Consider the following 57,671-nt stretch of genomic DNA (forward strand, 5'->3'; position numbering starts at 1 on the left):
CGCTGGAGATCCCCTCGGGCGGGGCTGACCCTTCGGCGCCCGGCCCCGGGGTGCTGCGGATCGATCTGGTGGGAGGACGGTGAACGCCCATGTGCACCACCGGTGAGGGCCTTTGCTGTTGCACGGCTGAGGCGCGGACTCCGCTGCCGACGGAGAACCCGCCCGGCGCAGCGGCCCTGCGCGCCCGGGCAGGCACACACGCGGCCTTTCTCGCGGCGATGACCCGGGCGCTGGCGGCCTCCGCGCACCCCGCACTCGCCGCGCTCACCACCCGGGACCCCTCCGACCCCGCCCTGGCCCTGCTGGACGCGTGGGCCTGCGTGGGCGACGTCCTGACCTTCTACCAGGAGCGCATCGCCGACGAGGGCTACCTCGGCACGGCCACCGAACGCCGCTCCCTCGCCGAGCTGGGCCGCCTCATCGGCTACCGCCCCCGCCCGGGCCTGGCGGCGGATGGCTGGCTCGCCTACACCCTGGATCCCGACCCGGCGGACGTCGAGGTGACCGTCCCCGCCGGGTCGCAGGTGCAGAGCGTGCCGGATCCGGGCGCCCAGCCGGTCGTGTTCGAGACGGCGGAGGAGCTGGTGGCGCGGCCGTCGTGGGGGATGCTGCGGGCGCGGGTGCGGCGGGCGATGCCGATGACGCGGGACTGTGCGCTGGGGCTGAGGGTGGTGTACGTCGACGGCGTGAGCACCGGGCTCGCCCCGGGCGACCGGCTGCTGTTCCACTTCGCCGACGGCAACAAGCCGGAGGTAAGGATCGTGGAGTCGGTCCACGCCGACCCGCTGGCCGGTACGACCGCCGTCAACCTGGTGAGGATCTCCGACAAGTACGAGCGGCGGTGCCGGGAGAGTGCCGGGAGGACGGACGGCGCCCCGCGCTTCGTCCGGCTCGACGTGCTGCGGGTCAGGGCGGCTCCCTTCGGCGCGGCGGCGCCGCTGAAGCGCGTGTCAGGTCCCGTGATCGGAGCGGCGGCCGCGGCGGAACCCGAGTTCACGGAATGGCCGTTGGACACGGAGCTGTACGACCGGGGCGAGGCGCGGCGGGTGCGGCTCCCGCTCGACGGGGACCACCCGCGGATCCTTGCCCGCAGCTGGATCGTCGTCGACCCTCCGGACGGCGGCGGTGTCCCGCACGAGGTGCGGAATGCGCGGAGCGTCGGCCTCACGAGCTACGGGATCTCCGCGCGGTCCACCGAACTCGCCCTGGCGGAGGAATGGTTCGGCGCGTCGGTCACCAGTCTGAAGGATCTCCGCGGCTACACCGTCCACGCCCTGGCCGAACCCCTCTCCCTCGCCCCCGAACCCGTCACCGACGACGTCACGGGCCCGTACATCGATCTCGACCGCGTGATCGAGGGGCTGCCTCCGTCCCGCGCCGTCCTGGTCACCGGCACACCGTCCGAAGGCTCCGTCCCCACAGGGGAGGTCGCCCACGTCGTGTCCGCGCACACCGTCACCGACCCCGGCCGGCCGGGCGCGACCCCGTACACCGTGCTCACCCTCTCCGCCCGCCTGCGCCGCTCCTACCTCCGCGACACCGTCACGGTGTGGGGCAACGTCGCCCCCGCCACCCACGGCGAGACCAAGGACGAACCCGCACTGGGCAGCGGCGACGCGGCCCTGCCGAGCCAGCGCTTCGCGCTCGGGGCGCACCCGCTGACGTACGTGGCGGCACCGGACGCCGACGGCGAACAGGCCGCGCTCACCCTCCGGGTCGCCGAGACGGAGTGGCACGAGACGGACGAGATCGCGCGCGGCGGCCCGGCCGACCACAGCTACGAACTCCGTACGGACGACAGCGGCACCGCCACCGTCACCTTCGGCGACGGACATCGCGGCGCCCGGCTGCCCACCGGCACGGGGAACGTCGCCGCCCGCTACCGCGTCGGCATCGGCCGCTCCGGCAATCTGCGGGCCGGGCAGCTCAGCCAGTTGCGCACCAAACCCGTCGGGATCAGCGCCGTGACCAACCCGCTGCCGACCAGCGGCGGCACGGACGCCGACACCGACGCGGCGCTGCGCGCCCGGGCACCGTTGCCGACGCTGGCCATGGACCGTCTCGTCGGCCTGCGCGACTACGCCGACTTCACGCTCGCCCGCGCCGGCATCGGCAAGGCGGCCGCCACCCGGCTCGCCGTCGGCGGCCGCGAACTCGTACACGTCACCGTCGCCGGTGTCGACGACGCCGCGATCGACCCGGACTCGGCCGTTCTCACCTCCCTGCTCACCGCGTTCCGCCGCTACGGCGACCCCGGCGTGCCGGCCGCCGTCGCGCCCCGCACCCGCTGGAACCTCGTGGTCCAGGCCCGGATCGGCATCGATCCCGACCGGTCCGCGGCACTGCTGGAGCCGCACGTCCGGGCGGAGTTCGAGCGGGTCTTCGGCTTCGAGGCCAGGGAGCTGGGCCGGAGCGCGTACCTGGCGGAGGCCGTGGCCGCGCTGCAGGGCGTGCCCGGGGTCGTCTTCGTGGACATACGGCGGTTCGGCGCGACGCCCGGGGACACGGCGGCCGACGCGGACGCGGTCACCGGGGTCGCGCAGCGCGTGCTGGCCCGCCCGGCCCGCGTCGAGGGCGACCCGCTGTCGGAGGCCGTTCTCCCGGCGGATCTCGTCATCGCCGCACCGGGCCTCCCCCGCTTCGTCGTACTGGATCTGGAGGTGACCCGATGAACCGGCCGTCACAGCGCCCGGGGGTGGCCCGATGACCGGCCCGCCCGCCGACCGCCTCTACGAGCTGCTGCCCGCGATCCACCGCATCCGCGACGAGGAACAGGGGTTCCCGCTGCGGGCGTTGCTGCGGATCGTCGAGGAGCAGGTCGGGGTGATCGAGGACGACCTTGATACCTGGTACGCCAACTGGTTCGTCGAGACGTGCGAGGAGTGGGTGGTGCCGTACATCGGCGCCCTCGTCGGCGCCCGCCGCCCGCCGCCCGGCACCTCACCCGGCGCGATCCGTGCCCTGTCGCCGCGCCGGGACGTGGCGGACGCCATCGCGAACCGGCGCCGCAAGGGCAGCGCCGCGGCGCTCGAAGCGGTCGCCCTGGACAGTTCGGGCTGGCCGGCGCGGGCGGTCGAGCTGTACCGGCACCTGGTCCGCGCCCAGCACGTACGGAACGTGCGCCCTGACCGCCCCGCCACCCTCGCCGTGCGCGACACCCTCGCCTGCGCCCGGCTCGGCGGTCCCTTCGACGACGCGCCGCACCTGGTCGACGTACGGCGGCCGGACAGCGCGGCGACCCGCGGGCTGCACGGCATCCCGGGCCTGGCGCTGTTCGTCTGGCGGTTGCGGGCCTTCCCCGTGACGAAGGCGCCCGCGTTCTGCATCGACCAGCGCTACAGCCGCTATCTGGTCAACGTCCTCGGCATCGACACCCAGTTGTTCGCCCCGGCTCCGCAAGGCCCGGCGCCCGCACGGGTGTCGGGTCCGGGCGATGTGCCGCACCCGGTGGGCCGGGAGGAGTTCGCGGACGCCGTCACCGAGTACTACGGCCCCGGCAGGAGCCTGCGGATCTTCCGGGACTCCCCCGGCAACCCCGTACCGGCGGAGCGGATCGTCGTCGCCGACCTCACCGGCTGGCACTACCGGCCCCGGCCCGGCCAGGTCGTCGTCGACCCGGTGCTCGGCCGGATCGCCTTCCCGCCGGACGAGGCTCCGGAGGAGGGCGTGTGGGCGGACTGGCACTACGGTTTCGCCGACGCGATGGGCGGCGGCGCTTATCCGCGCCCGGTGACGCCGGTCGGCGGGCGCAGACTGTACGCGGTCGGCGGGACGGACGGTCTGGGCTCCCTCTCGGCCGCGCTCCGGCAATGGCGAAGGGACAAGACCGCGGACCCCTCACTCCACGAGGCCGTGATCGAGATCCGGGACTCCGCCGACTACACCGAGGCGGTGCGGATCGACCTCGACCCGGACGACCGCCTCGAAGTGCGCGCCGCACCGCATCAGCGCCCCGTCGTCCGCCTGCTCAACCAGAAGGCCAACCGCTTCGACGCGCTCACCGTGCGGGCCACCGCGAAACTGCCCCCGCCCGGGACCACCGCCGACTGCCCGCCACCGGCCGCACGGCGCCCGCGCCTGGTCCTGGACGGACTGGTGGTGACGGGCCGCAGCCTGGACGTGGTCGGCCAGATCGGCGAAGTCGTCCTGCGCCACTGCACGTTGGTGCCCGGCTGGGAACTCGACCACGCCTGCCGTCCCCGCTGGGGCGCCGAGCCGTCCGTCGAACTGCGCCGGACCACCGCGCGGTTGCGGGTGGAGCACTCGGTGATCGGAACGATCGTGGTGGACCAGGACGAGACGAAGGGCAACCCGCTCGACATCGAGATCCTGGACTCCGTCGTCGATGCCACAGCCGACGACCTCCCCGCCCTGACAGCCCCCGAGGACCGCTTCGCGCACGCCGCGCTCACCCTGCGCCGCTGCACGGTGCTGGGCGACGTACGCGTGCACCTCCTCACCCTCGGCGAGGACAGCATCATCACCGGCTGTCTGCACACGTGGCGCCGCGACACGGGTTGCCTGCGCTACTCGTACGCGCGGGCGAGCCACCCCGGTCCGCCCCGCTACCGCTGTGTGCCCGCCCCGGGGACCACCGCTCCCCGCCCCCTCTTCACCAGCACCCGCTACGGCCACCCCGCCTACTGCCAGCTGCATTCCTCCTGCGACCCGCTCATCGCCGCCGGCGCCTCCGACGGCTCCGAGCTGGGCGCCTTCCACGACCTGTACCAGCCCCAACGTCTGAGCAGCCTCGTCGACCACCTCGCCGAGTACGTGCCGCTCGGCGTCGAGGCGACCGTCATCACCGCCACCTAGGGGGACGCGCCGTGCACGGTGACTTCTCGAACATCACCTTCTCACCCGACCGCACCTACTCGACCGTGTTCGACCTTCAGGGCCGGGTGGGGCTGGACGCCAACCGCAACGAGCAGACGGCGATCCTGCTGCACTGCCTGCGGACGGCGATGTCCGACCTGGTGGGCCCGTACGCCGGACCGGCCGGCAACCTGGGTTTCGAGATCTCCGAGGCGGGGCCCGGCGGCTTCGCCATCGGTCCGGGCCGCTACTACGTGGACGGCATCCGCGTGGACAACCCCGCGAAGGTCACGTACGCCGAACAGCCGTACGCGTTCATCGACGCGGAGGGCGCCGACAAGCTCCCTTCGGGAAGCTACCTCGTCTACCTCAAGGTCTGGGAACGGCACGTCACCGAGGTCGAGGACCCCTCGCTCCACGAGCCCGCACTCGGCCTGCACCAGCCCGACTCGGCGAGCCGCGCCCAGGTGGTGTGGCAGGTGCGGGCGCTGCCGCTGAGGACGCGGGCGAACCCGCTCACCCGGTTCGCCGCCGAACGCGAACCGGCCCGGGGCACGGGAATCCTCGACGTCCGCACCAGCCGTGACGACGGCGCGTCGGCTGATCCCTGCACCGCGGCGCCCGATGCCGAGTACACCGGCGAGAACCAGCTCTACCGGGTGGAGATCCGGCACGGCGGTACGGCGGCCGACGGCGCGACGTTCGTGTGGTCGCGGGACAACGGCTCGGTGATCCACCCGATCCGTCGGATCGACGGCACCAAGGTACAACTGGCCTCGCCGGCCCGGGACCTGCACACCGCTCTCGAACCCGGCCACTGGGTCGAGGTGGTGGACGACGCGGTCTGCGTCCGCCGCGAACTCGGTCTGCCGGCCGCGGCGGGCCCCCTCCACAAGGTCGAGGACGTCGACCCCGGCACCCTGACGGTCACCCTCGCGACCGCCCCCGACCCGCTGCCTTCCCTCGACCGCCACCCCTACCTCCGCCGCTGGGACCACACACCTCCCGACGGCGCGGCCGACGGCGCGATCCCGGTGGTCGAGGACGGCCGGCTCCCCCTGGAACACGGCATCGAGGTCCGCTTCCTCCCGTCCGCGGAGGGGAGCCCCGCGCACGAGTACCGCACCGGCGACTACTGGACCTTCGCGGCCCGCCGCACCCTCGGCACGGTCATCTGGCCCTACCCCGAAGGCAGTCCCCCGCACGGGGTGCCGTATCACCTGGCGCCACTGGCGGTGGTGACCGGAACGACGGTGAAGTTGTTGCGGACGTCGTTCGCGCTGCCGTTGTCCTCAGACCAGTGAGAGAGGCCACGTCATGGCCCCCCGTTCGACCACCGCGAAGCCGGCGCCGACGACGGCTCTGCCGGCCATCGTTCGCGATGCTGTCAGCTGTGCCGGGCAGCCACTCGAAACAGGCCTGCGGCCCGTGATGGAGGGTGCGTTCAACCACGACTTCTCGGCGGTCCGGGTGCACTCCGACCACCGCGCGGCCACAGCCCTCGGCGCAAACGCCTTCTCCATCGGCGAACACATCGTGCTCGGCCCTGGCATCGGGCCGGACAACCGCCGCGTCATCGCGCACGAACTCGCCCACGTCGTTCAGCATCGGCTCGGAGCAGAAACGGCGCCGGGCGTGGGACCGGCCGCCGGCCCCCTGGAAGACGAGTCGGCTGCCGCCGCCGCTCACATCCTGGCGGGCCGGACCGTCGCGATCCGTCCGCATACGCTCGTGCAGACGGTACTGCTCGACCGTCACGAGTTCGGCGCCGGACAGGTTCGGGTCGTCATCGACAGCCAGGCCGTCACGGTCAACGGCACAGCAATCCCAGCCGCTCTCGGCGAAGACGGCCGACTGCGGTTCCACGGCCGCGAGATCGTGCTGGACCGGTCCGGTGTGTTCCGCTACCGCGACCGATACACCGTCTGCCGCCCGTGCAACCCGGACTACTACGAGGGCCCACGCGGGCTCAAGCGGCCGGCGAGCAGTTTGCCCGAGGCCTTGCACAGCTTCTACGACACACCGTCACGGACATGGGTACCCCGCACGGAGCCACAGGTCACGACCGGCGTCCTGAGCGGGGAACCCATTGCGGCGCCCGGACCCGTCAATCCGGTGCTCCAGCAGCGGGTGCAGGTGGCGCAGGCGGCCAGGGAGCAGTTCGAGGCGCGCGTGGAGCGCGCCATGGCCGACGGCAACCGGACCAGGGCGGAAGCCGAGCAACTCGTACGGCAACGCATGCAGGACAACGTCGACAAACACGGCCTGGGTCAGTTCGAGTCGGGGCAGACCTATGCGTTGGCGGAGAAGGAGATCGGCCCCGGAGTGCGAAAGCGCACTGCCACCCGAGCCGTCGGGGGCGGCACGGCGGGCGAGGGCGCTGTCGCCGTGCGTCTTCCTGAGGTGGAAGCGCGGTTGGCAAAGATCAATCACATCTTGGGGGAGAATTTCGGGGCCACCGACCAGGCACTGCAGCACGCCGAGGTACGCGCCATCGTGCGCACACCGGACGCCCAGGTCTATTACTCCTTCCGTGACATGTGTCCGATGTGCCGACGCTATTTCCTCCTCGAAGCCGCGGCGCAGAAGCGCATCATCACGGTGGTGGATCCGACCTCGACTCTGGTTTTCACGCCGGACTTCCGGATCGTCGAGTACCGCCCGACCGAGGTCTACGAGCACACGGCCCTGATCACTCGCGCCAACGGCACATCACAGCTGACGATCGGCGAGCATCCGTCGGCCACGTACCGGGTACGCCCGGTGCCGCGCACGGGGCCGACGCCCCTCGTCGACCCCCAGCCTGCGGCCGCCACGACCACCCACCCATCGAGCGGTGGCCCCGTCGTCACGGTAGAGGGCGCCGCAGCACCGTCACCCCGACGAGTGGTGGACGCCCCGCAAACGGAAACGGGCGGAAGCACCGGCCGGGCGGTCCTGCCCGAGACACCCGAAGTACGAACCGGAGGCGTTCGTCCCGGGGCCCGCCTGCCCGAGCCCCTCGGTGAGCGACCGGTCGGCGTTCGACCGCGAGGAGTCGGCGGCGCCCGGCGTTTCGCGCTCGGGGCCGCCGGAGCCCTGGCCGAAGGCGCCTTCGCCATCGTCATGATGCTGGTCGACGTCATCATGCAACTCGTCGTCCTCCCCTACCTGGAGAGGCTGCAACGGCAGCTCGACGAGGAGCATCGCGCCCGGCTGCAGGAGGAGATCCAGCGGTACTACGAGACCCACCTCACACACGAGGTCGAGAACCTGGTCCTCGCCGCCGCCGAGCGCATCCGCAGAATCGAGGACAGAGACGCGCAGCCCTGCGCGAACATCAGTGTCACCGTTCACTTCGAACGCTCCTGGAACCTGCTCTTCGGGCAGGGCTCGGGTCCTCCCGAATCGATTCGAGATCTGTCGTTCGTGCGCCTGGACAACGTGAAGGTGGACATCGACGACACCCCCGTCGAGGATCGTTCCGAGCCCCTCGTGGCGGAGGACACCAACTTCCTTACAGGCGATCACTTCTCCAAGCGGTTCAGCCAGACGATCCACTTCTCCGCCACCCCGCCCAGCTATCAGGACCTGGTCGACCGGTACGGCCCGAACCCGGCGTCCCGCTCCACCCAATGCTTCATCGCGACGGCGTGCTACGGCACGCCCGGCGCCCCACAGGTCGCCGCTCTGCGCCGGTTCCGCGACGCGCACCTGATGACCCGCGATCGCGGACGCAGCTTCGTCAAGTGGTACTACCGCACATCGCCGCCCATCGCCCGGACGCTCCGGAGGCATCCCCTGGCACGGCGTGTCGTGCGATGGTGCTTTGTGACGCCGCTCGTGACGGCGATCGTGTACTGCCGACTCGACAGGCATCCCGACGCAGTCGGCCCGCTGGACGCCCCGACCGGCGACTAGCTGGCCGACCGCCGAGATTCTCCCGGCGCACGAGGACTCCGGCCGGCGGATCACCCTCACGTCAGCGCCGCAGCTCTATTTCGCACATGTCCAGCCACTCCCGCACGCTCGCGAGCACAGCGTCCCGGCCCGAAAGACAGTCGGAGGCGCCCGACGACCGAACGTCCGGGGTCCGGGTGACACGGGCGCGCAGGACGAACGTGCCAGGCTCGGACCAGACCGTAAGCAGGAGGATGGCCGTCGGGTTCTCCGAAAATTCGTTCATGCCGGTCCACTCGTCGAGGGATGCCGGGATTCCGGGCAGGGTTCAGACTGGCGGTGCGGCGTCACGCGCCCGTCAGTCGCCGGTCAATGCGCAGGACGGCAGCATCGCGGTGAAGGCGGGCGACGGGCCGATGCCCAATTCGCTGCGGAGCAGGTCCCGGAACGTCCGGTAGTGCCGGATCGCCTCCAGCACATTGTGCTCGGCCAGGTGGACCGCGACCACGGCCCGGTGGGCGCTCTCCCGCAAGGGCTCGATGCGGACGCTCTCCAGGGCCGCTTCCAGGGCGAGGGCGTGCCGGCCCTGTGCCAGGAGGCGGTGGGCCAGGGCGTCCAGGGCGTGGAGGCGGAGCTGGCGGAGGCGTTCGCGTTCGAAGAGGATCCAGTCCTCGTCCCAGCCGGGGAGGAGGTCGCCGGCGTGGAGGAGGTGACGGGTGGGGTCGGGCGGCGGGCCGGGGGCCGGGGGCTCCCCGCCGACCATGTGCAGGGCCGAGTCCATCAGGGTGCGCACGTCCACCGTGACGGTCTCGGTGAGCGAGAGGGTGTCGCCCTCGCTGCGCACCAGCGGCTCGTGTCGCCCACGGTGCAGTCGCCACAGGGCCGTACGCAGGCTGCCCTGCGCGCGTTCCTCGGTGACCTCGGGCCACAGCGTGCCGGCGACGACGGTGCGGGTGCCGTGGTGGCGCAGGCCCAGGTAGGCGAGGAGGCGTTGGGCGCCGGTGCCGACGTCGACGGGGGTCGGGCCGTAGGCCAGGGTGAAGCGGCCGAGCAGGTGGACCCGGGGGGCCAGGGTGTGCGTGGTCCCGCACCTGACGTCGTCGGCCATGGCACCTCCCCCGGCGCGGTGTACGGGCCCTGTCGATGCAACCGCACAGCGGAGGACGGCGCATCGGGGAACTCCCCATGACCGTACGAATTTTTACTAATCGCCAAAAACGGACAAGGATGCTCAATCACCCACGGCGATCATCCTGACCGGGCATGCTGGTGACGTGGCTCCCGGCCGCGCGGGGGCGATGGCGGTACGGGGGCGTCATGGACGATACGGCGGTCGTGGTCGGCATGCCGGCGGCGGACAGGGCGGCACCGGCCGCCGTGGACGGGTTTCCTCCGGTCGGGCGGGACCGTGAACGCGACCTGCTCGACCGGCTGTCGGACACGCTGCCCGAGCACGGCGGCGCGCTGCTGCTCAGTGGGGATCCGGGAATCGGCAAGAGCGTGCTTCTGCGGTACGCGGCCGACCGGTTCCGTTGCCGAGCGTCCGTGCTCCGGGCCGACGGTGTGGAGTCGGAAGCCGTGCTGCCCTATGCGGTCCTCGCCGATCTGCTGCTTCCGCTGCGTGAGCACTTCGCCGAACTGCCGCCCGGGCAGCGGCGGGCGGTGGAGGCCTGCCTGGCACTGGCGGACGTGAGCGAGCCGAATCCGTACGCGGTGTGCGCGGGCGCGCTCGGCGTGCTGGCAGCCGCCGGGGAGGTGCGACCGCTGCTCGTCGTGGTCGACGACCTGCACTGGGCGGATCCGTCGTCGCGGCAGGTGCTGCAGTTCGTGGCGCGCCGGCTGACCACGGAGCGGGTGGCGCTGGTCATGGCCGTTCGGACCGGCGCCGAGGAGGACGGCGCGTGGGAGAGCGTGCCGCGGGCGGCGCTCGCGCCGCTCGGCGACGACGACTGCTGGGCGTTGTTGCGACGGCACGGGCTCGACCGGGCGGATCCGGCGGCGGGCCGGCTGGTCCGGCTGGCGCAGGGCAATCCGCTGGTGCTCGTGGAGTACGCGGCGGCGCTCGCCCGGGCGCGGGCGGCGGGGGCCGACCCGTGGGACGACGTGTGGGAGGCACCCGGGCCCCTGGTGGAGCGCGCCTGGCGGGGGCGGCTGGGGGCACTGCCCCGCCGTACCCAGGAGGCGCTGGTGTATGTCGCCGCCTGCCGCCCACCCGAACTGACGCTCCTGGCAAAGGTCTTGGCCGATCTCGGCATGGGACTCGACTCCCTGGACGCCGCAGAGGAGGCGGGACTGGTGCGGATGCGCGACGGGGTCTGCGAGCTTCGGCATCCCGTGCTGCGGCCGGTGGTGCTGGGCGCGTGTTCCACGACTCGGCGCCTGGAGGTGTACCGGCGGCTGGCCGCGCTGTCGTCCGGCGAGTTGCAGACCTGGTATCTGGCCGCCGCCGCGCCCGGACCGGACGAGGCGGTCGCCGCGCGGCTGGCCGCCGATGCCGAACGGGCCCGCAGGCGCGGCGCGTTGGCGGCCGCCGCGCACGCCTGGCAGCGCGCCGCGGCGCTGTCCCCGGACCCGGCCGACGCGGCCCGGCGGCTGCTCGACGCGGCCCGGGACGCCTTCTACGGCGGTACGACGCGTGACGCGGCCCACTGGTGCGAACAGGCCCTGGCGTACAGCCGCGACCCGCGGCTGACCGCCGACATCGAGCTGCTGCGCGGGCAGGCCTGCACCTGGCTCGGCGACCCCGCACGCGCCCACCGGCTGCTGGTCGCCGCCGCCCGCGCGGTGCAGCCGGTGGACCGCTCCCGGGCCTGTCTGCTGTACGGGGCAGCGGTGGCCCCGGCGACGATGGACGGCCGGCTGCGGCGCGCGTCCGACATCGCGGCCCACTGCCAGGTGCTGGCCGACGGCGGCCGTGACACACAGCGCCGGCACGCCGCCGTGATGCGGGCCAAGGCGCAGGCCCTGGGCGGCGATGTCCGCGCGGGGCGCGCGTCGCTGCTCGCGCTGCTCGACGAAGGGCTTCCCCCGTCGGCCGCGCGTCCCGGGCAATGGCAACGGTCCGCGGACCGCGTCCGGCGGTTCACCGTGGACATCGCCCACAGCCCGGAGGAACGCCAGGTCGCCATGGACATCGGCCAGGGCCTGTCCTGGACGGACGACGGGGAAGTCGCCCGCCGGGTGCTGGACGCGGTGATCGAGAGCACCCGGCGCGACAGTTCGCCGACCCTGCTGCCGTACGCGCTGCTGGGGCGGTGCGAGGTGGAGATGTGGACCCGGTGGCCGATGGCACGGGCGGACGCCACCGAGGCGCTGCGTTGGGCCGAGGAGTTCGGGCAGGTGGCGATGGCGGGCTACGCGCTGGTCCTGCTGGCGCGGCTGGACGGGCTGCGCGGCGACACGGCGGGCTGCGAGGAGCGGGTCGCACAGTACGAGCGCTGGTGCGGCGGACGGCTGCGCGGCCTGGGCGTGTTCGCGCGTGGCGCGCTGGGCACGGCCGCGCTGACCGCCGGGGATCCGCAGGGCTGCCGTACCCACTTGGAGGCGGCCTTCCGGATGGCGGACGAGATGGGGCTGGTCAACCCCAATCTCATGCCGTGGCTGGCGGATCTGGCGGAGGCGTGTCTGCGCACGGGCGCGCGGGAGCGGGCCGTCACGGTCACGGACTGGCTCGCCGAGCGCGCCGGGGCGACCTCGCTGGCGTGGCCCGCGGCCGCCCACGCCCGTTGCCGGGTGATGCTCGCCCGGTCCGCCGACGAGGCCGCGGAGTGGCTCACCGCCGCCGAACTTGCCCACGCCCGCCGGGAGATGCCCTTCGAGCGGGCACGCACGCGGCTCGTCGCGGGCGAGGTGCTGCGCCGGGTCCGGCGTCCGTCGGCGGCGCAGGAGCCGCTGCTGTCCGCGCAGCGGACGTTCAGCGCGCTGGGCGCCGGGCCGTGGGCGGCCCGGGCCGGGGCCGAGGTCGCGGCGTCCGGGCACCGCACCGCCGTCCGCCGGGCCGAGCCCGACGTGCTGGAGCTGCTCACCCCGCAGGAGTTCCAGGTGGCGCGGGCCATCGGCGAGGGCCTGAGCAATGTCGAGGCCGCCGCGTCCCTGTTCCTGTCCCGCAAGACCATCGAGGCCCATCTCACCCGCGTGTACCGCAAATTGGGGGTGCGTTCCCGCGCGGACCTGGCTCGTTGTCTGGCGCACGCGGGGCTTGTGGGGTGATACGCACCGGTGCCCGGCGTTCACCTCAGACCCGACCCGCTCGGCTGCTCGCCTCCCACCTCTGGCCCCCGGGACATACCGAACGGTATACAAGCGTGGTTGAACGCGCGAGGGCCTGTCTCGATGCCGGCTCCGCGCGATGTTCCGGCCCAGGGGAGGGACTCCGATGGTGAACGACACGCATGCGGGCGCAGCGGCGAGACGTCGTCGATGGCCGGTCGTGGTGGGGGCGGCGCTCGGCGGTTGCACCCTCGTCGCCGCGTCCGCCGTACCGGCTGCCGCGCACGGCGGCGGACACGGCGACGGACACGGCGACGGACACGGCCGCGACACGCACTACGTGTCGCTCGGGGACTCCTACACCTCGGGCCCCCTCATCCCTCAGCAGGTGGACGCGAACTGCGCCCGCTCCGACCACAATTACCCCTCGGTCGTGGCGGCGGAGAAGGGCATCACCGCGTTCAAGGACGTGAGCTGCTCCGGGGCGACCACCGAGGAGATGTGGAAGGCGCAGGGCACCAACGGTCCCCAACTCGACGCGGTGGGACGGGACACCGATCTCGTGACGGTCCAGATCGGCGGCAACGACGTCGGTTTCGCCTCCATCATCGGTACGTGCGCGCGCCTCGGCGCCCAGGATCCGACGGGGAACCCGTGCCAGCGTTACTACGGCTCGTCCGGGATCGACCAGTTGACGCTCAACATCGCGCAGACCGCGCCGAAGGTCGACCGTGTCCTGCGCGCCGTGCACGCGAGGGCGCCGCACGCCCGGGTGCTCGTCGTCGGCTACCCGGACCTCCTGCCCGACGACGGCAGCGGCTGCTTCCCGTCGGTACCGTTCGGGGCGAAGGACTTCCCCTACCTGCGCGACACCGGGAAGCGGCTGAATTTTATGCTCCGCCTGGTGGCCGCGTGGAACCGTGCGGAGTACGTCGACACCTACGGCCCCACGGTCGGCCACGACATGTGCAAGGCCCCGGCGGACCGCTGGCTCGAACCGCTGCAGCCGGCCTCGCCCGCGGCCCCCGCACACCCCAATGCCAAGGGTGAGCAGGCCATGGCCGATGCGGTACTGGAGCGCCTGGGGAAGGGGCGCGGACGCGACTGAGCTTGGCGGCGGCACGCTCCGGCCGCGCGGCGCCTCGAAGGCGTCCCGCGCGGCTGACGCCGGGCCGCACCATCAGCGGGACACCGCTCGCGCCCTCGAAGTCGGTCACAGCCCGTCGTCGATGACGCGCACCGTGTCACAGTGGTGCCGCTCCTCACCGCCGGTTCAGGGGGACTGCCGCCGCAGGCCGCTGGTGATGCGCTCCCAGCGGGAGCGGGTGGCGCCGAAGCCCGTCTCGTGCTGCCAGATGTAGGTGCACGACGGGCACTGGAGGTGGAGCAGGCTGCCGTTGTTGGAGAGCAGGTAGCGCCAGTGCTCGGAGCAGGTGCGCCGCTGCTCGCACGTGTCGCATCCCTGACTGTCGTCGCAGTTCGGGCAGGTCACCCAGGCGCGGCGGCCGAGGTCCGCCTGCGGGTCAAGCGGCAGCACTGCCGTTCCCCCTCTTCGGCAGCACACCGGCCGCGACCAGGTCGTCGTACACGCGCTGCTGCTCCTCGCTGAGGCCGGAGTACAGCAGGTCGTACGCCGCGTCCTCGTCGCGCAGCACCGCGACCGGATCCCAGTCTGGGCCGAGCGCGGCCAGGACATGAGCCCGCCGTTCCACCTCGTGCGCGCCGAGGTCGACGGCGAAGTCGACCGGCGCGGCGGAATCCGCTCGTCCGGCGTCGTCCCGGCGCACCGCGTCGGGTTCGTCCGGATCGGCAGGATGGGTCGGGCCATGGGAGGACATGTACCGAACCTAGGTAGGCCCCCTGGCCTGCGGCAAGAGCAGGTGGGGGAAGTCACAGCCGGTCCGCCGGGCCGCCGGGCCGCCGGGCCGCGCCTAGGGAACCCGGGACGGATCGTCCGGTCCCTTCAGGAACTCGAGGTGGGCGAGGTCGCCGGGCGGCGGGGTCGTGACCGACCACAGCGGAGCGGCGGTCCCGTCGGCCACGGCGGCCGGGGCGTCGGTCAGGTTCATCCGCTCGCGCAGACGGCCGTAGAAGTCCATCGGCCCGAGCCGGACGGCCCGCAGTCTCTGCGGCGCTCTGTACACCCCGATCCAGTCCCCCGGATCGAGCACGCCGCGCACCTGGCCGTCGACACTGACCGCCGCCCGGCCGGAGCGTTCGAGCACGCGCAGTCCGATGGGCTCGTCGGGGGCCGTGACGACGGACCGGTTGAACGTCATGTGCGGAGCGACCGGTGTGAAGACCAGCGCCTCCGAGTGGGGCGACACGACCGGGCCGCCGGCGGCGAAGCTGTAGGCGGTCGAGCCCGTGGGCGTGGCGACCAGCAGCGCGTCGGCCGAGTAGGACGCCAGGAGCCTGCCGGCGATGTAGACGCCGACCGAGACCTGCCGGTCCCGCGACAGCTTCTCGATGACGACGTCGTTGAGCGCCGTGATGTGAAGGGGGATGCCCCAGTCCTTGTCGGCCTCGCACTCGGGCCGCACACTCGGCGATGGCAGCAGCGGGCCGCGGCCGTACTGCAACAGCCCCTCCACGTCCGGGGGCACTTCCAGGCGGCACGACGCACGCATCGTGAGCAGCATGCGCCTCTCGACCTCGTGCCGTCCCTCCCGCACGGCGTCCAGAGCCGAACGCACCGCTGTCACGGGGGCCTCCGTGAGGAAGCCCACCCGTCCCAGGTCGAAGCCCAGAACCAGGGAGTCGTTCGCGGCGGCCAGCCTGGCGCCGCGCAGGAACGTGCCGTCTCCCCCCAGAGTGACGACGAGGTCCGGGTTGCCCGCCGAGTCGAGCTCCTCACGCGTACTGTGCCTGCCGCCGTCGCGCCACACATCGATGTCCGTACACGGCACGTCGCGCTCGGCACACCACGCGCGTACGGTCCGTGCGGCCTCCACGGCTTCCGGACGCCCGCTGTGGACGACCAGGCCGAGCCGATTCACCGTCATATCTGCCTCCAGACAACCCAGCGGAACGGCCAGTAATACTCACCGGCAAGAGGTGTACCCCGTGACCGCCACGCCGCTGGGGGCGGGAGTCTCACGAGCATGCGCTCCGGCACCCGCCGAGGAACAGCATGCCGACGGCAACCGACATCGCCCAGAACCGCTTTCCATCCGTACGCTGGTGGCGACTCGTCAGTCTCCCCATCGCCCCCCACAGAGGACCGGATGCCGACTATCAGACTTGTCCAGTACCTGACATCCACTGCCACGGTACTCACCCTCCTCACCACCGCGCCGACGGCGGTCGCCGCCGTCCCGGAGCCCGTCTCCTCCGGGACACCCGCCCAGGTCTCCGCCCCGGCGGCCGACACCTGGCAGCCGCCCCTGTCCACCCGAGGCCGGTACATCGTCGACGCCCAGGGCAACCGTTTCCGGCTGCGGTCGGCCAACTGGGACGGCGCCCAGGGCTCCTGGACGGGAAGCGGCAGCGTCACCGATCCGGCCAACCACCACGCCGGCCAGAACTCCTACGGCATACCCCTCGGCCTGGACCGCGCCTCCCTGCCCACGCTGCTCGCCGACTTCCACGCACTCGGCATCAACAGCGTCCGGCTGCCGTTCTCCAACGAGATGATCCATTCGACGACACCCGTGCCGGACGTCGCCGTCGCCGCCAATCCCGGGCTGCGCGGCAAGACGCCCCTGCAGGTCTACGACGCCGTCGTGGCCGCCCTCACCCGGGACGGGTTCGCGGTCGTCCTCAACAACCACACCAACACCTCCCGTTGGTGCTGCGGCATCGACGGCAACGAACGGTGGAACAGCAGCCAGTCCACGCAGCAGTGGGCCGACGACTGGGTCTTCATGGCCCGCCGGTACGCCGACGACCCCCGTGTCGTGGCCGCCGATCTCTACAACGAAGTACGGCGTGACGTTCTGGACGACCCCAACTGGGGCCTGGGCGACGCCCACGACTGGTACGCCGCCGCCCAACTCGCCGCGGACCGCATCCTCACCGAGGCCAACCCCAACCTCCTCATCGTCGTCGAAGGCATCAACTGGACCGGCATACCCGCCGACGGGCTGCCCCACGACCGCCCCACCCTCACACCCGTGCGCACGCTCTCGCACACCCTCGTCGACGCCCACAAGCTGGTCTACTCGGCCCACTTCTACGGCTACACCGGCCCCCGGCACAGCGGAGCCACCGGAGTCGGTGAGACCCACGACCCCCGCTACCAGGACCTGACCCGCGACCAGCTGTACCAGGTCCTCGCCGACCAGGCCTTCTTCGTCACCACGGAGGGACAGCACTACACCGCACCCGTGTGGGTCAGCGAGTTCGGCATCGGAGCCGGTGAGACGGGCACCGCCGCCCGCACCTGGTTCGGCAACATCACCGACTACTTCGCCGACCACGACACCGACTTCGCCTACTGGCCCCTGGTCGGCTGGGAGGGCCACGACGACTGGGCCCTGCTGCGCTACGACTCCGCGGGGCACCGGTCCGGCATCCTCGACCAGGGCGACTGGCGCGCCACCGCCTGGAACCACCTCATGACCTCGCCGACCCGCACCGGGTACGTCGCGCCGACGGCCGTCTGGCGCATGCTCACCACCGACCACGGCGACCAGGTGCAGTCCCTGCGGGTGCGGGCAGGCGGCGACTGGGACTCCGGCGCCTACAAGGCCGCCTGCCCCGACGGCCTCCGGCTGATCGGCATCAGCCACACCGCCGGCCGTGGCCTGTGCACGGACACGACCGCCGGCGACCTGCGCGCCACGGGCGACACCCAGACGGTCGTGACCGACGAACGCTACGTTCCCGCGGGCGGCGACTGGGCCTCCGGCTACACCAAACTCCAGTGCCCGGCCGGGCAGTTCGTCATCGGCTACAGCCGCCGAGGTGCCCGCCTGTCGGCCGCCCTGTGCGCGCCCGCCCGCACCTCGCTGGGCCGCACCGGACGAACGGTCTGGCTCGACCGGTCCGACAACCGGCCCTCCGACGGCGCCGGCGGCGACTTCGCATCCGGCGACTACAAGGGCCAGTGCGCCGCCGACGAGTACGCCGCCGGTATCGCCTTCACCACCCGGCTGGGCAGCAGCCCGGGACCGGCCGCCCTGTTGTGCTCCCCGCTCCAGCCCTGAGTTCGCGACCTCACCCGCCGTCGTACGGCATCGTCCTGGTGACTTTGCCGTGCGGGTCGGCTTCCAGGTAGCCGTTCTGGCTGTAGGCGTTGCTCAGGTAGACCGCCATGTTGGCCGGGGTGTCGAACGTGGTGTCCGGCGGATTGACCACCAGGTAGCGGGTTGTCGGTTTGTCGACGTGCAGCTGCTTGCGCGCCTGGGCGAGAAGGGAGGGAAGGGCGTCCCAGTTGAAGTTCTTCAGGCTCACGGGCTCCGTGCCCGACAGGGAGCCATTGATGATGCCCTTCTCCACCCCACGGTCCGGGTAGTAGGTGTAGTCGTCGTACTTAGTCCGGCTGCCGGCCACCATGAGCTCCGCGGAGGCGTACCCCGGATAGACGGTGAAGTCGCCGTAGGTGTCGCGGCCCGTCGCGTCCTTGAAGGCCTTCAGGACCTTGCGGATGCCGGCGGGGGTGAGCAGGTCGGTGGTCTTCCCGGATGCCTGATCATCCGCCGGGGTCGGGGTCGGGGTGGTCGCGGTGGATGTGCCCTGACGCGACGGGCTCGTCGCACCGGGAGACCCCGAGGCACCCTTGTGGTCGTCGTCGGTCAGCATCCCCCGGATCAGGCTGCCGGCGACGACTGCGGCGACCACGGAGCAGGCGATGAGGATGCTCCGGGTCCGCCGTCGCGGCCCGCCGCTCGTGCGCCCCACGGTGACCAGGGCGTCCGGCGTGGTCGTCGGAGGCGCCGGCGGTACGGCGTACTTGGGTTCCCGGGCCGGCGGGACGGCATCCGAGACGGTCGGCCGCACGCCGCCCGGAGCGGGCGTACCGGTGCCCGTCACATAGGGCGCGGCGGGCGTCGGCGGTGCGAGCGGGTACGACGTGGCCCCCTGCTCCGCGGCGGGCTCGGCCGCGGCGGCGAGCATGCGCTCGACGGTCCCGGCGTCCGGCCGTGCCGCGGGGTCCTTCACCAGCAGGCGGTTGAGGACATCGGTCAGGGAACCGGCGCGGGCGGGAGGCGGTACCTCTTCGTAGAGCACGGCGGCCAGCGTGGCCAGTGTCGTGTCCCTGCGCAGCGGGTGGTGGCCCTCGACCGCCACGTACAGCATCATCGCCAGCGACCACAGGTCCGCCTCGGGCCCGCCCGGCCCGCCCGAGATGCGCTCGGGTGCCATGTAGTCGGGGGTGCCGATGATCGCCCCGGTGGCCGTGAGCGTGGTCGACTCGCGCACCGCCGCGATCCCGAAGTCGGTGAGGACCGGGCGGTCGTCGCGGCGCAGCAGGACGTTGGCGGGTTTCACGTCGCGGTGCTGGACACCGGCAGCGTGCGCCGCGCGCAGTGCCGAGAGGACGCCCTGGCCCACGCGGGCCGCCTCCGCGGGGGCCATGGGGCCGCGGGCGAGCAGATCGGCCAGCGAGCCGCCCTCGACCAGTTCCATGACGATCCACGGATAGGTGTCACCGCCGCCGTCGACGATGTGGTGGATCGTCACGACGTTCGGGTGGTCGACCCTGGCGAGTGCCCGCGCTTCGCGCAGGACCCGCTCCCGCAGCGTCCGGGCGCCCTCCGGGTCGTACTCGGCCAGGCCGGCGTCCGGTGGCCGTACTTCCTTGACGGCCACACTGCGGTGCAGCAGCAGGTCGTGGGCGCGCCACACCGTGCCCATGCCCCCGCCCCCGAGCCTGGCCTGTAGTTCGAAGCGGCCGTCGACGACCCGTCTGCCGCTGTCCCCCTCACTCATGCCGAGGAGGATAGCCCGCTCCCCTCCCGGTCACCGCTGGGCGGTCACACCGCCGGGACGGTCGATCCCGCCGCCGGCGATGCGGAACGTGCGCCGGTACGCGGTGGGCGTGACACCGAGCGCCGCCTGCAGATGCTGGCGCATCGACTGGGCCGTGCCGAAGCCCGAGTCGCGGGCCACCTGGTCGACGGACAGGTCGGTGGACTCCAGCAGGTGCCGGGCGCGTTCGACACGCTGCTGGGTGAGCCACTGGCCGGGGCTGACGCCGACCTCCTCACGGAAGCGGCGGGTGAAGGTGCGTACGGACAGGGCCTCCTGCTCGGCCATGTCCCGCAGCTGGATCGGCTCGTGAAGCCGGCCGAGCGCCCAGGCGCGGGCGGCGGTCGTGGAGGCCATCTGAGGGTCCGGCAGCGGGCGGTGGATGTACTGCGCCTGACCACCGTCGCGGTGGGGCGGTACGACCGTGCGGCGGGCGACCTCGTTGGCGATGGCGGTGCCGTGGTCGCGGCGCACCATGTGCAGGCACAGATCGATGCCGGCGGCGACGCCCGCGGAGGTCAGGACGTCGCCGTCGTCGATGAACAGGACGTCCGCGTCCACCTCGACCTGGGGGAACAGGCGCTGGAAGTGCTCGGACTCGGCCCAGTGGGTGGTCGCAGGGCGGCCGTCGAGGTAGCCGGCCGCCGCGAGGACGTACCCTCCGGTGCAGATGGCGGCGAGCCGGGTGCCGGGACGGATGTGGGCAAGCGCGGCCGCCAGTTCGTCGGTCAGCACGCCGTCCTCGAAGACCGGCCCCAGTTCGTACGAGGCCGGGACGATGACCGTGTCGGCCGTGGCCAGCATCTCCGGACCGTGCCCGACCTGGATGGCGAAGTCGGCGTCGGTCTGGACCGGGCCGGGCGGCCGGATGGAACAGGTGATCACCTCGTACAGGGGCCGCCCCCGCGCGTCCTTCGGGCGCCCGAAGATCCGGTGCGGGATACCCAGCTCGAAGGGGAGCAGGCCGTCGAGGGCGAGGACGACGACGCGATGCGGACGGAAGCCTGGGGCAGGGTCGGCGGGCATGGCCCGATCATAACGAACAGTGCCGATAGCGCCAGGAGTGCGGAGCCGGGAGAAATTTGAATTAAATACATCCTCCCAGCGCATCCTCCCAGCCGATTTCCGCAATCGGAATTCCAATGTTTGAACGGCGGAAAAGTGGCAAGTCGGGTGATGACCACACGCCGAAGAGACGTTGGGACGTGAAATCCATGGCTCGCAACCAAAAGGCGAAGGCCAAGGCCGAACAGGCCAAGGGCAAGATCAAGGAGACCACCGGACGCACTGTGGGCAACGAGAGCATGGAGGCCGAAGGCCGCCTCGAACAGGCACGTGGCGACGCCCGTCAGGCCAAGGAGAAGGCCAAGGACACCTTCCGGCATTGAGCCGCGTCCAGGCAGAGAACTCGGGGCGGGTCCGGGAATTCTTCATCGCATGGAATTCCCGGACCCACCGGATTGGACTCGAAATACCTCGGGACGCTCCCCCAGGAGGACGCGATGTTGCGGCACACGCGACTGCCCGGTGAGTCCGCGGAGTACCTCGCCGCCCGCGAAGAACTACGCCTCGCCGAGATCGACCTCATGCGTCGTCGCGAGAAGGTCGCGGCACAGCGGCGGGCACTCCCGCAGGGGCCACCGGTGGACGATTACGTCTTCCTCGAAGGCCCGAGCGACCTCGACGGGGGCGACACCCCCGTCCACGAGGTCGCGTTGAGCGGACTGTTCACCGCTCCGGACCGGCCGCTGATCGTCTACCACCTCATGTACGGCAAGCTGCAGACCGAGCCGTGCCCGATGTGCACCCTGTGGATCGACGGCTTCAACGGCATCGCCCGGCACATCGCCCAGAACGCCGACTTCGCCGTCGCCGCGGCCGCCGGCCCGCCCGCGCTGCGGCAGCACGCCCGCAACCGCAGCTGGTCCCGGCTGCGCCTGCTGAGCTGCGGAGACAGCTCCTTCAAGTACGACCTCGGCAGTGAGGACGAGGACGGCGCACAGGATTCCACGATCTCCGTCTTCACCCGGGACGGCGAGGGCACGGTCCGCCACTTCTACTCCGCCCACCCGCGCATGGCCCAGGACATGGACCAGCGCGGCATCGACCTCCTCACCCCCGTCTGGCACCTCCTCGACCTGACCCCGGGCGGCCGGAGCGACTGGTACGCGGGACTGGACTACTGAGCCCGAAGGCGCCTGACAGATCGCGGTGACGGACGCTATGCTCGCCGCGATGACCACTCATTCTGTTGACAGATTGGGGGACCCGTCCGCGCAAGGTGAGTGCTGATGCTCACTCAGACCGCGAACGGGGATTCCCGTCCTTCCTTCTGGCCGCGCGTGCGTGAGTTCGCCGTGCCGCCCTCCATGATCGAGACCGCGACCGCCCGCCGCCAGGCCGGTGACTGGGCGGGGGCATGTGCCGCCGCAGGTGTCGATGTCGATCTCAGTCTGCGTTCCGTGGCACGTGCCCATGGCCGGGAGCTGGCGGCCCGAGTCCGCGCCGATCTCCGGCACTTGGCTCCGGACGTGCTGCGCTGGCACATGCCGAGGATCGCACCCGACGGGCTGCTGCGCCCGGGACTGACCATCGCGTTGGCCCGGTACGACGCCAGGGGGCGCGACGATCCGTACCCGGTGCACCTCGTGGTCCGGACTCCCCCGGCCTGGGCGGATGCAGGGCAGCGGATCAGCCTCGCGCTGTGGGACGGATCCCACGCCGAGGCGAGCGCCCGCCGGCATCCGCATCCCCATCCCAGCCGACGGTTCCGCCTCGACCTGCACCGCCACCTGTGGGACGCGCGCAGAGCCGGTGAGCTGAGGGTCCGGTCCGGTGCCGACCGGCCGCCCGCGGACCATCGTCCCGCCCTGGACCCGGAACTGCCGGGGACGGTGCCGCGGGACGGTTGTGCCGTCGACCGATGGGCGGCCGAGGCGGGAATCCTGCTCCACGCCGAGGGGCGGCCCGCCGGCGGTACCGTCGCCGTGCGGCTGGGGGGCGGACACCGGCTGGCCTTGAGTCTGGTCCCGGACGGGGACGGGATCAGGGACGGGGTCGGGATCAGGGACGGGGTCGGGGTCGGGGTCGGGCCGCCCGCGATGCGGATCGCGGCGGTGTCCACGCACGTCAGCGACTCCGGGCTGCCGGTGCTGCCCGACGTGGCGACCTGGGTGCTGCCGGACCTCGAACTGATCCGCGGGGGTCTGATCGGGACCGATCAGCTGCACCCGCTGGTCGCCCCGGCGCTGGTGTCGGGCTGTGCGCCCACTCGTGCGCCCCGTGTTCCGGACCCGACAGGGGGACCGCGCATCGTGGAGTGCCGTGGAGCCCGGCACCGGATCGGCCTGGCCGACGGGGTCCTGGCCGCGTTGGACCACGACCCCGCGGAGGTCCGGCGGGAGGAACTGCTGGCCGCGCTGACCGGCACTCCGCTCCCCTGCCTGCGGGCCATCGACGAGGCGCACCGCCGCCCGGACTGCCTCACCGGCGTCCGCGAACGCCTTGACCATGGCGACATCGCCGGAGCGTTGGCCGTCGTCGAAGGTCTGCTCGGCCCCGACGCGGTACTGCGCGGCGGCCCTCTGCGGGACGAGCTGGAGGCGGCCGCGGAGCGGCGCATCACCTACGGACTGTTCAGGGCAGGCCTGATCGACCCCACCCCCGAGCGCATGCGCCCGGACCGCCACCGTCCCCGTCCCCGACGCTCGCAGCCCCGCCGCTCGACCTCTCGCTGACCCGGGGGCCCTCCGTCCCCGGCATCCACACGTCTTCCTCTCACACCCCTAGGTGATCGAACATGCACGCATACGCTCCCCCCGCCGCGCCCCGCTCCTCGTCCGACCCCGCCTCCGCCTCCGCCTCCGCCTCCGTCTCCCAACTCGACGTCGCCGAGCACCTGTTGGCCCTGCTGCGCGACACCACCACCGAACCGCGCCCCGACACACAGCTGGAGGCCCTGACCCTGGCCGTGGCCGCCGACCTACCCGTGCTGCTGTGGGGTGAGCCGGGGATCGGCAAGACCGCCGCCCTGACCCAGCTCGCCGAAGCCCTGGACCTCCCGCTCACCACGGTGATCGCCAGTGTGCACGAGCCATCCGACTTCTCGGGGCTGCCCGTCGTCGGAGACGACCCCGCGGAACAGGGCGTCCCCCTGGCCCCGCCGGACTGGGCCGTGCGGCTGGTACGGGCCGGCCGGGGGCTGCTGTTCCTGGACGAACTGTCCACCGCGCCTCCGGCCGTGCAGGCCGCCCTGCTCCGCCTCGTGCTGGAACGCCGCATCGGCGCCCTGCGGCTGCCGCCCGGAGTCCGGATCGTGGCCGCCGCCAATCCGCGGTCCTCGGCCGCCGACGGCTGGGAACTGAGCCCGCCCCTGGCCAACCGGTTCGTGCATCTCCAGTGGACCCACGACCACGAGGTCGTCGTGCGCGGCCTCGGTGGCACGTGGCCCCGGGCGACGCTGCCCCGGCTCGACCCCGAAAAGCTGCCCGAGGCCGTGGACTTCGCCCGCCGCGCCGTGTGCGGGCTCCTCTCCGCCCGCCCCGGGCTCGTGCACCGGCTCCCCAGCGGTGAAACGCGCCGGGGCGGCCCGTGGCCGTCGCCCCGCAGCTGGGACATGACCCTGTCCCTGATCGCCTTCGCGACCGCGGCGGGCTGCTCCCGCGAGGTGCTGTCCATGCTGGTCAGGGGCACGGTGGGGGACGGTCCGGGGCTGGAACTGCTGGCGGGCCTGGACCGGATGGACCTCCCGGACCCCGAGGTGCTGCTCGCCGACCCGTCCGCTGCGGAGCTGCCCGAGCGCGGGGACCTGCGGCAGGCCGTGCTCGACGGCGTGGTCGAGGCGGTCCGGGGCCGCCCGGACAGGTTCCGCTGGGACGCGGCGTGGGCGCTTCTGGTGCGGGCGGTGGAGACCGGGGCCCCGGACCTGGTGGTCGTTCCCGCGACCACGCTCGCCTCGCTGCGCCAGGAGGACTGGGACGTACCGGCGTCCATCGAGCGGCTCTCCGGTGTGGTGTCGCTGTCCCGGCGGGCGGACGGGGCCACGGCCCGCGCCGCGGCGATCACCTCGAAGGCGGGCCGATGACCGCGGACGCACCGGGGACGCTGGACCTCGACAAGCTCTTCACCGCCCGGCTGCACGCCGCCCGGGTCCGGCCCTACCTGGCGACGGCGCTGTTCGCCCTGCACACCGTGGAGTCGCGGCGGGTACCGACGATGGCCGTCGACCGGCACTGGCGGTGCTATGTCTCGCCGGCGTTCGTGCACCGGACACCGGTCGAGGAGCTGGCCGGTGTGTGGGTGCACGAGGTGTCGCACCTGCTGCGCGACCACCACGGGCGCAGTGAAAGGGTCGCGCGGGAACACGGGCTGACCGGTCCGGCGGAACGGCTGCGGATGAACATCGCCGCCGACTTCGAGATCAACGACGACGTGTACGGAGACGGGCTGGTCCGGCCCGAAGGCGCCGTCCAGCCTGAGCCGTTGGGGCTTCCCGTCGGGTGGCTCATGGAGGACTACCTGCGCGAGCTCCGGATCGATCCCCGCTCCCTGGAAGCCGCCTGGCTGGACTGCGGCAGCGGCGCCGACGGCCTGGAACGGGAGTGGGAGCTGGGACCGGACGGCGCGCACGGCCTGAGCGCGCAGGAGCGGGACGCGGTCCGGTTCCGGGTGGCGCAGGGCATCACCGGCCGTCCGGGAAACGCCCCGCAGGGCTGGCGGCGCTGGGCGGAGGAGGCGTTCCATCCGCCGCAGCCGTGGCGGGAGCTGCTGGGAGCGGCCGTCCGCTCGGCGGCCTCGGGCTCCGGCGCGGGCGACGACTACACCTACGGCCGGCCGGCGCGGCGCTCGGCCGGGGTGCCCGGGGTCGTGCTGCCGAGCCTGCGGCGCAGGCCGCCCCGGGTCTGCGTGGTCATCGACACGTCCGGGTCGGTCAGCGACGCCGAACTGGGCAGCGCACTCCTCGAGGTCGCCGCGATCTCCCGTGCCGTGGGCGGCCGGAGCGACCTGGTCAGCGTGGTGCCGTGCGACGCGTCGGCCAGGATCGTGCACCCGCTGTGTCGCGGCGAGGGCATACCGCTGGTGGGCGGTGGGGGCACGGATCTGCGCGCGGGCTTCGCCAAGGCGCTCCGCGTGCTGCCGCGACCGGACGTCGTCGTGGCCCTGACCGACGGGCAGACACCCTGGCCGGACACGCGTCCCCCGTGCCGGACGGTGGTGGGCCTGTTCCCTCGGGAGCGGCGGGCCGGTTCGTGGGACGAGGACGATCCCGACTACGTGCCGGACGCGCCGCCCGCCTGGGCCCGGGTGGTCGAGATCGGGTCGACACCGCCCGGGTGACGGCGGTGGCGCTGTCCTGGGACGGGTGGTGAGCACACCCCGGCCCAGGACAGCGCCACCGGGCGCCGCGAGCGACGCCCTACGGTCCGGGCCGGTGTGCCGGGTCCTCCGACACCGGCTTGTCCCTCCGGGCAGCCGCCGTCATCAGCTCGGAGTCGAGGATGTGGTCACCGTACAGATCCTGCAGCCAGTTGACCTGGTAGATGGTGTCGAGGTAGCGCTCGCCCAGGTCCGGTGCGACGGCCACCGCGGTGATGTCATGGGTGTCGTGCCGGGCCAGCCAGTCCATCGCGCCGCTGACCACCGTTCCCGTGGAGCCGCCGAACAGGAACCCGCGTCTGGCCAGGCGGTGACACGTACGGATGGTGTCCGCCTCCTCGACCCGGATCACCTCGTCCACGTAGGACTCGTCCAGCAACGGCGGGCGCATGCTCATGCCCAGGCCCGGAATCATCCGGCGGCCCGGCTCACCGCCGAAGGCCACCGAACCCACGCTGTCCACGGCGACGATCCGCACCGGCCGGTGCCAGTGCCGGAAGTAGCGCGCACAGCCCATCAGGGTCCCGGTCGTGCCCGCCCCGAGGAACAGCACGTCGAGCTGCGGGAACTGAGTGGCGATCTCCGGTCCCGTCGTGCGGAAATGCGCCCGCCAGTTGCCCGCGTTGGTGTACTGGCTGAGCCACACGTACCGGTCGTCGGAGTCGCACAGCGCACGGACGTAGTCGATCCGCTTGCCGAGGAATCCGCCGTTGGAGTCCAGGTCGGCCACGATGTGCACCTCGCTGCCCAGCGCCTCCATCAGCAATCTGGTCGAGAGGTTGCAACGGGAGTCCGTCACGCACAGGAACCGGTAACCCTTGCTCGCGGCGATCATGCTGAGCGCCACCCCCAGGTTCCCCGACGAGGACTCGACCAGTATCGAGTCGTCCTTGAGGATTCCCTCGCGCTCGGCGCTCTCCACCATCTCGTTCGCGGCCTTCAACTTGATGGAGCCGGCAAAGTTGAAGCCCTCGCACTTGAGGTAGAGACGGAGTCCGAAGATCGACTCGAGGTCGACGTACAGTCCGCCTTCGTTGAAGGCGTACGGGGCGGATATGACGGGCACGGTGGGCCTCCTGGTGCCATAGCCGAAGAATGGGGCCTCAGCCGTACCGGCGCAGGTCGTGGAAGAAGTCGTCGATGACTCGGAGCTGCCCCGCGCGGGCCACTTCGTCGTAGACGTACTTGCCGACCGCGAGGTCGAGCACGCCGAGTCCGAACGGGGAGAAGATCACCGGCCGGTCGGTCGGCGGGATCCGCCGTCCGCTCATGACGTCGTCGAGGGTGCCGTCGAGGAAGTCGCGGTTGCCGGTGAGCTGCTCGGCCAGGTGGGGCGAGGTGTTGGCCTGCAGACAGTGCTCGACGTCGTCGACGATGTTGGTCGACGCGAGCAGGATCTCCGGGGCGAGGTCGCGCAGGGAGACGTGCAGGACCAGGGGGCGGTGCGTGAACCAGCCCGGGTCGGTGACATGGGGTTCGCCGGCCACGGTGGCGAAGACCACCAGGTCGCTGGAGCGGATCAGTCCCTCGGGGCTGTCATGGACGTCGACCTGTGCGGTGGTGCCGGTCTGCCGCAGGTAGCCGGAGAAGCCGGCGGTGCTGTCGGGGGACACGTCGTACACGCCGATCGTGTCGAACGTCCAGCCGGTGCCCGCCAGGAAGGTGTGGATGTAGCGGGCGATCAGACCTGTGCCGAAGAATCCGACGCGGGTGGGGCGGGGGCCGCTCCGGCTGAGCCAGTCGGCCGCCAGGGCGGCCGATGCCGCGGTCCTGGTCGCGCTGATGATGGAGCTCTCCAGGCAGGCGAACGGATACCCGGTGTCGTGGTCGTTGAGGATGAGGACCGCGGAGGCCCGTGGCAGGCCGGCCGGCACGTTGGCCGGGAAACTGGAGATCCATTTCAGGCCGTCCACGTGGTTCGCGCCGCCGATGGAGGCCGGCAGCGCGATGATCCGCGCCGTGGGGCGGTCGGTGAAGCGCAGGAAGTACGACGGAGGGTTGACCGAGTCCCCGGCGCCGTGCAGCCGGTAGGTGGACTCGACGAGTTCCACGATCTCCTTCTCGCGCCCGCTGAGCGCCTGCTGCACCTGTGCGCCGGGGATCACGGCGAACGTCGGTGCCGAGGCCTGGTGGGACGTGTCCCGCTGGGTGGCGGTTGACAACAGGTTGGTCATCGCTGGCTTGCCTCCGGGGTCGGGCAGCAGTCGGCCGGACGGCAGGGCTCGGCCATGCCGACCAGCACCTGACGTTCTCCGGTGTAGGGCTCTCTGCTGTGTGCGGTGCGGATGTTGTCGACGAGCATCAGGTCACCGGCCTGCCAGGGCTCGCGCCGGGTGTGCTCCTCGTAGGTGGAGTTGAGGAGCTGGACGGTGTCCTCGCCGATCGGGGTGCCGTCTCCGAAACGGGTGTTGAACGGCAGTCCGTCCTCGCCGTAGACGTCCAGCAGGTACTCGCGCACCTCCGGGGCGAGCGTCCACTCGTTGAGGAAGGCGATCTGGTTGAACCAGCAGCGCCGGCCGGTGAGCGGGTGGCGGACCACGGCGCCGCGGCGCTGCCGGGTGTGCAGCGAGCCGTCGGGCTGCCAGGTGAAGTCGATGGCGTGGGCCCGGCAGTAGCGTTCCACGGTGGCGGGGTCGTCCGTGCCGAAGGACTCCGCGAGGGAGGCCCCGATCTCGTCGTTGTAGCTGCGGGTGAGCAGCCAGCCCTCCCGCTCGAACCGGTCTGTCAGCGCGGTGGGCAGCGCCTGGAGCACCTGTTCCGCGTCGGCCACCGCCGTGGCCCCGCCCTGGCCGGGTGCGGTCAGGCACGCGAACAGCATCAGGCCGGGGACCTCCACCGTGTAGCTCAGTTCGTGGTGCATGCACATCGGCTGGTTGGCCGGCCAGGTCGAGGAGGAGTACAGCCCGGGGCCGTATGTCTCACGGGGGGCGAAGGCCTCGCGCTCCGTCATCAGACCACCGGACAGCCCGGCGAAGACCGCACCGGCCTGGTCCGTCTCGCGCAGTTCCAGGCCGCGGACGAGCAGCGCGCCGTGCTCGGTGACCTGCGCGCGCAGTGCCTCGCGGTGTTCGCTGGCCCAACTCACCGCGTCGAGGGGGGACTCGACGCGCAGGAGGGGAGGTCTGTCCGGCTTCAGCTCCACGTCGAGCCGTGACGCCAGGGGTGAGGACGGCATATCGGTTTCCCTTCGGTTGCCCTTGCGGAGGCTCTGGAGGTTCAGGAGGACGCCAGTCGTTCCGTGGCGCCCAGGACGACCTGTGCCGCCCCGTCCGGACGGGTGCGGAGGAAGTAGTGGCCTCCGTCGCCGAGTTCGTGGAGGTCCACGTGCTCGGCCAGGAGCTGCCAGTCGCGGTGCCGGTCGGGGTACCCGGCCGTGCTCGGGTCATCCGCGGCGACGACCACGGTGACCGGCGCCGACAGCCTCGCCACCGGCGGAGACTCCAGCGCGTCGGCGAAGTAGCGGTGCGCGGACACGCAGTCGTGCCGGTAGGCGGCACCGATGTGCTCGGCGTGCTGTGTGTTCAGCTCCCCGAGTTCGGTGTAGCCGCTCTGTGCGGTGAGCTTCGCGGCGATCTCGGCGTCGCTGCGGGCGGCCAGCTCGGTGGCGGCGGCGCGGCGGTCGGTGGCGGTGCCGAGCAGCTGTGCGCAGAGGAACACCCGCGGGACGTCGAATCCGCGCTCCCGTAGCCTCCTGGCCGTCTCCAGGGCCGGCGCGGTGCCCGAGGAGTGGCCCCACAGCAGGACCCTGGCGGGGCCGAGTGCGGTGATCTCGGCGACGACCTGCTCCGCCACTTGAGCGATCGGCGCGAACGGTTCGGTGTGGGCGGCCAGGTCGTGACCGGGCAGCTCCACCGCGTAGACAGCGGTCCCGCTGCCCGCCAGGGCGGTCGCCATCGGCTGGTAGTTGACCGCGTTGCCGCCCGCGTAGGGGAAGCACACCAGGGCGCACTCGGGTCTGCCGCCCGCTTCCGTCAGCGGCTGCAGCAGCTCGGAGCGCTGCCGGCCGGTGCCGTCGAGGAGCGCGGCCAGGTCGGCGAGTACCGGGTGCCGGGTGATGTCCTTGAGGGAGACCGCGCGGTCCAGGGCGATGGTGAGTTTCACCGCCGACAGTGAGGTGCCGCCGGAGTCGAAGAAGTGGTCCCCCCGGCCGATCCGGTGCTCGGGAACGCCGAGCAACTCGGCCCAGGCGGCCGCCAGCTTCCGCTCGGTCGGGGTGAGCGGAGCGCGCTCGGGCTCCCGGCCGGCGTCGCTGTTGGCGGTCGGCGCCTGCTGTTCGGCCAGTACGGTCAGGGCCTTCCTGTCGGTCTTGCCGTTGGCGGTCAGCGGCAGGCCGGGCTGCCAGTGGAAGGCCGAGGGGACCATGTAGGCGGGCAGTACGGCGCCCAGCGCCTCGCGCAGCGCGTCCGTCTCGTGACGCCGGCCCGTGTAGAAGGCGATGAGGTGCTTGCTCTGGTCGGCGCGTTCGGCGATGACCACGGCGCCGTCCCGCACGCCGTCCACCCGCAGCAGGGTGTTCTCGATCTCGCCGATCTCGATCCGGAATCCGCGGATCTTGACCTGGTTGTCCCGGCGTCCGAGGAACTCCAGCTTGCCGCCGGGATGCCAGCGTCCCCAGTCACCGCCCAGGTAGAGCCGCTCACCCGGCCGGTACGGATCCTCCCGGTACGCTTCACGGGTGCGCTCGGGGTCGTTGACGTATCCCCGCCCCACGCACACTCCGGAGAACGCGATCAGTCCCGGGGCGCCCAGCGGCACCAGTGAGAGGTGTTCGTCGACGACGTGGACGTGCACGTTGTTGACCGCGCGCCCCAGCAGCACACGCTCGGGCACCTCGTCCATGACCTCGTGGTTGGTGTCGTCCGAAGTCTCGGTCAGTCCATAGGCGTTGACCAGTTTGATCCCGGGCTGGATCGCGAACCAGCGCTGGACCAGCTCCCGCTTCAGCGCCTCGCCGGTCACCGACACGCACCGCAGGTCCGGCAGTTCCCGTGGGTGCCGTTCCAGGTACGACACCACCACTTCCAGGTAGGAGGGCACGACCTGCACGACACCGGCCCGGCCGCGGACGAGCGTGTCGAGGAACCGCTCCACGTCCACGATCGCCTCTTGCCGGACCAGCAGCGTCCGTCCGCCGACCAGCAGCGCCGACACCAGCTGCCACAGCGAGATGTCGAAGCACTGCGGGGCCGTCTGCGCCACCACCCGCCCCTGGTCGATGCCCAGGTCGTCGATCTTGGCGTAGAGGTGGTTGAGCATGCCCGCGTGCTCGCACATCGCCCCCTTCGGCTCGCCGGTGGAGCCGGAGGTGAAGTAGATGTAGGCCAGCTGGTCGGGGGCGACCCGCACCCCGAGGTCACCGTCGGCGTGCTGTTCCGCGCCGGCCGCCTCGATGAGCAGCTTCTCGACTCCCGGCAGGGTGGCCAGGGCCTGGTCGAGGGTCTGGGTACTGCCGGACTCGGTCAGCACCAGCCGGCATTCCGCTCGGGACAGCGTGGCCGTGATGCGGCCGGCCGGGAAGTGCGGCTCGATCGGCAGATACACGCCTCCCGCCTTGAACACCGCCAGCACGGCGGCGAGCCAGTCGAGATTGCGTTCGGTGACCACGGCTACCACGTCTTCCCGGCCCAGCCCCCGCGCCAGCAGGGCCCGGGCCAGCCGGTTGGCGCGCGCATTGAGTTCCCCGTACGTCCACTCGTGCTCGTCGTGGACCGCCGCCACCGTCTCCGGATGTGTGCGCGCACGCTGCTCGAACAGCTCATGCGCCCGCCCCTGCGGAAGGGGCCGGCGGGGCCCGGCGAGTCCTTCGAGCTGCTCGTGCACCTCGGCGGCCGACAGCAGACTCTGCCGGGTGTGATCCGCCCCGGGGTCGGCCGCCATCAGGCGCAGCGCGGTCAGGTGGTAGCCGGCGATCCGGGCAGCGTGCTCGGCGTCCAGCACCTGGGTGCGGTACCGCAGGCGCACCACCGGCCGCCCACCGCCGTCGCACCAGCCGACGCCCAGTACGGCGTCATCGGCCGGCCCGTTCTCGGTCCCCGTCGCGTCGAACACGACCTCGTACGACGGCTCGGACAGTGCCCGCTCCCGGCGCAGCTCGTCCACCGGGAACTCCCGGTGCGCCAGCAGCTCCGCCTCGGCGTGCCGGGCGTGCGACACCAGTGCGCGCCATGGTCCGGGCGCCACGGTCAGCCGGCAGGGCAGCGGCCCGCCTCGCGCCCCCGCGGCGTAACCCGTCACCACGTCCTGCTCACCGGACAACGCGGCCAGCACCTTGGCATGCGCCGCCAGCAGCACCGCGCTCAGCGGCACACCCGACGACCGCGCCAGCCCGCGCACCGCCTCCGCCACGTCGTCCGGGACCGTCGCCTCGTACTCGGCCATTCCCGGCACCGGCTGCCGAACCCACCGTGGCACCACGGTGACACCACCAGCGGTCAGCACACGGCTCCAGAACTCCCGGTCCGTTTCCACACGCGCTTCCATTGAATGGCCTTCCTCAACTCACCGTCGTGGCCGCGCCGTTGGACGCTGACCGGGCGGTTGCCGAGCCGATGCCACGGGGCTGATCAGAGGCATCAGGCATGTCCACGGCAGGGTTTCCGCCCCACCGTGCGTTCGGGGGGACTTCCTCGCCCTTCATGAGGAAGGAATCGGCTTCCAGCACGGCGCCGTCGCCCATCGTCACGCCGTAGTGCACGTGGGCGCCCACGCCGAGCGTGCAGCCTGCGCCGAGCGTGCTGACGTCGGACTTGAAGGTGCCGTCCTCCTGCGAGTGACACTGGATCTTGCTTCCGGCGTTGAGGGTGCACCCGTCACCGACGGTGGCGAGCGTCCGCTCCGTGAAGTAGACGCCGTCGTCGAACACCCTGCTGCCCATGCGGACACCGATCAGACGCCAGATCAGGGTCTTGAAAGGGGTCCCGTTGAAGACGTTGAGGTGCCGGTCCGGAACCTTCCACAGGCGCTCGTGCCACCAGAAGTACGGGTCGTAGATGGAGCACAACTTGGGGCTCAGCGCGCGGAATGACGTGATGCAGCGCTCCAGCAGCACGTAGTAGAGGGCGGTGAACGCGAGCGTTCCGGCCAGATACCCGGCGATCACCACGTGTCCGAGCCAGCCGTACAGCTCGGCGGACTGCAGGGCGAAGAGCGTCAGCGCGAAGGTGTAAAGCCACCGCACGAACAGCATGAAGGCCATCGAGCGAAGGTTGTAGCGGTTCTTCGCGGCGAGACGGCGGCGGAAGGTGTCCCCGGTCATGAGGTCGTCGAACCGTGAATCCCGCTCCACCGACCGGGGTATCTCGAAGCAGGGCGATCCGAGAAGTCCCACGCCCTCACGGACCTCACCGTCGAGGGGAATCAGCACCTTCGTCGCGAGAAGGCAGTTGTCGCCCGTTCTGCCGCCCGCCGGATAGACGATGTTGTTGCCGAGGAAGTTGTGCGGGCCTATCGATGCCCGGGACACTCGGAAGGACGTGCTGGAGAACTCCGCATTGGCTATGGAGAGCCCGTCGGCCACCATCGTTCCCCTGCCGACGGAAGCCAGGAACGGGGTCTCCTGCTGCACCTCGGTGCCGAAGTTCGAGCCCGTCTGCTCGACTGTGGACAGGTCGTACCCGAGACCACGGAGGTAGTACACGATGTAGGAGCTGTCGCCGAAGAGCCAGGCGAAGAACTTTGTGTTCGTCATGCGGGCCGTCGTCTGGTGCAGCGCGTAGTGAAATCCGTACAGGGGATAGACCCTGTCGGGCTTGACGGCCAGGGACAGCAGGCGCGGGACGGTGAACAGAGTGACGAGTCCCAGGACGAGGAAGCCGAAGAACAAGGCGAAGGACAGTGCCAGCGCGTCGCTGACGAGTGCCCCGGTGGTGAGTTCGGCCGAGTCCGGTCCCAGTCGTGAGCCGAGCGCCGGAACCGCGGTGAACAGCATGTACGTCCCGCCGACGGCCAGCGGTACGTAGAAGAAGAACAACTGGAACAGGGTGACCAGGCCGAACCAGGCCCGGCGCAGCGTGCCGCAGCTCGCCGGAGCGACCCTGATGTGGTCCACCTCGGTGGGCTCCGCCGGGGATCCGTGCCAGCTCTCACCGTCCGGCACCGTCTGACCGCGGTGCAGGGCGGACGAGTGACCGAGCTGCGCTCCGTCGCCCATCGACGTGTCGATGTCGAGGGTCGTCTTCTCGCCGATGAACACGTCGCGGCCGAGGGTGATCCGGCCGGTCTGGATACGACCCGCGTGCCCCCGGTAGCAGAGGAGGAACGAGTCCTTGCGGATCACCGTGCCGGCGCCGATGGTGAGCAGGTCGGTGCAGACCGGCACGGTGTGGGAGAGGATCGTGACTCCCTTGCCGACGCGCGCGCCGAGTGCCCGGAGGTACAGCACGTAGAGCGGATTACCGGTGAACAGGACCATCGGATTTCCGTGGAGCAGTACCTTGACGAGCCAGAAGCGCAGATAGGTAAGACCCCAGATGGGGAACTCACGAGGCTTCCAGCGGCCGATGAGAATCCATTTTGCGGCGACCGGGAACAGACAGAGGGCCAGGAAACCGATGCCCCCGAAGATCAGCGACCGGAGATATATGTGGACCAGGTCCGAACCGTCGGCGACCCAGTCGTATCCTCGCGCGGTGACAAGTCCGAAGACCAGGGAGTATCCCAGGAAGAACAGCAATTGGGATGTTCCGCACAGGACATATTTCAGCCGGCTCGCCTGTGTCACCGGCGCCGGCTGAGCGGACTCGGCCGAAGGCGACGCGGGAAGCGATGAAGCGCCAGGAACGGGCGCCGCCTCGACGAGGGCCGCGGCGAGGCTTTGAATCGTGGGGTTCCGGTAAATGTCCTTCATGGACGCGGACGGCAGGTCCGGCATTTTCCTGACCCGTGCGCAGAATTGGGCCATCACCAAGGAGTTGGCGCCGAGGTCGTCGAAGAAGTGACTGTCGACCGGAACACGCTCGACACATGTGACAGCAGCCAGCACTTCCGCGAATCTGTCGGCGACTGCGACTGATGCGTCCGGTCCGGATATATGGACCCCGGAGGACTGCTCCATCATCCGACCTCCTGGAGGACGTTTCGACAGGACCGTGTTTTCTTTTCTGATCACGGACCGTGGGCTTCAGTTTCGGTCGGCGATCGTCGGGGTGCCACTCCGAATCGATCGCGAGGAAAGGCGGTGGGGCTCGACGGGCCTTTGTTCTCCGGCTCCTGCCCGGCTGCGAGTGCGCCAGAGATCACCCGGATGGCGGTCCACTCCGCCGGGCCGGACATGCCGTTGAGTGGAGCAATCGCCGGTGCGCCATAGCCGGGCACAGCAGGCTGGACCTCTTGCTGCGACCTTGTCCGGGAGTTCGGTGTGTACAGGCTGCGTCAGTCGGACCGTCGCGAGTCCCGGGCGGGCGGCGAAGGCGGCCCGGAACAACCGCCCGAGCCCGCGTGGCTGCGCCGGCTTCCGGTCTTCTACGTCATGGCCGTCCTGCTTCTGGAGCCCGTCACGCCCGTGCAGTGGCCGGTGAGCTTCGTCCTGATCGCGCTGCCCCTCGTCACCGCCTTCGCCCACGGGCCGGCCGTCGTCGCCCTCGCCGCCGTGTTCGCCCTCGTCTTCCAGGGGATCCTGGCCGGTACTCCGTGCTGCGCGGGCCGCGACGTCGGATACCTGTGGGACCGGCACTACGTGGCCGCCTATATCTGTACGGCTCTGGTGGGCACCCTCGGCACGATCCTGGCCGCCCACCGGATCCGACGGGAGCGCACCCTGGCCGACGTGCGCTTCGTGGCCGAGATCGCGCAGCGCGTCCTGCTCAGACCGGTTCCGCACCGGATCGGCAACCTCCGGTTGGAGAGCTTCTACCTCTCCGCCGCCGCGGAGGCACGCATCGGCGGTGACCTCTACGAGGCCGTGCCGACCGCGTACGGGGTCCGCCTGCTCATCGGCGACGTCCGCGGCAAGGGCCTGCCCGCGGTGGAGACCGCCGCCGCCCTGCTCGGCGCGTTCCGCGAGGCCGCGCACGACGAACCCGACCTCCCGGCTCTGGTGGGCCGGGTGGAGACCAGCATGACGCGCAGGGCCGCGGAGCTCTCCCGAAGCGAGGTGGGCGAGCGGTTCGTCACCGCCGTCTTCGCGGAGGTCCCCGGCGACAAGCAGGTCGTCCGCATCGTCAACTGCGGTCACCCGCCACCGCTGCACATCCGTCCCGGCGAGGTGCGCGAACTGGACACGGGGCGGTCCGCTCCGCCCCTCAACCTCGGCATGCCCGTCGGGGACCCCTACCACGTCGACGTGTACGCCTTCCGCCCCGGCGACCAGTTGCTGCTGTACACGGACGGGATCACGGAGACCCGCGCGCCGGACGGCTCCTTCTATCCCCTGGTCGAGCGCGTCCGTTCCTGGGGTCCGCTCCCGCCCCGGGAGCTCCTGGACCGGCTCCACCACGATCTGCTCGACCACAGCCACAACCGTCTGCACGACGACACCGCCGCCCTCACCGCCTGTCTCCTGCCGGACAGGGCGGAGGAGGGGGCCGCTCACGTGTTCTCCCACCGCGACACATAGCGTGCCGCCGTGCGCGTCGACTACTCACCGGAGTCCATCGATCCCGGGGCCTTCTACCGTCTGCTGACCGCGGTGATCGTGCCCCGGCCGATCGCCTGGGTCTCCACCCTCACCGCGGACGGCGACACGGCCAACCTGGCACCTACGAGGTTCTGAGGAAAGCGATGACGGTCTGGCTGGTACGCCAACGTGCGTACAGGATGGTCGGCAAGGCAGTCGACTTGCCGCCGGCTGGGCATCCAGATTGTGGGGGGACACCTCCAATAACCAAACGCGCCACCACCCGGGTTGGCTCCACGTATGCTGCGGGCGTGCTGTCGACGCGTTGTCGGAACGTCACGCGAATTGAGAGGCGCTGGCCGCGGACGACCCGGCGGTGGAGCTCACGGCCCTGCTGGACCAGGCCGGGTTCTTCGCCCAAGCCACCCGCAACACCTACGTCCTGACCCGGGAATCGGCCAGGCCCAAGGAGTCCTCGCTGAACCGGCTGCCCTCCGCGCCCCTGGACCGATACGCCCGACATCGTCTTCAGCTTCAGCGAACTGAGGTACCTGACCGACGGCAGCCTTCGCCCCCGATAGCTCCCATGCCTTGCAGTCGTTGCGGTTGCCTGGCAGTGGCCGGCCGACTGCGACGACGAGGCGGCTGTCGGCGTCGATGACGACCTGGTGGTTGGTGGAGTACCGGTAGTTCTTCGACTTCTCAGCGATCGTGTGGTCTCGGGTGGGGACCAGGGTTCCGTCCACGATCAGTACGGTGTCCTTGCGGAATCGTCGACGTGGCTGGAGCGCGGGCAGCGGGCCGAGGTGGTTGATGTTGCGGTCGGCAGCGGATATTGAGATGTCAAACAGCGGAGCGATTTGGCGCATCGTCAAGTTCGCACGACAGCAGGCGGCAACCAGCAGGACGCGGTCTTCCAGCGACAGACCCCACGGTCGGCCTCGCCGCGTCGCCCCCGCTCCTTCACGCCGTAGCCCGGTCACCGGCTTGCGGAACTGACGTGGGCCCAGCCCGGTGAACGGGGATGTCCACGACGGTTCCGACGCCGTGATCACACCGGCCAACGTGTGATCATCTCGCACTTGCAGCGGGCAAGATCGATGGCTTCCGTAGGTCCGGCCCGCCCGTCGCTCTACTCGCCGACCGCCCCGTCGATCGCTTCGCGTAGCAGATCGGCATGCCCGTTGTGACGCGCGTACTCCTCAATCATGTGCGTCAGGACGTAGCGCAGCGAGATGGTCTCGCCCCGAAAGACAACCGTGTCGTCGAGGGACTCGAAGGAGTCCGTGACGGCGCGGGATCCCTCACACGCCTCTCGCCAGAACGTGAATGCTTCGTCCACGTCTGCCTCGGACACGAGGAACTCACCCAAGACGCCGTCGACCGCAGGCCATCGAGGCTTGAGCTGTTCCTGGTTCAGCACGAAACGGAACCAGCCGGTCTCCACCTCGGCCGCGTGCCGGACGAGGCCGAGGAGAGTCAGACTTGAGGTCGGAACGGCTCGCTGCTTCAGCTGGTCGGCGTTCAGCCCCTGACACTTCATGGCCAAGGTGGCGCGCTGGTAGTCGAGGAACGAGGTGAGCGACACCCGGTCGTCGGCCACCTTCGAAGGGTCTGTCCGCTGGTAATCCGTCACCGAGCGATCATGGCAAAGGCCCGGCCTGCAGGGTCACCCAGGGCCGCGAAGTGGACACCAAACCGTGCCCGAGACAAGCCGGCGCTCCACCGTGCTTCGCTTACGGGACTTCCCAATAGCGCTCTCTGTCACGGATCATCGCCCACAAAACGTTGACACGGCGGCGGGCGAGGGCGGCCAGAGCCTGCTTGTGTCCCTTCCCTTCGTTCCGCTTCCGCTGGTGGCACGTCTTGGACGCGGAGCAGGACTTGAGGCTGGCCATGGCCGACAAATACATGGTTCGGAGCAGGCCGCGGTGGTAGCGGCGGGGTCTGCGCAGGTTGCCACTGACGCGGCCGGAGTCACGTCGCTGCGGAGCCAGGCCGGCGAAGCCGGCCAGTCGGTCCGCGCTGCCGAAGGCGTCCAGGTTTCCGCCCGTGGCGGCGATGAACTCGACGCCGAGCCGTGGGCCCATGCCGGGCAGACTGCGGATCACCTCGGCGTGCGGATGCTCGCGAAAGCAGGACCCGACCGCGCACGAATGCCGATGCGGAGTCCGTGACAAGCAGGAGATGTTGGTTGTCATGGTGGCGAGCCGGCTGGGAGTGACGCGGCCATCGCTTCATGGGATGAACTTCACCTCCGGGAAGGCCGGGCACGGGCCGTCGAGCAGGTGCGCCTGCCCCCGGTGCCGCAGGTGCAGGTCGAAGAACGCGAGCGGGTACGCCTGCTGGATCCGTACGGCCCGGGCCGGGTCGAGGGTGCCGATCATGTCCTGGATCTGCTGGTCGGTCATGCCGAGGATCTTGCCCCCTTGCGCGATCAGCGTCGCGTTGTCGCCGTAGGAGTTGTGGACGGCCCCGTCGGCCTGGATGTCGAGCCGCCGGCCGCGAAGATGCGTCCAGAACTCCTCGACGTCCGCCATGGCGGCCCGGGTGAACACGGCGGTCATCATCATGAAGGGCCGGGCCAGGTCAGCGGTGACGGTCGGCTGCATCGGGCCGTCGATGCCGAGCCCGGCGCGGACGCGCCGGTCGGCGAGCATGCTGAGCGCTGTGGCGGTGCCGCCCTTCGACCAGCCGAACGCGCCGACGCACTGCGGGTCGAGGGCGCCGAGCAGGCCCCGGGGCAGTACCTTGCCGTCGACGTCGGGATTGTGCCCGGCGGCGAGCCCCTCCACGCAGTCGAGCAGGAACCGGAGGTCCGCGGCGAAGTCCCTCGGGTACATCGGGATATCGGCCGCCGGGGTGACCACCCGGCCGTCGGGGAACTCGGTGAACGTGTCGTGGGTGTGGTCGACGGTGACCACGGCGTAGCCGTGGCTGGCGAGTTCCTGGACCATGATGGTGTGGTCGCCGCGGTGGCTGCCCGAGCCGTGCGAGTACATGATGACGGGCAGGCGGTGGCCCGCATGGTGCACGGGCGCGTCCACGTGCCCGGCGGTGAGCGGGCCGAGGGCGGGGTCGAGGGGGAAGCCGACGTCCGCCAGGAACGCCCGCAACGCGCCCTCGGTCATCCAGGGCGCGCGCGGCAGGTCCTCGGCCTTGCGTGCGGGGTACCAGACGCTGGCCATCAACTCGCGGGGACGCCCGGGGCCGGCCGCTGGATCCGGACGTGAAGTGTCGACGAGGTGCAGGGACACCGTGCCCACCGGGTACGGTCCGGTGGGCACGGGGAGGGTGAGCTGCACCGGGCCCGGGGCGGGCAAAGCCGCCCACGCGGGGCGGGCGGCGCCGATCGGCACGGCGGCCCCGACTGCCAGCGCGGCTCCGAGCATGCGACGGCGCGTCATTCCTTCTCGGTTCATGAACGGCGTGGTTGTCACGGACCCTCCCTGGGATTGTGAGCAGCACTGGGTTTCTGGGCAGCACCGGGTTTCTGGGCAGCACCGGGCTACGCCCGGCGCCTGGGGCCGCCGGCCCGGCAACGTTTCGGTATTGATCAGCTCAGTGGCTCGGGGGAATGCGGCCGTCCCCCGGCGCGGACATGAGGTAGGCGAGCACGGCCAGCACCCGGCGGTTGTCGTCGTCGGAGGGGGCGAGGTCCAGCTTGGTGAAGATGCTGGTGCTGTGCTTGGACACGGCCTTGTCGCTGATGAAGAGCCGGTTCGCGATGGCGCTGTTGGAGCGTCCCTCGGCCATGAGCTCGAGAACTTGGCGTTCCCGTTCGGTGAGCCGGGAGAGGGTTTCGCGTTCGCTGCGGCTGTGGCGGCCGAGCAGCTTGGTGACCACCTCGGGGTCCATGACCGTGCCACCCGCGGCGACCGTGCGGATCACGTCGACGAACTGGTCGTCGCTGAACACCCGGTCCTTGAGCAGGTAACCGACCCCTCCGGCCCGGTCGGCGAGCAGTTCCTGGGCGTAGATCTGCTCGACGTACTGGGAGAGGAGGAGGATCGGCAGACCCTTGATCCGTTCGCGGGCGGTCAGTGCCGCCCGGAGGCCGTCGTCGGTGTGGGTGGGCGGCAGCCTGATGTCCACGATCGCGAGGTCCGGCCGGAACTCCAGCAGCGCGTCGAGCAGGCCCGGCGCGCTGTCGGTGGCCGCCACGATCTCGAACCCGCGTGCCTTGAGAAGTCTGACCAGCCCCTCCCGCAGCAGGAAGAGGTCTTCCGCGACGACTATGCGCACGGCACCTCCATGACCACGATCGTCGGTCCCCCGGGCGGGCTGCTGACCGCCAGGATGCCGTCGAAGGCCGCCAGCCGTCGCTCCACCCCGGCCAGCCCGGTGCCCCGGGCGGGATCCGCGCCGCCCACTCCGTCGTCGACCACCTCGATGCGCAGCACCCCGTCCGTCTGGGCCATGCGGATCTGGAGGCCGTGCGCCGAGGCGTGCCGGACGGCGTTGGTGACCACCTCGGCGACGGCGAAGTAGCAGGCCGACTCCAGCGGGGCGGCCAGCCGTTCGGGCAGATCGATCTCGGTCTCGCACGGCAGGGGCAGGTCCAGTGCGAGCGCCCGGACCGCCTCCCCCAGCCCCCGGTCGGCCAGCATCGGCGGGTGCATCCCTCTGATCAGGCCGCGCAGTTCCTCCAGTGCAGCCGCCGAGGCGACGCGGGCCTCCACGACGAGCGCGGCGGCCTCGTGCGGATCGCTGTGGATCATCTCCTCCGCGACCCGGAGGTTCATCCCGATGGTGACCAGCCGCCCCTGTGCGCCGTCGTGCAGGTCTCGCTCGATCCGGCGCAGCTCCGCGGCCGCGGAGCTGACGGCGTCGGCCCGCGTCTCGGTCAGCTCCCGCACCCGCCGGGTCAGCGCCGGATCCGGCTCCCGTCCCAACAGGCGCCTGGCATCCGGCAGCACGGTTCTGGGCAGCAGCCAGAGCCCGAGGGCCAGCAGCACCGCCCCCTGGATGCCGCCGAGGACCGACGCATGGTGAGCGATCTCGATGGGAAGGGACGGCGCCGGCCCGCGCGGGGAGCCGAACTTCTGCACCACCACCAGGGATTGCCCGAACCCGCTCTGGGCGACGTCGTACACCCCGATCCCCACCAACCCCAGGGCCGCCAGATCCGCCGCCGCCCTCGGCCACCGCACCAGCCCGATCACGACGGCCGCCAACAGCGCCAGCCCCACCAGGTAACCCAGCACTGCCGGCCCGATCCCGGTGCCCGGCGACGCGGACTGCCACAGATCGAGGCCGAGCAGGTCACCGGCCATCACCACGACAGCGGGCAACAGCATGGCCCAGCGCGCGGACCTCAACGCATCGGCTCCGGCCAGACGCGCGGGCCTGCCGTTCGCCGGCCGGAGCAGAGCCGCACCGGCGAGGGCGGCGAGCACCGGGACACTCACACAACCCACCAGGACGTTCAGCAGTGTCGGCCCATAGCCGGCAGAGGAATGCGTGAGCCAGTACGTCCATTCCAGCAGTTCCCCGGTCACCGCCCCGACCACGGGCAGCATCCACCGCCTGGACACGCTCGCCGAGGGAAGTAGCACGGTGGCCAGCAGGCCGGCCATCAGCAGCGCCGCCGGAAGCAGCCCGTCGGGTTGCAGATCAGGCACAGTGACGACGTAGCCGGCCCCTCCGGCGGAGTTGTGCAGGGCGAACAGCAGCGCAGGCACACTGCCGTACGCCGCCGTACCCACCAGCCCCGCCACGACCGGCCACCCGATCCGCCCAGCCGGTCGCGCGATGCGCCCCGGCCGGTCCCGGGCCTGCTCCGCCCTGAAGGCCAGCACGGCGCAAACCGCGGTCAACGCCACGAGCACACTCCCCGGCCAGGGCGCCGCCCCGTCCACCGGAAACGGCCACATATCCGCCCCCCCGTCTCGTCATACAGGCCACGCGTTGTGCCCCGGAGATCATGCTGCTGCGAGGGTCCAGCAAGCACCATGGGCCGAAACCTACTTCTGAGGTAGGCAAACACCTACCCCGGCCGGACTGGGGAGCGCACGGAACTGCTCGCTCTCGCACGCCGCCGAGTCGACGTCTTATGGGCCATGCTCCGTGACGAGACGAGACGCCTGTGCCGACGGGTTGAGACTTCGAACGCCTCCCCCAACGACACAGGAGCCTCGTGCGTTGCGGGTCCCGCCGCCGTTGTGCCGGGGCTCGGTAGTTGTCACCGGCGTAGCCGGATGACGTGGTGATGGGGACTGGTCGAAGCGGTCCGGCTGGCATCAGTGAGGCAGACGGCTTGTCACACACCCTGACGCGGCGGCACTTCTGCCACCGACTGCGGAGGGTGTGTGACAGGCCCGACAGCTCATTGGATCAGGTCGGTGTGCGGATGCTCGGGAGAGGTCGGGCAGACGTAGAGCTGCATGTTGTCGGTGCTGCCTACTTCTACCTTGGTCGGCTGCGCAGGGTCCTGGCTGGCGTAGTGACTGTCGGCGTAGGCGGCGGCTCGGTCTTCGTACGGCGCCCAGCCGCATTTCTCGCCACCGTCCCATTCGAAGGAGGCGATGGTCAGCAGCGGGACCATCTGCGCATCGCAGACACCGCAGTGCCGGGGATTCGGGTCGGTGCGGCCCCACGGAGGCCAACCACCGACCTTCCAGCCGGGAGAGTCAGCCAGATTGCCGTTGTAGAACTCCGTCGGATAGTCCGCGTACGAGCTGTCCACGCCGACGTCGGCTGCCTGCCACCTGCTCTAGTCTTCCACCATCAGCCGCATCTCCGGGCTCAGATCGAGGCTGTTGGGATACTCGGTGATTGCCTCTGGTGCCAGCAGACACGGCTCCGGCACATATCCCTGCCAGTTCACCTCATACGGTTCCGGCGGTACGGCGAGGACGTCGCCGACCTCCGCGGCGGACCGCCAGAACAGGGCGGTCGACGGCTTGTGCCCCGGATCGTGGTCGTAGGGGCACCAGAGTACCTGGAGCAGATCGGCCTGTCCGGGCGGCCGCAACAGGGGTATGTCGCGCAGATACAGCTGGGCCACGGGCAGCATGGGGACCGGGCACTCCGCGGGCCACGGAGGGCCTGTGTCGAGTCGCTCCGCGAGCATTGCGGCGTTCCGTTCCTTGATCGCCGCCTCCTCCGGCGTGAGCGCGGGACCCTGGGGATCACGGTGCTGCCGGGCCACCACGCGCCTCGTGAGCCGCACTTCAGTCGGCGACTCGCGGAATCCGCTGTCCACGTGCGCGCCTTCGCAGTGCGGCCACGGCTCCTGAGCCGGCCACAGCAACGGCCCCCGACCGAGCTCTCCCCTGTCGAAGGCGACCCGGGACGAGGATGCAGCCGGATTGCAGGACGCGCTAACGGAGCCAGCTCAGGAAAGACCGCGGTCACGTCCACGGGTCGTGGCGGAGTAGTACGTACGAAAACCATGCCGGTGATCCTGCCACCAGCCACAGACAACCCCTGGCCGCCTCACCCAGCGTCGGTGGCATCGGTGTTCAGCTGGTCAAGTCCAACGCATGCAGCCTCGGCCACAGCGACAGCAAGCCTGCCTGCACGAGCGCCTGGACGTCCTGTCCTGATGGCGTTGCCGGACCCGTTCCAGGAGGGGGTCCTGGGAACACGAGCTGGTCCACCCGGCTGGGGAGGGAGGTGCCGGGTGGCGTGGGTGCGCGGGCAGTCGCGGTGCTGGCGGCAGGTCTTCTCCACGGCGGACGAGAGGTTCTCCAGGAGGTGCCATCGGTCTGCTGCTTCCTGGGCCTGTGGTGCGGCCTGGCGGATGACCTTGGTAAACATCATGGATCGGTCGCGGCAGACGGACCTCGTCAGCGAAGATCACCGGCGGTCCGAGTCCGGCCGCAAAGGGTGACGTGACCGCCCGGATCACGGCCAGGACGTCGGCACCGGGCAGGGACGGATTGCACATGGCTCCGCTTCCGTCAGCCGAGAGGGCCGATCCGACCGGCGACGCTGTTCAGCCTCGGCAGGATTTCCGACGACTGAGGATCTCCGCACGGATTCTGTCCGTATTGAAGGAGTGATCACCGGTATCGACCTGATACAACCGCATATCTTGAGGCCAGGACCTTTCGGGGCGGAGAAGGTCATAATGCTTTCCGGCGGGAGACTCCCACGCCGTATACGCCACATCGCCTTGAGAGCGGTATAGTTCGGCCGTCAACTGTCGCTGCTTGCGCGCCAGTTCCTCTTCCTTCCTCAGAGCGGAGACAAGGTGCCCTTCGTGCGTCTCGTGATGAGCGCAGATGCAACTCGGGCCACCACGGACTGCTTTGAACAAGCATTACGAGAACCTGCCGCAGCCTGATCTATTTCCGCACATGCATCTCCCTCGCAGGTGACCGGGATCTCACCTCGCCCTCCCCCGATACATCTCATCGAAAGCCTCCCTCTTTCGTGGCCATCACCGTGCACGAGGACCGGCCTGTCGGTCGGCATGCCGCCGTTCCGTCCGGCAGTCTCTTTCGGCGAATCTACGCTCCGCGCGCGAGCGACGCGCTGGCATTCTCCATGGCGGCGTACGCCATGCCACTCCTGGTCCTGACAATTACCGGTTCTTCGTCTTTGACAGGCCTGGCGTTCGCGTTGGAGTGGACTCCGCGGATCGCGGCGTTCGTCCCCGCCGGCAACGCGGTGGACCGCCGCGGCGCAGCGATCGTCTGCTTCATCGCCTCTTTCGCACGGGCAACGGTGGTGGCAGTCGCGGCGATCGCCCTTCTCATGCTTCCACGGGGCACTGCCGAGACCGCTGTCGTGCTGGTTCTGGCAGCCGTCACCGGCACGCTCTCCCAGTTCGGTTTCGTTGCCAATGAGGCCGTCGGCGCGATCGTCACCCGGCGGGACCAGGCCAGGCCTCATGGGATACAGGCAATCCTAGTCGGCATCGACCAGACAGCCACGGTCATCGGTCCGCTGCTCGCCGGCTTCCTTCTCCTGGCAGGACCGGGATGGATGCTCGGGTGCCTGAGCGCACTGTCCTTGATCGCCGCCGTGCTCGGCCTGCAGACTCCGCCGACTCCGCTACGCGCCGCACGTGCCGACGCCACAGGAAATGACAGCGCACTGCGCCTGGGCCTGCGCACTTTGCTGACGCTACCCGCCCTGCGCTGGCTGGTGGCCGGGCTGGCCTGTTCCAACCTCGCCCTCGGTCTGCTCCAGTCCGCCAGCCCTGTGATCGTGGTGGAGACCTTCGGGCGCTCGTCCGCCGACGTCGGCGCCATGTGGTCCGCTGCCGCCGTGGCGACCCTGCTGGCAATAGCGTGCTGCCGACTCGTGCTGAGCCGCCTCGACCTCTGGGGGGTGGGCATGGTGTCCGCGACGCTCGCCTCCGCCGCATGTCTGGCCATTACCCAGGCTCCGTCCTACGCCTCCTACACCGTCCTGATAGCAATCTTCATGGCGGGAGACGGCGGCCTCACGGTCGTGTTGCGCACGGTGCGCTCGCTGGTCATCCCTGCCACCGCACTCGGTGCCACGCTCTCACTGACGATGCTTCTCCTGCTGCTGCCCTTCCCCGCGGCAGGCATCCTCGTAGCGCTCACCCCGCCACCGCACCTCGGCAACGTCATACTGGCCTGCGCTCTCGTTCAGGCCGCCGCTCTGGTCACCATCTTCATAAGGCTCCGCAGCGAACCCACCCTGCGCATGGTCGCCACTTGACGGTGAAGAACAGCGCTCTCACCCACCGGACAGGACCAACCTCAGCAGCGCTTCCGGACTGCAACCACTCACACCCGGTGACCATCCCCGCGAGCGGGCCACAGTGATGGCGATCAGCCGCAACGGCACTCACCCCGAGCCGTCGCTTCCCGGTGGCGTCACGCTGGACATGAACGTGTCCGCATAAGAAGCCAAGAGCCGCTCCACCAACCGAATCCCAGTACTGGCGGAGATCCACGGCGGCGGCTTCTGTGGCCGGATCCTGGACCAGCAAACCGGCGCATCCCACGGGAGCCGTCACGACCCGACGTAACCCGCACCGTTAAAGATCTCCTAGGGCCTGTCTGACGGATCGCGTCACCGACCCGCACCCGCCAGCAATGTCACCCGAATGGCGCAACATGGCGTGCCACCCACATGGGTGAAGATCAAGCTGACTAGTGCCCCAATTGAGGCAATCTGTGAAAGGGGAACCACATGCGCATTCGACGAATCCTCGCCGCCGTCATCGCCACGGCAGCCCTCGCCGGACTCGGCCTCACAGGCGCCACCACCGCCACCGCCGAGAGCCTCACCCCGGGTGAGTGCACGCAGGCCGGCGGAACGGTCGATTGGAGCAACCCGACCGTGCCCGGAACCGGGACCTGCAGGGGCGGTACGAAAGACGGGCAGACGGTCGACTGAACCCCACCAGGAGACGCCCCGCAGCCACGCGCTGCGGGGCGCTCCCGCGCGAGCGTAGCCGGGAAAGACGCAGGGACCGTGCCGACCCGTCGGGCACGCTGGGTCCGAGTCGGCCCAGAAGCACGTGGCGGGTGGGAACTCCTCATCTCGGCTGCCAGCTCGCGGCTCGTCATGATGAACGAAGGGACGGACTGACGCTCGCCTTCGTGGGCGCGCTCGCCCATGACGAGCGCCTGTTCCAAGTCGCCCTCCCGCGTGCCCCGCCGGGACCCTTGGAGGCCAAAGCCTGCCGACCGCCCGAAGCCAACGCGCGCCGCCACCGGTTCGCCGACATCCGCGTCACCCTGAACCGCCGGGCCACCTCCCGGTCACTGGCCCCGGCCTCGATCAGATCAGGGGCTTCGAACCGCACTTGCTCACGCCTAGCCCGGTCCTCGGCCGTCAGCCCACCGCCATCGGGATACCTCACCTTCCCGGCATAGCGCATCCCACGACGACCGTCACGACCCGACGTAACCCGCACCGTTAAAGATCTCTAGCGGTTGCTGGTATCAACCGCCAAGCGGTCGGGGAAGTGCGGTGCGTTTCCGCGTCGTTCGGCGCGGCGAGAGTGCGCGCCGGGGGGCGTGGAGACGTGCCCGTGCTTCCCCGAGACCGCTTGGTTCCCCGCCCGGCCGGTAGGGCAGAGGCTCGTTCTAGGATCTTCAGCATGGCGAAGCGCGCAGTACATCGGCGGGCCCGGAAGATACTGGGTGAGGAGCCCGTGGCCCTGGTCTGGTGCGAGATCCACAAGCCCATTCCCACACCGCCCAAAGATGTGCACCGCGCGGCAGGTAAGGGACGACTGAAGCCGGGCCACCACTGGCTGCTGTACGTCGGGGCCGTAGTGTTCTTCTTCGTCGTCATCCCGATGATGCTGATCGACAAGTTGGAAGCCCAACTCGAGCGGCTGTTCCGGGTGCGACGGAGCCGCAGACCGCAGGCCGGGCAGCCGCAGACTCCGCCCGACGCCCGCCCCTCCGCGTCCGGCCGCGGCCGTGCCCGCGATTACCGACAGGACCCGACCAACGGCGTCTTCGACGGCCACTGGAACCTGACCGCGGGCCAGCTGCTGCTGCGCTGGTACGGGCACTCACCCAGCCCCAAACGCCTGGTCATGCTGGCCAGCGACCGCGTCTGTATCGCCACGTCCCCTCGCCGTCGGCTGTCGCCCACCAAGGCCGACGACTTCCGGACCGTCGTGGAGTTCCCCCTCGATCAGGTCCGCGTCGAAGGCGAGGCGGGCCAGCCGCGCGGATTCGCCGTTTTCCGGCTCCGCTTCACCGATGGCTCCTGGCTGGAGCTAGGACGGCTGGGCGAACCCGAGGACGCCGACCACTTCCTTCGCACGGTCAGTGGCTGATCAACCGTCATGGCCCCGCCGGACCCAAAACAGTCTCGGTGAAGTCAACTCCTGGTGAGGGTAGGAGCTTTGGCGGGAGTGGTAGTGATGCCGAAGATCCTGACAGTGGAGTTGTCGGCCGAGCAGCAGGCCGAGGTGCGTCGGCGGCTGAACGAGCGTGACCTGCCGTGCAACGAGCGGCGGCGGTTGGAGTGCATCCGACTGCCGGGCCGCGGCCTGATCCTCGTCGCCCAGGGGCAGGACATCGGCGAGGAGTTGGAGGAGTTCGGCCGGCAGACCATTCAGCGGTCCCAGGTGTCGTCAGCGTCTATAGGGAACTGACGGAATTCGCTGCGCAGGGCTTACCTGCTGTCGGCGAAGATCGCTTCCCGGGAGGTACTTGATCGTTTCCCGTCGGCCCGGCGGGCAGGCATCGCTGACTGCGAAAGAAGCCCTCGCCCGGCCTCCCGTGGGGTGACGACGTAGCCGAGCCGTACGTCCCAGTGGCCACGTCCCCGGGTGAGGGTGACCGTGGACAGCGGCGGCACAGTGAGATGCCAGAAGGCTCTTGCCGGTACACCCAGAGCATGGATGAGCGCGGCCCGGATCACGGCTGCTTCGGTGATGGCCACGGTGTGGGCCGTGTCGGGCGCCATGCCGCTCAGCCAGTCCGCTGTCCGGCGGCACAGCCGGCGTACGGACTCACCTTCGTGTGGTGTGGCATCCGGGTCGGTGAGCCAGGCGGTGAACCCGTCCGGATCGGTTGCGGCGACGTCGTCGACGGTGCGACCGCTCCATGTGCCGAGGTCGAGATCGTGCAGCGCAGGCTCGGACGCTGCCGCCAGGCTGAGGGCGTCAGCGGTCTGCGCGCAGCGGACCGAGGGGGCCCGGACAGCCGGCCCATGGGGAGGGAGCGCTGCTCCCGCGGCGCCCGCCTCGCGCAGGCCGCGCTCACTCAGAAGAGCGTCACCGAGGAGTGGATCCAGGGTGGCGTCACCGCCGGGCGCACACAGGAACGTCAGTCGGATCGTCATCGGACGGACCTCCTTCTTGGCCCGGCACGGCTGCCGCCACGTCGGGAGTCGTACGCTCCAGGGTCGGCAAAAGCCTCCCGGCGCACCATCCGCCTGATGTCCGGAACCACCCCGCCGGTCGGCCGACGCGACTCCGCCACCCGGCCGAACTCGGCGTGACCCGTCCGTTCTGCTCAGTGCGCCTCAGCGGCGACCGCGGTGGTTGGGGTGGCTGGGGTGTCACGCAGGCCGAGGCGCAGGTGCTCGACGTGGTACAAGGCCTGCTCCAGGAGCTCGGCGACGTGGTTGTCGTACAGCGCGTAGATGACCGAGCGGCCCCGGCGCTCGCCGGTGACCAGGCCGAGGTTGCGCAGCAGCCTGAGCTGGTGGGAGCAGGCAGACTGCTCCATGCCGACGGCGTCGGCCAGCTCGGTCGCCGCGCACGGACCTTCCTGGAGTCGGGCCAGGATCCGCAGCCGGGACGGCGTCGCCAGCGCCTGGAGAGTGACCGCCACGTCGGCGGCGCCCACGGTTTCCAGGCGCTCTCGCGCAGTGGCGGTGGTTTCGGCATCAGCTCCATGGCCCATGGCCCACATCCTACGGAGAGTGACCCATGAACACATGAATGGGTCTTCATGTGGTCCTGTATGGTAGGGAGCGCGGAGCCGGTGTCCCGGCGGTCCGCCCGCTTGCCGTACCGCCGTGAAGGACCTGCATTCCCGTGACGTCCACCCTCACCCCGCCCTCGACCGACCGGGCTGCCCGCGCACCGGAGGGCGGTGCGCCCCGGCGTCGTACCCGTGTCCTCGCCCTGCCAGAGGCGCGCTGGGCGGCCGCAGCCACTGTCTTCTTCCTGGTCGCGCTGCCGTTGCAGCTGACCGATGCCCCCGTGTGGGCATGGAGCACGCTGTACGCGCTGACCTACGCGTCCGGCGGATGGGAGCCGGGCTGGGCGGGACTCAAGGCTCTGCGGGAGAAGACTCTCGACGTCGACCTGCTGATGATCGTCGCCGCGCTCGGGGCGGCGGCCATCGGGCAGGTGATGGACGGCGCCCTGCTGATCGTCATCTTCGCCACCTCCGGGGCGCTGGAGGCCCTGGCCACGGCCCGCACCGCCGACTCGGTGCGTGGCCTGCTCGACCTGGCCCCGGCCATGGCCACCCGCCTGCCCGTCACCGGGGGCGAGGAGACCGTCGCCGTCGAGGACCTGATCGTCGGCGACACGATCCTCGTACGGCCCGGCGAGCGCGTCGGCGCCGACGGCCGTGTGCTGGAGGGGGCCAGTGAGATCGACCAGGCGACCATCACCGGTGAGCCGCTGCCGGTGGCCAAGGAGAAGGGCGACGAGGTCTTCGCCGGCACCCTCAACGGCACCGGCGCCCTGCGCGTGCGCGTCGAGCGGGATGCCTCCGACTCGGTGATCGCCCGGATCGTGCGCATGGTCGAGGAAGCGTCCGAGACCAAGGCACCCACCCAGCTGTTCATCGAGAAGGTCGAACAGCGCTACTCCCTGGGCATGGTGGCCGCCACCCTGGCTGTCTTCCTGGTACCGCTGGCCTTCGGAGCGAACCTGACCGACTCCCTGCTGCGGGCGATGACCTTCATGATCGTCGCGTCGCCGTGCGCGGTGGTCCTGGCGACCATGCCACCGCTGCTCTCGGCCATCGCGAACGCCGGACGGCACGGTGTCCTCGTCAAGTCCGCGGTGGTGATGGAGCGGCTGGGCGAGGTCGACGCGGTGGCGCTCGACAAGACCGGCACGCTGACCGAGGGCACCCCGCGCGTCGCCGACGTGAGGCCGCTGCCCGGATCCGGGGTGAACGAAGCAGAGCTCCTTCTGCTCGCCGCCGCGGCGGAGCACCCCAGTGAGCACCCGCTGGCGCGAGCCGTTGTGGACGCGGCGCGCGAACGAGGGCTCGCTCTTCCGGTGGCGGAAGACTTCGCCTCCACACCCGGCGTCGGAGTACGGGCCACCGTCGACGGGCGCCGAGTCGCCGTCGGGGCACCCGCGTGGGTCCTCGCCGGAGCAACGGACGCCCACTCCACGCGTGCCGCGCTCGTCACCGGCGAGCTCGAAGAAGACGGGCGGACCGCCGTCGTGGTCACCATGGACGGTGAGCCGCTGGGGGTGCTCGGTGTCACCGACCGGCTGCGTGCCGACGCCACCGCCACGGTCGCCGCACTGGTGTCCCTCACCCGAAGCACGCCCGTGCTGCTGACCGGCGACAACTCCCGCGCCGCCGCACGCGTTGCCGCGGAGATCGGCATCAAGGACGTACGGGCCGGCCTCCTGCCCGAGGACAAGGTGAGCGCGGTCCGGGAACTGGCGGACAACGGCCGCAAGGTGATGGTGGTCGGCGACGGTGTCAATGACGCCCCCGCCCTGGCCGCCGCCCACGTCGGCGTCGCCATGGGCCGGGCCGGCTCGGACCTCGCCCTGGAGACCGCCGACGCGGTGGTCGTCCGCGACGAGCTCGTCACCGTGCCCACCGTCATCTCCCTGTCCCGCCGGGCCCGCAGGCTGGTCGTGCAGAACCTGCTCGTCGCCTCCGTCTTCATCGCCGCGCTCGTCCTCTGGGACCTGGCGAGTCACCTGCCCCTTCCGCTCGGCGTCGCGGGCCACGAGGGCTCCACCGTCATCGTCGGCCTCAACGGACTGCGGCTGCTGCGCGAGGCGGCCTGGAAGCGGGCCGCCGCGTGAGCCGCCGCAAGGCCCCGGCGCAGGCGGCGCCCCGCTGCACGGTCACCGTCTGCCGCGGCTGCTGCTGCGGCACGGACAAGATTCCCGGCGTCGATCACGCCGCCCAACTCGCGGCGCTGAGAGCGGAACTGGGTACGGTCGCGCAGGTCCGGGCGGTGAACTGCCTGGACGCCTGCGAGCACGCGAACGTCATCGTCGTACAGCCGTCTTCCGAGGGCCGGGCCGCGGGCGGCCGGCCGGTGTGGCTCGGGCTGGTCAACGACCCGGACGCGACACAGGACATCGCAGCCTGGGTACGGGCGGGAGGGCCGGGGCACGCGGATCCGCCAGGAGTCCTGGACCTGTACGAGTTCACACCCTCTCGACGCGTACGGCGGGCCGTGGAGGGTTGATCACCGCCGGTCTCGCCGGGGCACGTGAAGTCCGTCGGCAAGGTGATGGTGGCTGTGCCCAGCCGCCGGGCACCTGGACGGCGTCCGCGTGCACGGGCTCGCCGAGGCACGGCTGGTTGCGGTACGGGCGGGGCTGTTCTCGGTTCTCGGTACGGCGGTTGCGGGTACTGTCCACCAACTGGCGTTCGACTCCGGCCCTTCGCGGGGTGTGCGCGCAGCCGCGGCCCTCGTCCTCTTCGCTGTCGCACCACCCGGCGCGGGGCAGGAGAAGCGGCTGGCCTGGCAGCTGACGCTCGCCGCCGGAGCGCAGGTGGCCGTGGGTTACTGGTTCGTGCGGGCCGATGACGCGCTGCGCTGCCGGCGCACGCGGTATGGCCGTCCTCCGTCGATGCGGGCTGGCCGGTGGTCGTCGCGCACGTGCTGCTGACGGTGTTGTGCGCCGTGCTGCTGCACGGCATGGACACCTGTCGCCGGCGCGTGCTGTGCGCGGCCGGACGGGAACTGCTGCGGCGGTTGTTCGCGCCGATCTGCGTGCCGCTCGAGCTGGCCGCGGGCACGGGCGTCGAGCGGCGTCCGGGATACGGGGACGACCGTGCGTCTCCGGTCGTGACCTTCCTGGCCGACGCGGTCGTGCGGCGCGGCCCGCCCCTCCCTTCGCCGCTCCCGGCCTGACGTTCGGCCGTCGAGCGGTCTCCGCCCGAGGAGGCGGAGGACCTGAGGGACTTCCTGGAGCAGGCCGCGAATCCTGAGGTGGCCGAGGCGATCAATGTCATCTGCGGTCAGTTCGAGGCGGCACGCCCCAACGAGCCGTCGGCCCGGCTGGTACACCGGCCAGGCCGGCAGGTGGAAGCGCGTGAACGAGGACACCCCGGGCACGGTATTTGAGCAACACGGCCATGGTCGGTCGTGAAGCCGACAGCGGCGGCAAGGTCGAGCGGAGAGATCGGTTGGGTCATGACGGTGGTGCTCCAGGGCTCGTGCCTGCCGACATCGGGCACTTTGCGTCGGAACCAGGGGCTTGGCGGTGCTGCGATCCAGGGCTAGAGTCCGCCGCCCACGTGCTGACCTGGATACTTACAGGCATGCGCGTTGACTTCGATCCCCAGGCCATGGCCACCCACGACTTCTACCGGCTCCTCACCGCGGTGGTGGTGCCGCGGCCGATCGCTTGGGTGTCCACGGTCAGCCCGGACCGCTTTCTACCGAACCTCGCACCGCACTCGTTCTTCACGGTCGCCAGTACCGATCCGCCCATCGTCCAGTTCACCTCCGTGGGACGGAAGGACTCGCTGCGCAACGTCGAGGAGACACGCGAGTTCGTCGTCAACTTCGCTCCCGAGCCGCTCTTCGAGCAGATCAACGCGACGGCGACCGACTTCCCGAGGAAGGAGGGCGAGTTCGACGCGGTGGGCATCGAGCGGGAACCGTCGCTCCGGGTGCGTCCGCCCCGGGTGGCCGCCTCTCCCGTGGCACTGGAGTGCACGCTGCACGCGACTCTGGGACTGGGCAACTCCACGGTGGTGCTCGGCCGGGTGGTGCACGCCGTCGTCAACGCGGACGTCCTGGTGGACGGCCACCCCGACATCGGACTGCTGCGGCCCCTGGCCCGGTTGGGCGGAGACGAGTGGGGAACCGTTGGCGAGGTCCACGATCTGCCCCGCATCCGGTATCGGGACTGGCCCCGCGACTAGGTCCTGTCCCAAGTGCTCGCAGCCGGGGCCGTCTTCGGGTAAGTTGGCGATCTTCGGGGGCCGGGTGCTCCCGGAGTCCTCGAAAGTCCACGTCCATGACGAACCCCGACCGGACCCCGGCAGCGCTGCGCCTCGACGCGGCACTGGACGGCCTGGCGACCACCTTCCGGGGCATGACCGCCCACCCCGACGAGAACAACTGTGAATGCCACTGGGGCAGCGCGGAGGAGCTGGCGCAGCTCAAGGTGCCGGGCACAGTCCTCGACCCCGACCTCCTTCGGCGCACCTGGCAGGCCATCGACTGGAGCGACCACGCATCCGTGCTTCGCCGGATCCTGCCCCAGTTCGCCACGGCCCTCGTCCAGGACCGCGCCGAGTCCGTCTTCGCACTGGAGGCGGCGGGTCGTGCGTTCGCCCTGGGCCACTGGCAGCAGTGGCCTGCCCAACAGGCCGAGGCCGTACGGGAGTTCCTGGAGGCCTGGTGGGTCCGCACGCTGGTCACGCCGGAACCCGCCGTGCCCGCGCACGAGGTCCTTGTGCTGACAGCCGAGGCGGCGGGCACGGTGACCCCGTGGCTGCACATATGGGAGGCCACGACCGGCCCTGTCGCCGATCATCACCTGGCCGAGGCGGCGGCAGAGTGGGAATACGAACTCCTCCGCGACGAACTGCCCTGGCATGCCTGGGAGAACGGGGAGGAGATGCGCGCCGGGCTGACGGACTGGCTCGTCCGCCACGCTCTGGGCCGGCTCCGTGCCTGTGGCGCTTCCGAGGAACTGCTGCACCGCATACGGCTCCTCGGGGTCACCGGCCCGGCCCGCTGGGAAGACCCGCACTGGCCCGATCGTCCCTACTGACGCACGTATGGGCCGCGGCCGACGCCACGCGGGCGCCGGCCGCGGCCGATCCGTGCCGGGTCAGCCCTCGATGCGGTGCTGGGTCCAGAACGAGGTCAGGTCCGTGCTGGTGGCGGCCTGGGCCGCTGCCTTGAACTCGGCCGTGGTCGAGACGCCGTACCAGTGCGAAGTGGCGTAGTCCTTCAGGAGTTTGGCCATCGCGGTGTCACCGAGTACGCGACGCAGATCGTGCAGGGCGCACTTGCCGTAGCCGTAGATCACGGTGGAGTACCGGGACGAGTTGGCGTCCCAGTAGGCCATCGAGTTGGTGATCTTCTCGTTCGACGAGGCCCACGAGACGCTGTTCCAGCAGCTGGTGCCGGTCTTGTTGAGCGCCAGGTCGGTGGCGTAGTCGGTGAACGCCTCGTCCAGCCAGGGGCTGTTGTACTCGTCGTCGCCGACGATGCCGTACCACCACTGGTGGGCGATCTCGTGGGTGAGCGCCGTGGTGCTGACCAGGTCGAGCACGAAGCCCGGGTACTCCATGCCGCCGAACCAGAAGTTGTTGTCGATCACCGCGTCCAGTTCGCCGTACGGGTAGGCGCCGAACCGTGCCGCGTGGGCGTCCACGGCGGACTTCGCGGTGGTGAGCATCGACTGCGCGCTGGACGAGCTGATGCCCGAGACGGAGTAGATGTTCACCGGGACACCGGCGGTCGAGGTGCCGGAGATCTTGGTGAAGGGCCCGGCCGCCCAGGCGAAGTCACGGACCTGGGAAGCGGTGGCGGTGGTGACCGTACGGCCGCTGGAGCCCGAGGTGTCGACCGAGGTACCGGTCGCCGGCACCAGCAGGGTGCTGGGGTGGTCGAGGGTCACCTTGAAATCCGCGGCCAGTGAGTAGAACGACTCGCCGTTGTTGGTGTACGGGTCCAGGTGCCAGCCCGACCCGTCCTTGACCGCGAGCACCGGCAGGGCGTTGCCGATGAAGCTGAAGGACCCGTCGTAGCCGAAGCGGTCGGCGCCGCTGGGGACGGTGATGCCCAGGTCGAAGCCGATCGTGGCGGTCTGCCCCTGTGCCAGCGGCGTCGACAGGTCGATCTTCAGAGCCGTGCAGGCGACGGAGAGGGCGCCCGCGGTGCCGCCGGTGACGTTGCTGACCGTGATCGGCGGCGCCGAGCACGTGCCGTGGTAGTTGTCCCACAGCCTCAGGTAGACCTCGCTGAGCGCGGTGGAGGAGGCGTTGGTGAAGGTCGCGCTCTCGTGGCCGGTCCACACCGTGCCGCTGGTGTTGCTGCTCAGGCTGACCGTGTACGAGGGTGCGGACGGGGTCCGGGTGGAATCCGCCGGAGGGGTCGTGCCGCCGGAGGTGTCGAGGGCGATGTCGTCGAGGACGAAGCTGGTCTGGAGGCTGGAGTCCTCGGTTCCGGTGAAGGCGAGGTTCACGGTCTGGCCCGCGAACGCCGACACGTCGAAGGACTTCTGCACGTAGCCGGTGTTCTTGTTCAGGTTCGAGTACGTGGCCAGCGTGGTGCTGCCGATCTTCGCGGTCAGCTTGTCGTAGGCGGTCGACGAGGTCGTCTCGGCGGTGTCGATGTGGAGCCAGAAGGTGAGGGTGGCGGTGCTGCATCCGGACGGGATCGTGACGCTCTGCGAGAGCGTGTCGGTGTGGGTGCTGCCGACTCCGTTCAGCCAGGCGAAGCTGGTGCCGCCGTGGGCGGTCTGACCGGTGCGGCTGGTGATGACGCTGGACGAGGACTGGGTCCAGGACGAAGTCCCGCTCTCGAAGCCGCCGTTGGTGACCACCTGGGTCGGGGTGCAGGCTGCGGCGAGAGGGGCCGTGGGCGGCTGGGCGGCCACCGGGGTGGCGGAAAGCGAGACGGCGGCCAGCGCGGCGACGGTGAGTACGCTCGCGGCGACGGCCTTGTGGGGGGTTGATCTCACACGGAACTCCTTTGCGGCGGCCGGGTTCACGGCCTGCTCGGTGACCGCCCGGCCGGCTTGGGTGCGCCGGAAGGCAGCCTCGGGTTGCGCGTCTTGATGGGCGATCACTCTTGCTGGGACTCAGCCGCGGTCCCTGGGGATGGGGCAACGGCCGTCTGAAAGCGTGACAGATTTGATCGGAACATGCCATGAAGATGGAGGAAGTGTGATGCCGCCCATCGGGTCGCCCCCGCGGCTCCGCCTGTGGTCAGGGGCGGCTCTCGGGAGCAGCGGTCGCGGTCCGCGCCGTCGACGGCTGCTCCCCCGCCTGGGACGGTGTCACCGACGGGCCGGGGGTGGGCACTGCCGATCCGCTGGGGGCCCGGGTACTGCCGGCCGGCTCCCTCGTGGTGGGGCGAAGGGTGCCGGGCTCGGGCGAAGCCACCACTGAGGGCGACGCCGACGGGGCGGAAGGCGTCGCACGGCCGCTCGCGGGTGGCGGTGCGAGCGGGACCGCGGGGGACGCGGGCGACCCGGGCGACCCGGGTGTCACGGGGTGGAGTTGCAGCGCGATGAGCACTGCCACGGCGCAGGACAGGCCGGCCCCGGCCGCGGCACGGATCAGCCGGCGGCGGGCCGCGGCGCGGCGGATCGCCTCGTACC

At 70.8% G+C, this 57,671-nt stretch carries 47 protein-coding genes and 3 pseudogenes (2 of these 50 only partly in view); 24 read left to right on the forward strand and 26 right to left on the reverse strand.

What is annotated here, in order from left to right:
* The 5 genes in view from ACIPSA_RS25690 to ACIPSA_RS25710 are tightly spaced (at most 31 nt apart) and all read left to right on the forward strand, a layout consistent with a single transcriptional unit that may run on beyond the window.
* On the forward strand, positions 1-83 hold the 3' end of the coding sequence (locus ACIPSA_RS25690) for a putative baseplate assembly protein (protein ID WP_402638332.1). It extends 2,737 nt beyond the left edge of the window; only the last 83 of its 2,820 coding nucleotides appear in the window; its start codon lies beyond the left edge, outside the window; it ends in the stop codon at positions 81-83.
* Between the two features lie 6 nt (positions 84-89).
* Positions 90-2,672, forward strand: coding sequence for a putative baseplate assembly protein (locus ACIPSA_RS25695; RefSeq protein WP_402638333.1), 2,583 nt, complete (start codon positions 90-92; stop codon positions 2,670-2,672).
* Between the two features lie 31 nt (positions 2,673-2,703).
* A complete protein-coding gene (locus ACIPSA_RS25700) occupies positions 2,704-4,815 on the forward strand; it encodes a hypothetical protein (RefSeq protein ID WP_402638334.1) in 2,112 nt (703 codons plus the stop codon).
* Positions 4,816-4,826: 11 nt separating this feature from the next.
* Complete coding sequence (locus ACIPSA_RS25705; RefSeq protein WP_402638335.1) at positions 4,827-6,119, forward strand: DUF6519 domain-containing protein; 1,293 nt, start codon at positions 4,827-4,829, stop codon at positions 6,117-6,119.
* Between the two features lie 13 nt (positions 6,120-6,132).
* The gene (locus ACIPSA_RS25710) at positions 6,133-8,715 is read left to right on the forward strand and encodes a DUF4157 domain-containing protein (protein WP_402638336.1); all 2,583 of its coding nucleotides are present in this window, start codon (positions 6,133-6,135) and stop codon (positions 8,713-8,715) included.
* Between the two features lie 61 nt (positions 8,716-8,776).
* Here the strand turns inward: ACIPSA_RS25710 and ACIPSA_RS25715 are convergent, their stop codons facing one another.
* Positions 8,777-8,980 carry a hypothetical protein gene (locus tag ACIPSA_RS25715; RefSeq protein ID WP_402638337.1) on the reverse strand — a complete coding sequence of 68 codons (204 nt, stop codon included), beginning with the start codon at positions 8,978-8,980 and terminating at the stop codon, positions 8,777-8,779.
* Positions 8,981-9,052: 72 nt separating this feature from the next.
* Complete coding sequence (locus ACIPSA_RS25720; protein ID WP_402638338.1) at positions 9,053-9,802, reverse strand: BTAD domain-containing putative transcriptional regulator; 750 nt, start codon at positions 9,800-9,802, stop codon at positions 9,053-9,055.
* A gap of 155 nt (positions 9,803-9,957) precedes the next feature.
* Here ACIPSA_RS25720 and ACIPSA_RS25725 point away from each other — a divergent pair, with 155 nt between their 5' ends.
* Positions 9,958-12,903, forward strand: coding sequence for an AAA family ATPase (locus ACIPSA_RS25725; RefSeq protein ID WP_402638339.1), 2,946 nt, complete (start codon positions 9,958-9,960; stop codon positions 12,901-12,903).
* A 166-nt stretch (positions 12,904-13,069) separates the two neighbouring features.
* On the forward strand, positions 13,070-14,011 hold the full coding sequence (locus ACIPSA_RS25730; RefSeq protein ID WP_402638341.1) for an SGNH/GDSL hydrolase family protein: 942 nt from the start codon (positions 13,070-13,072) through the stop codon (positions 14,009-14,011).
* A 165-nt stretch (positions 14,012-14,176) separates the two neighbouring features.
* Here the strand turns inward: ACIPSA_RS25730 and ACIPSA_RS25735 are convergent, their stop codons facing one another.
* From ACIPSA_RS25735 to ACIPSA_RS25745, 3 genes are all read right to left on the reverse strand, one after another.
* Complete coding sequence (locus tag ACIPSA_RS25735; protein WP_402638343.1) at positions 14,177-14,440, reverse strand: hypothetical protein; 264 nt, start codon at positions 14,438-14,440, stop codon at positions 14,177-14,179.
* A complete protein-coding gene (locus ACIPSA_RS25740) occupies positions 14,427-14,741 on the reverse strand; it encodes a DUF6400 family protein (RefSeq protein WP_402638345.1) in 315 nt (104 codons plus the stop codon). Before ACIPSA_RS25740 ends, ACIPSA_RS25735 begins: the two co-directional genes overlap by 14 nt.
* Positions 14,742-14,834: 93 nt before the next feature.
* Positions 14,835-15,908 (reverse strand): NAD(+)/NADH kinase, encoded by a 1,074-nt coding sequence (locus tag ACIPSA_RS25745; protein WP_402638347.1) that lies wholly within the window; start codon positions 15,906-15,908, stop codon positions 14,835-14,837.
* A gap of 222 nt (positions 15,909-16,130) precedes the next feature.
* Here ACIPSA_RS25745 and ACIPSA_RS25750 point away from each other — a divergent pair, with 222 nt between their 5' ends.
* Complete coding sequence (locus ACIPSA_RS25750; protein WP_402638348.1) at positions 16,131-18,053, forward strand: glycoside hydrolase family 5 protein; 1,923 nt, start codon at positions 16,131-16,133, stop codon at positions 18,051-18,053.
* Between the two features lie 10 nt (positions 18,054-18,063).
* On the opposite strand, the gene ACIPSA_RS25755 is transcribed toward ACIPSA_RS25750, so the two are convergent.
* A complete protein-coding gene (locus ACIPSA_RS25755; RefSeq protein ID WP_402638349.1) occupies positions 18,064-19,779 on the reverse strand; it encodes a serine/threonine-protein kinase in 1,716 nt (571 codons plus the stop codon).
* 30 nt (positions 19,780-19,809) lie between these two features.
* Complete coding sequence (locus ACIPSA_RS25760; protein ID WP_402638350.1) at positions 19,810-20,844, reverse strand: GlxA family transcriptional regulator; 1,035 nt, start codon at positions 20,842-20,844, stop codon at positions 19,810-19,812.
* Between the two features lie 188 nt (positions 20,845-21,032).
* On the opposite strand from ACIPSA_RS25760, the gene ACIPSA_RS25765 reads away from it, so the two are divergent.
* The 5 genes from ACIPSA_RS25765 to ACIPSA_RS25785 all read left to right on the forward strand — a co-directional run bounded on the left by ACIPSA_RS25765 (position 21,033) and on the right by ACIPSA_RS25785 (position 26,154).
* Positions 21,033-21,206 (forward strand): CsbD family protein, encoded by a 174-nt coding sequence (locus tag ACIPSA_RS25765; RefSeq protein WP_402638352.1) that lies wholly within the window; start codon positions 21,033-21,035, stop codon positions 21,204-21,206.
* 114 nt (positions 21,207-21,320) lie between these two features.
* A complete protein-coding gene (locus ACIPSA_RS25770; RefSeq protein ID WP_402638353.1) occupies positions 21,321-22,004 on the forward strand; it encodes a DUF899 family protein in 684 nt (227 codons plus the stop codon).
* A 105-nt stretch (positions 22,005-22,109) separates the two neighbouring features.
* A complete protein-coding gene (locus tag ACIPSA_RS25775; RefSeq protein ID WP_402638355.1) occupies positions 22,110-23,555 on the forward strand; it encodes a hypothetical protein in 1,446 nt (481 codons plus the stop codon).
* 62 nt (positions 23,556-23,617) lie between these two features.
* Positions 23,618-24,901 carry an AAA family ATPase gene (locus tag ACIPSA_RS25780; protein ID WP_402638357.1) on the forward strand — a complete coding sequence of 428 codons (1,284 nt, stop codon included), beginning with the start codon at positions 23,618-23,620 and terminating at the stop codon, positions 24,899-24,901.
* A complete protein-coding gene (locus ACIPSA_RS25785) occupies positions 24,898-26,154 on the forward strand; it encodes a VWA-like domain-containing protein (protein ID WP_402638358.1) in 1,257 nt (418 codons plus the stop codon). The genes ACIPSA_RS25780 and ACIPSA_RS25785 overlap by 4 nt, the downstream gene beginning before the upstream one ends.
* Before the next feature lie 79 nt (positions 26,155-26,233).
* On the opposite strand, the gene sbnA is transcribed toward ACIPSA_RS25785, so the two are convergent.
* The 5 genes from sbnA to ACIPSA_RS25810 are packed head-to-tail and all read right to left on the reverse strand — an operon-like array spanning position 26,234 to position 35,248.
* Positions 26,234-27,259, reverse strand: a complete 1,026-nt coding sequence (gene sbnA / locus ACIPSA_RS25790) for a 2,3-diaminopropionate biosynthesis protein SbnA (RefSeq protein ID WP_402638360.1) — start codon at positions 27,257-27,259, stop codon at positions 26,234-26,236.
* A 37-nt stretch (positions 27,260-27,296) separates the two neighbouring features.
* Positions 27,297-28,367, reverse strand: a complete 1,071-nt coding sequence (gene sbnB / locus ACIPSA_RS25795) for a 2,3-diaminopropionate biosynthesis protein SbnB (RefSeq protein ID WP_402638361.1) — start codon at positions 28,365-28,367, stop codon at positions 27,297-27,299.
* Positions 28,364-29,368 carry a TauD/TfdA family dioxygenase gene (locus ACIPSA_RS25800; protein WP_402638362.1) on the reverse strand — a complete coding sequence of 335 codons (1,005 nt, stop codon included), beginning with the start codon at positions 29,366-29,368 and terminating at the stop codon, positions 28,364-28,366. Before ACIPSA_RS25800 ends, sbnB begins: the two co-directional genes overlap by 4 nt.
* Positions 29,369-29,409: 41 nt before the next feature.
* A complete protein-coding gene (locus tag ACIPSA_RS25805) occupies positions 29,410-32,673 on the reverse strand; it encodes an amino acid adenylation domain-containing protein (protein WP_402638363.1) in 3,264 nt (1,087 codons plus the stop codon).
* 13 nt (positions 32,674-32,686) lie between these two features.
* On the reverse strand, positions 32,687-35,248 hold the full coding sequence (locus tag ACIPSA_RS25810) for a Pls/PosA family non-ribosomal peptide synthetase (RefSeq protein WP_402638365.1): 2,562 nt from the start codon (positions 35,246-35,248) through the stop codon (positions 32,687-32,689).
* Positions 35,249-35,632: 384 nt separating this feature from the next.
* On the opposite strand from ACIPSA_RS25810, the gene ACIPSA_RS25815 reads away from it, so the two are divergent.
* Together ACIPSA_RS25815 and ACIPSA_RS25820 are read left to right on the forward strand one after the other, a co-directional pair.
* The gene (locus tag ACIPSA_RS25815) at positions 35,633-36,745 is read left to right on the forward strand and encodes a PP2C family protein-serine/threonine phosphatase (protein ID WP_402638585.1); all 1,113 of its coding nucleotides are present in this window, start codon (positions 35,633-35,635) and stop codon (positions 36,743-36,745) included.
* A gap of 9 nt (positions 36,746-36,754) precedes the next feature.
* Positions 36,755-36,898, forward strand: a pseudogene (locus ACIPSA_RS25820) (flavin reductase family protein); the annotation flags it as partial.
* 314 nt (positions 36,899-37,212) lie between these two features.
* On the opposite strand, the pseudogene ACIPSA_RS25825 reads toward ACIPSA_RS25820, so the two are convergent.
* The 9 genes and pseudogenes from ACIPSA_RS25825 to ACIPSA_RS25865 all read right to left on the reverse strand — a co-directional run.
* A pseudogene (locus tag ACIPSA_RS25825) lies at positions 37,213-37,809 on the reverse strand (transposase family protein); the annotation flags it as partial.
* A 68-nt stretch (positions 37,810-37,877) separates the two neighbouring features.
* A complete protein-coding gene (locus tag ACIPSA_RS25830; protein ID WP_402638366.1) occupies positions 37,878-38,348 on the reverse strand; it encodes a DinB family protein in 471 nt (156 codons plus the stop codon).
* A gap of 133 nt (positions 38,349-38,481) precedes the next feature.
* A pseudogene (locus ACIPSA_RS25835) lies at positions 38,482-38,880 on the reverse strand (transposase); the annotation flags it as partial.
* Positions 38,881-38,982: 102 nt separating this feature from the next.
* A complete protein-coding gene (locus tag ACIPSA_RS25840) occupies positions 38,983-40,185 on the reverse strand; it encodes an alpha/beta hydrolase family protein (protein WP_402638368.1) in 1,203 nt (400 codons plus the stop codon).
* A gap of 121 nt (positions 40,186-40,306) precedes the next feature.
* Entirely contained in the window at positions 40,307-40,990 is a 684-nt protein-coding gene (locus tag ACIPSA_RS25845; RefSeq protein WP_402638369.1) for a LuxR C-terminal-related transcriptional regulator, read from the reverse strand.
* Positions 40,981-42,570: a sensor histidine kinase gene (locus ACIPSA_RS25850; protein WP_402638371.1), complete on the reverse strand. Its 1,590-nt coding sequence runs from the start codon at positions 42,568-42,570 to the stop codon at positions 40,981-40,983. The genes ACIPSA_RS25845 and ACIPSA_RS25850 overlap by 10 nt, the downstream gene beginning before the upstream one ends.
* A gap of 503 nt (positions 42,571-43,073) precedes the next feature.
* Positions 43,074-43,433, reverse strand: a complete 360-nt coding sequence (locus ACIPSA_RS25855) for a hypothetical protein (protein ID WP_402638373.1) — start codon at positions 43,431-43,433, stop codon at positions 43,074-43,076.
* A 27-nt stretch (positions 43,434-43,460) separates the two neighbouring features.
* The gene (locus ACIPSA_RS25860; RefSeq protein ID WP_402638374.1) at positions 43,461-43,952 is read right to left on the reverse strand and encodes a hypothetical protein; all 492 of its coding nucleotides are present in this window, start codon (positions 43,950-43,952) and stop codon (positions 43,461-43,463) included.
* A gap of 233 nt (positions 43,953-44,185) precedes the next feature.
* Positions 44,186-44,542 carry a transposase gene (locus ACIPSA_RS25865; protein WP_402638588.1) on the reverse strand — a complete coding sequence of 119 codons (357 nt, stop codon included), beginning with the start codon at positions 44,540-44,542 and terminating at the stop codon, positions 44,186-44,188.
* Between the two features lie 585 nt (positions 44,543-45,127).
* Here ACIPSA_RS25865 and ACIPSA_RS25870 point away from each other — a divergent pair.
* Complete coding sequence (locus tag ACIPSA_RS25870) at positions 45,128-46,390, forward strand: MFS transporter (protein ID WP_402638375.1); 1,263 nt, start codon at positions 45,128-45,130, stop codon at positions 46,388-46,390.
* A gap of 477 nt (positions 46,391-46,867) precedes the next feature.
* Entirely contained in the window at positions 46,868-47,074 is a 207-nt protein-coding gene (locus ACIPSA_RS25875; protein WP_402638377.1) for a hypothetical protein, read from the forward strand.
* 169 nt (positions 47,075-47,243) lie between these two features.
* Here ACIPSA_RS25875 and ACIPSA_RS25880 read toward each other — a convergent pair whose 3' ends face one another.
* Positions 47,244-47,561, reverse strand: coding sequence for a helix-turn-helix domain-containing protein (locus ACIPSA_RS25880; RefSeq protein WP_402638378.1), 318 nt, complete (start codon positions 47,559-47,561; stop codon positions 47,244-47,246).
* 222 nt (positions 47,562-47,783) lie between these two features.
* On the opposite strand from ACIPSA_RS25880, the gene ACIPSA_RS25885 reads away from it, so the two are divergent.
* Complete coding sequence (locus ACIPSA_RS25885; RefSeq protein WP_402638379.1) at positions 47,784-48,476, forward strand: hypothetical protein; 693 nt, start codon at positions 47,784-47,786, stop codon at positions 48,474-48,476.
* Positions 48,477-48,563: 87 nt separating this feature from the next.
* On the forward strand, positions 48,564-48,797 hold the full coding sequence (locus ACIPSA_RS25890; protein WP_402638381.1) for a hypothetical protein: 234 nt from the start codon (positions 48,564-48,566) through the stop codon (positions 48,795-48,797).
* Between the two features lie 20 nt (positions 48,798-48,817).
* On the opposite strand, the gene ACIPSA_RS25895 is transcribed toward ACIPSA_RS25890, so the two are convergent.
* Positions 48,818-49,489 (reverse strand): histidine phosphatase family protein, encoded by a 672-nt coding sequence (locus ACIPSA_RS25895; protein WP_402638382.1) that lies wholly within the window; start codon positions 49,487-49,489, stop codon positions 48,818-48,820.
* A gap of 173 nt (positions 49,490-49,662) precedes the next feature.
* Positions 49,663-50,055 (reverse strand): ArsR/SmtB family transcription factor, encoded by a 393-nt coding sequence (locus ACIPSA_RS25900; RefSeq protein WP_402638384.1) that lies wholly within the window; start codon positions 50,053-50,055, stop codon positions 49,663-49,665.
* A gap of 134 nt (positions 50,056-50,189) precedes the next feature.
* Between ACIPSA_RS25900 and ACIPSA_RS25905 the strand changes: the two genes are divergently transcribed.
* From ACIPSA_RS25905 to ACIPSA_RS25925, 5 genes are all read left to right on the forward strand, one after another.
* Positions 50,190-52,169: a heavy metal translocating P-type ATPase gene (locus ACIPSA_RS25905; RefSeq protein WP_402638386.1), complete on the forward strand. Its 1,980-nt coding sequence runs from the start codon at positions 50,190-50,192 to the stop codon at positions 52,167-52,169.
* Positions 52,166-52,561, forward strand: a complete 396-nt coding sequence (locus ACIPSA_RS25910) for a (2Fe-2S) ferredoxin domain-containing protein (protein WP_402638388.1) — start codon at positions 52,166-52,168, stop codon at positions 52,559-52,561. The genes ACIPSA_RS25905 and ACIPSA_RS25910 overlap by 4 nt, the downstream gene beginning before the upstream one ends.
* 402 nt (positions 52,562-52,963) lie before the next feature.
* Positions 52,964-53,233, forward strand: a complete 270-nt coding sequence (locus ACIPSA_RS25915) for a hypothetical protein (RefSeq protein WP_402638389.1) — start codon at positions 52,964-52,966, stop codon at positions 53,231-53,233.
* Positions 53,234-53,643: 410 nt separating this feature from the next.
* Entirely contained in the window at positions 53,644-54,252 is a 609-nt protein-coding gene (locus tag ACIPSA_RS25920; protein ID WP_402638391.1) for a flavin reductase family protein, read from the forward strand.
* Between the two features lie 95 nt (positions 54,253-54,347).
* Positions 54,348-55,109 (forward strand): hypothetical protein, encoded by a 762-nt coding sequence (locus ACIPSA_RS25925; RefSeq protein ID WP_402638393.1) that lies wholly within the window; start codon positions 54,348-54,350, stop codon positions 55,107-55,109.
* Positions 55,110-55,169: 60 nt separating this feature from the next.
* Here the strand turns inward: ACIPSA_RS25925 and ACIPSA_RS25930 are convergent, their stop codons facing one another.
* Together ACIPSA_RS25930 and ACIPSA_RS25935 are read right to left on the reverse strand one after the other, a co-directional pair.
* Positions 55,170-57,029: a M1 family aminopeptidase gene (locus tag ACIPSA_RS25930; protein WP_402638395.1), complete on the reverse strand. Its 1,860-nt coding sequence runs from the start codon at positions 57,027-57,029 to the stop codon at positions 55,170-55,172.
* A 247-nt stretch (positions 57,030-57,276) separates the two neighbouring features.
* Positions 57,277-57,671, reverse strand: the 3' portion of a protein-coding gene (locus ACIPSA_RS25935; protein ID WP_402638396.1) for a hypothetical protein. It continues 100 nt past the right edge of the window; the window shows 395 of its 495 coding nt (coding positions 101-495); its start codon lies off the right edge, out of view; its stop codon occupies positions 57,277-57,279.

This window comes from Streptomyces sp. NPDC086549, from assembly GCF_044746205.1.
In the GTDB taxonomy this organism is placed as follows: Bacteria; Actinomycetota; Actinomycetes; order Streptomycetales; family Streptomycetaceae; genus Streptomyces.

Excerpts from the sequence above, each read along its gene's own strand:
- ACIPSA_RS25760 (WP_402638350.1), bottom strand. The coding sequence starts at position 20,844 with ATGCCCGCCGACCCTGCCCCAGGCTTCCGTCCGCATCGCGTCGTCGTC.
- ACIPSA_RS25700 (WP_402638334.1), top strand. The coding sequence starts at position 2,704 with ATGACCGGCCCGCCCGCCGACCGCCTCTACGAGCTGCTGCCCGCGATC.
- ACIPSA_RS25725 (WP_402638339.1), top strand. The coding sequence starts at position 9,958 with ATGCTGGTGACGTGGCTCCCGGCCGCGCGGGGGCGATGGCGGTACGGG.
- ACIPSA_RS25805 (WP_402638363.1), bottom strand. The coding sequence starts at position 32,673 with ATGGAAGCGCGTGTGGAAACGGACCGGGAGTTCTGGAGCCGTGTGCTG.
- ACIPSA_RS25925 (WP_402638393.1), top strand. The coding sequence starts at position 54,348 with ATGACGAACCCCGACCGGACCCCGGCAGCGCTGCGCCTCGACGCGGCA.
- ACIPSA_RS25755 (WP_402638349.1), bottom strand. The coding sequence starts at position 19,779 with ATGAGTGAGGGGGACAGCGGCAGACGGGTCGTCGACGGCCGCTTCGAA.
- ACIPSA_RS25745 (WP_402638347.1), bottom strand. The coding sequence starts at position 15,908 with ATGACGGTGAATCGGCTCGGCCTGGTCGTCCACAGCGGGCGTCCGGAA.
- ACIPSA_RS25750 (WP_402638348.1), top strand. The coding sequence starts at position 16,131 with ATGCCGACTATCAGACTTGTCCAGTACCTGACATCCACTGCCACGGTA.
- ACIPSA_RS25715 (WP_402638337.1), bottom strand. The coding sequence starts at position 8,980 with ATGAACGAATTTTCGGAGAACCCGACGGCCATCCTCCTGCTTACGGTC.
- ACIPSA_RS25900 (WP_402638384.1), bottom strand. The coding sequence starts at position 50,055 with ATGGGCCATGGAGCTGATGCCGAAACCACCGCCACTGCGCGAGAGCGC.
- ACIPSA_RS25875 (WP_402638377.1), top strand. The coding sequence starts at position 46,868 with ATGCGCATTCGACGAATCCTCGCCGCCGTCATCGCCACGGCAGCCCTC.
- ACIPSA_RS25775 (WP_402638355.1), top strand. The coding sequence starts at position 22,110 with ATGCTCACTCAGACCGCGAACGGGGATTCCCGTCCTTCCTTCTGGCCG.
- ACIPSA_RS25880 (WP_402638378.1), bottom strand. The coding sequence starts at position 47,561 with ATGCGCTATGCCGGGAAGGTGAGGTATCCCGATGGCGGTGGGCTGACG.
- ACIPSA_RS25740 (WP_402638345.1), bottom strand. The coding sequence starts at position 14,741 with ATGTCCTCCCATGGCCCGACCCATCCTGCCGATCCGGACGAACCCGAC.
- sbnB (WP_402638361.1), bottom strand. The coding sequence starts at position 28,367 with ATGACCAACCTGTTGTCAACCGCCACCCAGCGGGACACGTCCCACCAG.
- ACIPSA_RS25780 (WP_402638357.1), top strand. The coding sequence starts at position 23,618 with ATGCACGCATACGCTCCCCCCGCCGCGCCCCGCTCCTCGTCCGACCCC.
- ACIPSA_RS25890 (WP_402638381.1), top strand. The coding sequence starts at position 48,564 with ATGCCGAAGATCCTGACAGTGGAGTTGTCGGCCGAGCAGCAGGCCGAG.
- ACIPSA_RS25800 (WP_402638362.1), bottom strand. The coding sequence starts at position 29,368 with ATGCCGTCCTCACCCCTGGCGTCACGGCTCGACGTGGAGCTGAAGCCG.
- ACIPSA_RS25695 (WP_402638333.1), top strand. The coding sequence starts at position 90 with ATGTGCACCACCGGTGAGGGCCTTTGCTGTTGCACGGCTGAGGCGCGG.
- ACIPSA_RS25720 (WP_402638338.1), bottom strand. The coding sequence starts at position 9,802 with ATGGCCGACGACGTCAGGTGCGGGACCACGCACACCCTGGCCCCCCGG.
- ACIPSA_RS25885 (WP_402638379.1), top strand. The coding sequence starts at position 47,784 with ATGGCGAAGCGCGCAGTACATCGGCGGGCCCGGAAGATACTGGGTGAG.
- ACIPSA_RS25730 (WP_402638341.1), top strand. The coding sequence starts at position 13,070 with ATGGTGAACGACACGCATGCGGGCGCAGCGGCGAGACGTCGTCGATGG.
- ACIPSA_RS25770 (WP_402638353.1), top strand. The coding sequence starts at position 21,321 with ATGTTGCGGCACACGCGACTGCCCGGTGAGTCCGCGGAGTACCTCGCC.
- ACIPSA_RS25785 (WP_402638358.1), top strand. The coding sequence starts at position 24,898 with ATGACCGCGGACGCACCGGGGACGCTGGACCTCGACAAGCTCTTCACC.
- ACIPSA_RS25765 (WP_402638352.1), top strand. The coding sequence starts at position 21,033 with ATGGCTCGCAACCAAAAGGCGAAGGCCAAGGCCGAACAGGCCAAGGGC.
- ACIPSA_RS25810 (WP_402638365.1), bottom strand. The coding sequence starts at position 35,248 with ATGATGGAGCAGTCCTCCGGGGTCCATATATCCGGACCGGACGCATCA.
- ACIPSA_RS25920 (WP_402638391.1), top strand. The coding sequence starts at position 53,644 with ATGCGCGTTGACTTCGATCCCCAGGCCATGGCCACCCACGACTTCTAC.
- ACIPSA_RS25895 (WP_402638382.1), bottom strand. The coding sequence starts at position 49,489 with ATGACGATCCGACTGACGTTCCTGTGTGCGCCCGGCGGTGACGCCACC.
- ACIPSA_RS25710 (WP_402638336.1), top strand. The coding sequence starts at position 6,133 with ATGGCCCCCCGTTCGACCACCGCGAAGCCGGCGCCGACGACGGCTCTG.